This is a genomic window from Anaerococcus provencensis, assembly GCF_000312365.2.
Classification (GTDB): Bacteria; Bacillota; Clostridia; order Tissierellales; family Peptoniphilaceae; genus Anaerococcus; species Anaerococcus provencensis.
On sequence record NZ_HG003690.1, the window covers coordinates 220997 to 267514 of the forward strand.

Below are 46518 nucleotides of genomic sequence, written 5' to 3' on the forward strand. Positions count from 1 at the left end.
TGTAAAGATAGATATAGAAAAAGAAAAAGCGGATATGTAACAACAACTAAAGTCTACAGGTGTTTCGACTGGAACAAAGATGGTAAAAAAACCAAAGGAATCTACATATCAGAAACATTCCAAAAATATAGAAAAGAATCCTTAGAAAACATAAGATCAGCCCAATGAATAGAAGAAAGATTAAACAGATCAATCCAATCCGAAGGAGCATTTTCCAAAATAAAATCAGGACTAAACTACAATAGATTCCACCACAGAGGAAAAGCAAATATAATAAGTGAAATATGCCTATTATCAATGGCACTAAACTTAAACAAATTATCATCAAAAATAGAAAAAAGAAACTTAGAAATCATAAAATATAAAGCTGCCTAAGAAAAAAATATTAAAATGAGGAGCTCTATTACTTGAGCCTAATTTTAAAGAAAATGTGGAAAAATTTATCCTCATGTTTAAAAACTGTACAGAATATTATGGCTTGATATAAATATACAATAAAAAAAGTGATGAGCAGAATAGATTTTCCTATTCTGCAACACCACCTTTTTTGTGTATTGACTTACTAGGAAGATTAGTATATTATAAAAAACAAGAAGTAAATGGAGGTTTCTATGAAAAAAATTATTCTTATGCTAATTTCTTTATTTTTACTAAGTGCTTGTAATAAAGATGAAAGCTACGAAATTAAATTTGCTACAGGAGAAGTTTATAATTTTGAAGATTTGACAGTTTCTACAATAACTGACGAAGAAGAAATGATAGATAAAGAAATCTTTTCTAGTGTTGATGACAAAGAAAAGACAAAAAAGATAGTTGGCCTTTTGGCAAAATGCCAAGTAGTAGACGAGTCATATTCATATGCATCCATCCCAGATGCTAATAGTCTTATTATAAATTTTAAAAATAAGGATAGGGAGGAAAGTATTTATATGTATGACTCTATAAGAGATGAGTCTACAAATAAATTTCACTATACTTTTTATGATAAGCTTGGCAAATATGATAACCCGACCCTACTATCTGATGATGATTTGATTTCTCAAATAAAAGATATTGTGGAGAATTAATAAATGATTTTATGAAAAAACTGGTAGATGACAGAATATCTATTATCCACCAGTTTATCTTAATTATAGCAAATCTCACTTTCCAATTCTTTAAGGTCCGAATTATTGCTATAATAATATTTCATCCATTTAATCAGATGATCAAAGCTTTCATTTAGGCCTGTACCACCTTTTTTGGGCATTTTAATTATTGGAATATCGTTTTTAAATTTTTCTATTGTGTCGCTATTTTCACTAGACATCATTGCAACTGCACCGATATCTGTCTTTTCTTTTATTACTTTTGCAATATTTGCGCTCATTTGACCGTAGTCTAGGTAATTAAAGCAAGGACCACAAATTACTATATCGGGGTTTAGTTTTTTAACCATTGCAGCCATCTTTAATATAACTTCTTTTTTGTTGGCAAGATAGTATTCATTTCCACAATATAAAGTTGCCAGAACTTCGGCGCATACTTCATCCAAATGAGGCTTTAGCATAAGGTATGAACCTATACCACCTTTTTCGGCTTTGAGAGGAGCCATGGGGTTTGATTTACCGCCAGCTCCTGCCAAACCTTGATCAAATATTAATACTACTCTCATATTAAATCCTATAAATCATCTATGTCCAAATCATCAAAGGATAATTCGTCTATTTCATCTATATCTTCTACCTTGCTATTTTCTTCGGCTAGGAATTGCTTGTCTAAAATCCTAAAGAATGGATAATATACAGCCATATTCATCAAAAGCATCAAAAATTGCAGGATTACTGCATTGACCGATCCTGTTATCAAGAATCCAGAAAAAAGTATTGGCGTTGTCCACGGCAACTGCATTCCTGACGTTATTGGTATAAAGCCTACGTTGGTAGCAATCATAGCAACTACTATATTTAGTATTGGGCAAAGTAAGAAAGGTATTAGCATTACTGGGTTTAGAACTATTGGAAGACCAAATATAATTGGTTCATTTATTCCAAATATGCCAGCAGGAAGTGATAATTTTCCAAGGGTTCGCATTCTTTCAGATTTTGCCATAAATGACATCATTATAACTAGTCCAAGTGTTGAGCCTCCACCGCCAAAGTTACCAAAGAAGTCAGAGAATCCTTGAGTAAATACATTGGTCATTTCAAGACCGGCTTGGAAAGCTTCATAATTTTCAAGAGTTAGTGCCTTATGAATTGGTGCAAAGATTGTGTTTGTAACCGCAGGTCCATTGATACCAAAAAACCAAAATAAAGATGATAAAAATTGGTATACAATTTCAAACAATTTTAGTCTTCCTAGATTTACAAGTGGTGCTTGTAAAATACTATAAATAAAGTTATGCAATGTTTCATAAGAAGTCATTCCAATAACTATATTGGTAATAAATGCAAGAACCATAGCAAAACCAGCAGGTATAAGTGCTTCAAATGACTCCATTACAGCTGGCGGCACACCATCAGGAAGTTTTATAGTTAGTTTTTTATCCATGGCAAATGAATAAACTCTTACAGAAACAAGAGCTACTACCATAGCCAAAAATATACCTTGGGTGCCCATATGAGTAAATGAAAAACCTGAAAAAGCATTGCCGTCAGCATTTACAAAATCTGGATGTGATTGTGGTGCTAGTATAAAAAAGCACACTAGAGCTGTAAATGCTGGTAAAATCCTATTTGTCTGCTTTAGCTCTCTTGCATAAGAATATCCTATGCCAAGAGCAGCCATAACTGATATACAGCTAAAAGCTACAGTTGATACCTTATCTAAGTTAAAAGTCCAGTTTTCCCCAAAAATACCAGCCATAAATTCATTATAACCAGGTATAGGGAAGTTAGAAATAAGTAAGAAAAATGAACCTATTATAACAATTGGTGTTGTAATTATGAAACCATCTCTAATAGCTGATAGAATCTTATTTCTAGTAAGCCAATCAGCTATGGGGGTCATAGTTTTTTCTAATCTCTCCATAAAATACCTCTATAAATTATTTTTTGAAATTCTTGTATTCAATTATTGCTTTTTTTAGTACACGCTCACCATTCATATTTCCATAATCTACAGTATCAATCACCATAACTGGAACATCTTTGCCATATTTCTCTTTGACCTTACCCTCTATATGGCGAACCTGTGGTCCTAACAAAATCTCATCCGGATTAAGAGATGCTACAATTTCATCAAGCTTAGCCTCTGGAAAAGCTTTAACTTCTATATCTATATTATTTTCCTTGGCTATCTTATCTATCTTACTAGCTAATAAACTAGTAGACATACCTGCACTACAAAATAAATAAAACCTTTTCATTACTACTCCTCCATTTATGAATATTTAATATTATTATAAACTATTATTGAATACTTTACCAGAGTCCAACTTTATAATATTATAAATATATATTCAGGGTAAATATAAAATAGGAACTTAAAAGGAGATTATAAAATGAGACGTTTGGGCATATCCATATATCCAGATAAATCTGATACCAATAAACTGGAAGAGTATTTGAAACTTGCCTATAGCAAGGGTTTTAGAAGGATTTTCTCATCATTGATAGAATTTGATGATTTAGAAGATAAGAAGAGAAAAGATAAATTTGTTGAGATTAATAAATTTGCCAAGGACCTTGGCTATGAGATTATAGTTGATGTCAATCCAGCAGTATTTGACAAACTTGGAGTCAAGGCAGGTGACTATTCTTTTTTTAATGAAATATATGTAGATGGGATTAGGCTTGATGGTGGCTTTAATGGATTCCCAGAAGCTTCCATGACCCATAATGATCAGAATCTTAAGGTGGAAATAAATATGAGCATTGATAACCATATGATTGATGCAATCATGGACTATCAGCCAAATAAATACAATTTGATAGGCTGCCATAACTTTTACCCCCACAATTACACGGGACTTTCTCTTGATTTTTTCTACAAGACAACAGAAAAGTTCAACCAGTATAAACTAAGAACAGCAGCCTTTATAACTAGCCAAAACAAAGAAGCCTTTGGACCATGGCCTGTAGATGATAAGCTACCAACCCTAGAAATGCACAGAAATCTTCCTATAGATGTTCAGTTAAAGCATTATGTTGCCATGGATAATATTGACGATATATTGATTTCGAATTCCTATGCTAGTGCTGATGAGCTTGAAAAATTATCAAATGTAGATTTAACAAAAGTAGTTTTTAATGTCAAGTTGGAAGATAAGATCACTGATTTGATGAAAAAAATAGTTCTTGAGGAAGAACATTTATACAGGGGAGATGTATCTGACCATCTCATACGATCATCACAATCTAGGGTTAAGTACAAGGGCAGTGACTTCCTACAAGTAAATACTCCAGAATTAATCAAAAAGGGAGATATACTGATTGATGGCAATGGATATGGCCACTACACAGGGGAGCTACAAATAGCAAAAAAGGATATGATAAATAATGGTCTTACTAATGTTGTTGGTCATATAGTAGAAGATGAAATTTTTATAATCGATTTCCTAAAACCATGGCAAAGATTCGGATTGAGGTTAGCAGATGAAACTTGAGATATGTATAGATTCACTAGAATCCTTTGACAATGCAGTAGCTGGAGGAGCTGATAGAGTTGAGATTTGTTCGGCTTTATTTGCTGATGGATTAAGTCCGGACCTGGGTCTTGTTTCCTATGCCTGTAATAATGAAAAAATAGAAAAATTTGTAATGCTAAGACCACGAGATGGAGATTTTACCTATGATGAAAAGGAAGTAGAACAAGTAAAAGAAGCAGTCAAAGCCTACAAAAAATATCCAATAGATGGCTTTGTTTTTGGAGCTATAAAGGGAGATGGACACTTAGATTTGAACCTACTTAGAGAAATAGTAGAGCTAGCCAAACCATACCCTCTAGTCTTGCATAGAGCCTTTGATTACTCAAAAGATGGAGACCAAGTGATTGACCAATTAATTGACATGGGAATTATTAGAATATTAACTTCTGGTAAAAAATCAACAGCTCTTGAAGGCATAGACTTGATTTCCCTTATCCAAGAAGAATACGGAGATAAAATCGAAATTATGGCTGGATCTGGAGTAGATGCTTGCAATATAAGAGAGATTTATGAAAAGACCAAGATATCAAATTTCCATATGTCTGCCAAGGTTAAAAAAGAATCCAATATCACTTATAAATCCGACCTAGAAATACCTTCCAAGGGTAAATATGTGACAAGTTTTGACAAGGTAAAAGAAGCTAGAAAAGTTTTGGATCAAATAGGAGGCTGATATGTGGGCAATAATTGGAACTTGGGCCATGGTAAAAAATGGCCTGGATAAAGCAAATAATCTTCTTAAGGAAGGTGCGACTAGTAAAGAAGCTATTAAAATAGCAATAAATGATGTGGAGGACAATCCATATTTCAAATCGGTAGGCTATGGAGGATTGCCAAATAGAAATATGGAAGTTGAATTAGATGCTGGTTTTATGGATGGAGATACTTTTGATATAGGAGCCGTCATGGCTGTGAAAAATATCAAAAACCCCATAGATCTTGCCATAAAGCTTTCAAAAGAGAATTACAATAATATCTTGGCTGGTATTGGAGCAGAAGCATATGCAGATCAAAATGGTTTTGAGAGATGCAATATGCTTACAGATAGGGCCAAGGACAAGTATTTTGCCAGACTCAAGGAAGACAGGGCAAAGCTATCAGCCTACGATGGGTCTGATTATGATGCGGCTGATACGGTTTGTGTTTGTGCCCTAGATGATAGTAATAATATCTCTGTTGGAACTTCAACTTCAGGACTTTTTATGAAACATCCTGGTAGGGTAGGAGATAGTCCTCTAGTAGGCTCTGGTTTTTATGCAAATAGTGAGTATGGAGCTTGTGCTGCAACTGGTATGGGCGAAGACCTTATGAGACATCTAATAAGCTATGAAGTAGTAAGGAATATGAAAGATGGCCTAGATGCTTACGAAGCTTGCAATAAGGCTATGGAAGAGATTGATAAGAAACTAAAAGCCAAGAGAGATATTTCTGATTTATCTATCATAGCCATAGATAGGAATGGAAATATGGGGGCGGCAACCAATACCAAGGAATTTTCTTTTGTCTACGCATCAGAAAATCAAAAGCCTACAATTTATCTTGCCAAAAACATCGATGGTAAAACAAGGATAGAAAAAGCAAGCGAAGATTGGTTTGAAAATTATATGTCGACTAGAAGGTGACTATGAAAGATTTAAGTGAATTTGAAAATAAATTAATAGGTGAAATCGATAGATTAAGAGACAATTTGATAGATGATATTATAAGTCTCATAGAAATTCCAAGTGTAAAAGGAGAAGCTAAGAAAGATGCTCCCTATGGACCATATCCTAAGAAGGCTCTGGAAAAAGCTATGGAAATTTCAAAAAGAGAGGGCCTTGAAACTCATTTTGTAGGCAATCATATGGCCTATAGTTATCTTGGGATTAGTGATGAATATATTGGAATTTTTGGTCACTTAGATGTTGTTGAAGCAGGTAATAAAGATAAATGGGCTTATCCGCCTTTTGAGGGAACTATCATAGATAATAGGATTTATGGTAGGGGTGCCTTGGATAATAAGGGACCGTCTATGGCAGCCTTTTATGCCTTGCTTGCCCTTAAGAACCTAGGATATACATTTAATCATCAAGTTAGAATGGTTTTTGGTTCCGATGAAGAATCTGGTATGAATGACCTAAAGTATTACCTTGAAAACGAAAAGCCACCATTAATGGGCTTTGTTCCAGACAACAAATTCCCGGCAATCTTTGCAGAAAGAGGAAGAGCAGAATTTGAAATCACAGGAGATGCTTTAAATCCATTTTATGAAGATTTCCTAAGTGATAAAGACAAAATCAAAGAAAAATTGGACTTAGATTTTGAAGATGGGACCTTTGGTCAAATAATTGTAAAACTTGCAGAAAAAAATGATTCTTCCATAAGATTAGTTCTATCTACACCAGAAATAGAAATAGATGATTTGACAAAGAAAATAGAAGATAAAGCCAAGGATATAAATGTCAAATTGGTAAAATATTATGGGCCCGCGAGAAAATCAAGAGACTCTCTTTTAGTATCAAGACTAAACCAAGTCTATAACGATTATACTGGCGATAATATCAGTCCAAATACAACAACAGGCATGACCTATGCCCACTATTGCCCAAATGTAATAGGATTTGGCCCATCATTTCCAGGGCAAAATGGCATAGCCCATTTGCCAGATGAGTGGATAGACATAGATGATTTGCTAGATATGGCAAAGATATACGCTATTGGGATTTATAGGTTGGATAAATTAAAAAGCTAGGGGTTAAATTAACCCACTAGCTTTTAGTCTTCTTTAAATTCTATACCGTCTTTTGAAAGGCTTTTTATTCTTGCTAGGGAATAAACTTCAACTCCCATATCCTCGATGATTGAACGTCCATTTGAGAAAGATTTTTCTATAACTATGCCACATCCTACTGGATTTGCACCAGCTTGTCTGATTATTGCAATCATTCCTTTTGCAGCTTGGCCATTGGCAAGGAAGTCGTCGATCATTAGTACATTTTCACCTTCATTTATGAACTCCTTATTTACAATAAGCTCATTCATAACTTGCTTAGTAAATGAAAATACACTTGAGTGGTAAACTTCTTCGCTGGTTGTTAGAGATTGTTTTTTTCTGCCAAAAACACATTTAACACCTAGCTCGCTTGCTGTTGCAAGGGCTGGTGCTATACCGGAAGATTCTACAGTAAAGACTTTATCGATTTTTTTATCTTTAAAATGTTCAGCAAATTCCTTGCCCATCTTAGAAATCAATTCTACATCTATTTGTTGATTTAAAAATGAATCTACTTTTAATATATCATGGCCCAGAACAACGCCTTCTTCTAGAATTTTATCTTGTAATTCTTTCATCTTAACTCCTTCATCTAATTTATGTAAAACTTATTATTAATATTATAAGACTAAAAGAAAAATAGTCAAAGGTTGATTTGCTTATATTAGGACCAAGTTCTGAAAATGGGTAAGATATAAATATGAACAGTTTAGAATTTTGTAAAGATTTAATTAATTTTATTGACAGAAGTCCCTTGAATTATTTTGCAGTAGAAAATGCGAAAAATATCTTAAATGAAAATGGATTTAAAGAGCTAAAAGAAAACGAAAAGTGGGAGGTAGAAAAAAATAGTAATTACTATGTAAGTCGCAATGACACAGCTCTAATCGCTTTCACTGTAGGAGATGATCTAAAAAAAGGTTTTGATATCATTGGATCTCATACCGATAGTCCTACTTTTAAGCTAAAATCTAATTCTGAGATGACAGATTCCGGCTATCTAAAGGTAAATATCGAACCTTACGGTGGTATGATTTATTCAACATGGACCGACCGAACCCTATCCTTGGCTGGTAAAGTATCCTACAAAGAAGATGGGGCGATTAAAACTAAGCTTGTAAACTTTGACAAGGACTTATTAACCATACCAAATGCTGCCATCCATATGAATAGAGAAGTAAACAAGGGTTTTGAAATCAATCCACAAAACCATCTCTATCCAATAATTCAAACAATAGAAGAAAACTTTGAAGGTGGATACTTGGAAAAATTATTGGCAGAAGAGTTGGATATAGATAAAGACTCTATATTAGACTTTGACCTAGGTCTATATGATAGACAAAAAGGTACAATCATCAACAATATGTACCAAATTGGACGTATAGATAACCTAGGTTCTGTCCATGCATCACTTATGGCCATATGCGATAGTGAGGCTAATAAAAACAATGTATTAGTACTAAACGACAACGAAGAAATAGGATCTAGGACCCCAACTGGTGCTTTCTCACCATTTTTAAGAGATACACTAAAAAGATTGTGCGAAAAATGCGGTCTAGATGAGGAAGATTTCTATATAGCACTAGCTAACTCATACCTCATTTCTGCAGATCAAGCCCATGCGGTTCACCCAAACTTCAAAGAATACCATGACCCAACAAATCCTATCAAAATGAATGGTGGACTTGTAATAAAAACTGCAGCAAATGGTGCTTATTCATCAAACATAGCATCCAATGCAAGACTAATAGACCTAGCAAGCTCTATAGGATCTAATATTCAAAAATTCCACAACAGAAATGACAAGCAAGGTGGATCAACAATAGGACCAATAGCATCAACTGGCCTTGGAATAGTATCAATAGATGTAGGAGAACCAATACTTGCCATGCACTCCATAAGAGAACTAGGTGGCATAGAAGATCACTACGATGCCTATAAGATTTATAAGGCATTCTACGAAACAAATATTTAAGGAGAAGAAATGGCTATACTTGAATTAACATTGGTACCAATTGGAACTGAGTCTACATCTGTGAGTAAATATGTAGCAGCTGCTAGTAAAATGCTCAAAGAATCTGGGATAAAGCATGAGTTAAACCCTATGGGCACAGTTCTTGAAGGAGACCCAGACGAATTATTAAAAGTGGTTAGACAAATGCAAGAAGAAGTCTTTGATGCAGGAGCTAAGAGAGTTTATTCTGTTATTAAGATGGATGACAGGAGAGACAAAGAAGCTCATATGGAAGAAAAAATCAAATCTGTTAATGAAAAAATGTAAATTAAAAAGATTGCCGTAATTTTGTGGCAATCTTTTTTTGCGCATTTTTTGCTCTTATAAGAAAACTGGAACTATATATCTTAGTAAAAATATTACTGCAAGACCATATACAAGTGGACTTACTTCTTTGCCGCGACCTGTTAATAGTTTGATTCCTGCATATGATATCATTCCAAATGATATGCCTTCAGCTATAGAATATGTTGCAGGCATCATTAGTATGGTCATGAATGCTGGGAAAGCTTCTGTAATGTCTGAGAAGTTAATTTCTACTACAGTTGATAACATAAATAATCCTACTACTACTAGAGCTGCTGCTGTTGCTTGAGCTGGGATTATAGAAAATAGTGGGAAGAAAAATGCTGCAATTGCAAAGCATACTGCTGTTGATAAGGCAGTAAGACCAGTTCTTCCACCTTCTGCTACACCAGCAGATGATTCTACAAAGGTTGTAATTGTTGATGTTCCTAGTAAGGCACCTAATGTTGTACCTACTGCATCTGCTAATAAGGCCTTTGATCCATCAGGCAGATTACCGTCTTTATCAAGCATTTTTGCTTTTGTAGCAACTCCTGTTAGAGTTCCTAGGGTATCAAAGATATCTACAAATAAAAATGAAAATAAAACTGAGAACATTTCAAAAGAAAAAATGTTAGAAAAGTCTAACTGAAATGCTATTGGTTTTATTGTTGGTGGTAGGGACATGATAGTATTTCCTTCTGGGAAATGTGTTACTCCTGTGATAAGTCCTACTATAGTTGAAGCTAAGATTCCCCATAATAGGGCGCCTTTAACACCTCTTGCTGTAAGTACTACCATTACGATAAGTGCAAAAAAGAATACAAAACCTTCAGCAGATGCTATGTTTGAAAGCTCTAGAGAGATTTCTCCTACTCCAACAATACCAGCGTTTATCAAACCTATTAGGGCTATAAATAGTCCTATAGCAACTGATACTGCTTTTTTAAGATTTAGTGGGATAGCATTAAATAGTGATTCGCGTATGCCGGTGAATGATAAAATTATAAATATAAGTCCTTCAAGAAATACTGCTGTTAGTGCAAATTGCCAACTCATGCCCATTTGGCTTACTACAGTATAAGCAAAAAACGCATTTAATCCCATGCCTGCTGATAGGCCAAAAGGCATATTAGCATAAAATGCCATGCAAAGCATTGCTATGATTGATGCAAGGATTGTTGCAGTAAATACCGCTCCTCCATCCATTCCCGCGTCTGAAAGGATTGCTGGGTTTACAGCTAGGATGTAGGACATTGTCATAAATGTAGTTATGCCGGCCATAATTTCTGTACGAGTATCTGTACCATGTTCACGTAGTTTGAATCTACGTTCGTTAAACGATTCGAGTGCCATTATTTCCTCCTAATATTTTGTGATACAAGGGTATTATACGCAATAAATTAAAATTCGCTAAAGTTCTTTATTTTTTAAGGGTCATACATTATAATATCCCTAGGAGGATATATGAGTACTACAAATATAATCCGATTAATAGTAATAATAATTGGAATTTTTTTATCGGCATTTTTCTCATCATCTGAGACAGCACTTACAAGTGTAAATATATTTAAAATTAGACAAATGGAAAAAAACGGGGTTGCCAAGGCTCCTTTAGTGAAAAAATTAGTGGATAATATAGGCTCTGTTCTAACGACAATACTTATAGGCAATAATATAGTAAATATTGTAACTACAACAGTTGCGACTATTTTTTTTACTGAGGTCATGGGAGCTCGCGGAGCAGTTATTTCACCAATTATTCTTACGATTGTTGTACTTATATTTGGCGAAGTAACACCAAAAAATATAGCAACAGCAAATAGCGAAGAGCTGGCCTTAAGGGTAGCTAGGCCAATAAGATTTTGTGATATTATTTTAAAACCAATTAATTTTATTCTAGGAAAGATTACAGGAGCTATTTCAAAGGCCCTTATTGGGGAGAAGGAAGAAACTAGCATAGTTACAGAAGAAGATTTGAAAACCATAGTTGATGTTTCTGAAGAGCAGGGTGTCATCAATAACGAAGAAAGTGAAATGATAAATAATGTCTTTGAGTTCGGTAATTCTGACGTGTCAGATATCATGACTCCAAGGACTAATATGGAAGCTATATCTCTTGATTGTACTGAAGATGAGCTAAAGGAATTATTAAAAAACACCAATCATTCAAGAATACCTGTCTATGGTAAAAATATTGACAATATTATAGGTATCTTACATATGAAGGATATTGTTTCTGCCATTGCTGAAGGAAAAGATTTAGATCTTGCAGAAATTGTAAGACCAGCCTTTTATGTCTATGACAATATGCACATATTTGACCTATTTACAAATATGAGAAGTGAAAATGTATCGCTTGCCGTTGTTATTGACGAGTATGGAGGCACAAGTGGACTTGTATCAATTGAAGATATTGTTGAGGAGCTAGTTGGAGAAATTGACGACGAGTATGATACAGATGACAAAGATATTTTTAAGGTAAATGAAAATACCTACCTAGTAAAACCATCCCTACACTTGAGCGATTTTAACGCTTATTTTAACTTGGATATTCAAGAGATCAAAAATGACTCCATAGGGGGCTATGTTATAGACCACCTATCGAGAATTCCTGTTGAAGGGGATATGGTTAATGTTGATAATATAAATATAATAGTGGATAAGGTTGACAGATACAAAATCGAAATGTTAAAAGTTGAGTTTATTTAAGGAGAGAAGATGAAAGAAACTGTATACATCACCGGACACAAGAATCCAGACACTGATACAATCGTAGCAAGTCTTGCCTATGCAGATCTAAAGAATAGGCAAGGAGATGTGCATGCTATTCCTATTAGATTAGGAAAGCTTAATCCAGAAACCAAATTTGTCCTAAATTATTTTGGACTAGAAGCTCCTCTTCTTAAAGAATCTATGCTTTTACAAGTAAAGGATATAAACATTGATAAGTCCTTTGCTATAGATCCATCAATCCCTGTGAGAACTGCTTGGAACATCTTCCAAGAAGGACTTACTCACTCTTTATCAGTAATTGACGATAATGGAAAATTGATTGGTATAGCTTCACTTTCAAATATCACCAAATCATATATGGATGTGTGGGATGACCAGATAATCGGCAGAGCAAACACACCAATTGAAAATATCATAGATGTTTTGAAAGCAAAGCCAATTGTAATGCCAAAAAATCCAAGCAAATTAGATGGAAAGATGACAGTCATGGCCATGAATGACGATGATCCAGACTTTGATTCATACTTTGGTGAAGGCGAAATTGTTATTCTAGGAAACAGAACAGATTATGTAGAGTATCTAATCGCAAGGAAGGCTTCTCTAATCATTCTTACAAATGGTTCTACTATGGATGAAGACCTCAAGGACTATGCATATAACAATAATGTAACAATCCTATCCACAGAATTTAATACCTTTATGACCTCTCGTCTATTACCTATGACAATACCAGTTGGCCATGTTATGACTACAGGAGATTTGATATATTTCTCTGAAAATGACACCATAGACCAAGTAAGGGAAGTCATGGGAAAATCTAGATTTAGATCATATCCTGTTGTTGATAGCAACAAAAAAGTTGTAGGATCAATTTCTAGATACCACCTCATCTCATCAAAGATGAAAAAACTAATTTTAGTTGACCACAACGAGAAAAACCAATCAGTAGATGATATTGATCAAGCAGAAATAATTGAAATTATAGACCACCACAGAGTAGCAAATATATCTACAACAGCACCTTTATTCTTCAGAGCTGAACCAGTTGGTTCAACAGCAACTATTGTTTCAGAAATGTATCTAGAAAGTGGTCTTAGACCAAGCAAGGAAATAGCTGGCATCCTATGTGCGGCAATCATATCAGATACCCTGCTATTTAGGTCACCTACAACAACCGATGTCGATAGACGTATGGTAGACAGAATGAGCAAGATTGCTGATATTGACGTAGAAGACTTTGCAAATCAAATGTTTAAGGCAGGTACTTCTTTAAAAGAAAAATCTCCAAAAGATATAGTTGAAGGTGATGTAAAAACTTTCACAATTAGTGGTGAAAATGTCAGAGTTGGCCAAGTGATGACCATGAATCCAGAAGAACTAGAACCTTTAAGAGATGAGATAGTGGGACTTATGGAAGAAAAAATTCACAAAAATGGCGAATCAACCTTTGTTCTAGTTTTAACAGATATATTCAATGAAACAAGCGAACTACTTGTTGTAGGTAAGCACATTGAGGATATTGAAGAAGAGTTTGGTCACAAGGTAACAAATGGAACTATATCAGCTCCTGGAGTTTTAAGCCGTAAAAAACAAGTAATACCTAGACTAACAAATGCAATGACCAATAATAATTAAAATTCTCCTAGCTTCGGCTAGGATTATTTTATATATTAGACTAATTGGGTAATAATACTCTAGGAGTGATGTCATGGAGATAATGGATTTATACGATGAGAATAGGCAAAAAACTGATAAAACTTATATAAGAGGTTCTGCTCAACCAAAGGGCTTTTATAGGATGGTAGTTCATGTTTGTATATTTAACAAACTTGGTCAGCTATTAATCCAACAAAGAACCCTAAATAAAAAGATGCCTGGCCTTTGGGATGTGACTTGTGGAGGAGCAGTATCAACACATGAATCTTCACAAATGGGGGCTCAAAGAGAGCTTTTTGAAGAGTTAGGTCTAGATATAGATTTCAAAAATATAAGACCCCTAGTAACGGCAAATTTTCCTATGGGCTTTGATGACTTTTATGTAATCAATAAAGATGTAGACCTAGATACTCTAAGCTTACAGGCAGAAGAAGTATCAGATGCCAAGCGGGCAAGCCTTGACGAAGTGATCAAGCTTAGAAGAGAGGAAAAATTCGTAAGATATAAGGAAAGTTTCATAAGATTTTTGTTTGATATAAGCAAAGACAATAGATATGTAGAAATATAAAAAACTCGAAGTTAAAACTTCGAGTTTATCTATTTAATTGGTCAAGTAGGTATTCACAGTCCATACCGTGAACCATGCAAGCTTCCTCCAATGTTTCATATAGTGAAGATGGGCAAGCTATGCATCCCATACCGGCCATTAGTAGTGTATTTATAGTTTCTGGCTTAGCTTGGATAATCTCACCTATAAGCATATCGCGGGTGATTTCAACTGTGCCAGTTGTATTAGTATTTTTCATTTAAGCGCCCCCTTTTCATAAGACTATGTTACTCCAAATTTGGAGCAAATACAAGTACTTGACTAGGGATTGAGCTTTGTTTTTTATGGAGGAATGATGGGAAAAGAAGAATTATTAAGAGAAAAAGAAGATATTACAAAGGACATATTAAAGTTAAGAGGGGATCTAAAGATAGCAAATGATGCTGTAGCAAATTCTGGAAATTCAGTTGCTTTTTATAAGGTAGTTACTCCTCCTATAATAATTACAATTCTAGTTGGATTGTTAGTAAGTAAGATTAATTTTTTTGGTGAAAATAACGGCTTAGTTGGCATCATATTTTTTGTATTTGCCATAAGCCTTTTTATCACAAGCAAACTTTCGCAAAAAAAGATTAAGGAAAATAAAGAAAAATATATAGTAGAGAGGATTGCCATACAAAAGCTTCTTGTAAAAAAATCTAAGAGGATGGCTGAGATAGAAAGTAAATTAATTGAAAATTAACCTAGGCTTAGTATAATATTAGCAGTTAGTCTATCAGAGTGCTAAGGAGGTTATATGAAACAAGAATTCAAGGCTGAAGCAAAAAAAGTTATGGATTTGATGATCAATTCAATCTATACTAACAAAGAAATATTTTTAAGAGAGTTGATATCAAACGCTTCAGATGCACTAGATAAAATATATTACAAGGATTTAAAATCTGATTCCGAAACAAACAAGGAAGATTATTATATAGAAATTATTCCAAATAGTGAAAATAGAACACTTACAGTTTACGATACTGGTATTGGAATGAATGAAGAAGATTTGAAAGAAAACTTGGGAACTATAGCAAAATCTGGCACCCAAAGCTTTAAGGAAACTGTTGAAAATTCTGACATTAAGGATTTAATCGGTCAATTTGGTGTAGGGTTTTATTCTGCCTTTATGGTAGCCGATAAGATTATAGTAAGATCAAAGAAATATGGCGAAGATAAGGCCTATGAGTGGGTAAGTAAAAATGCCGATGGTTTTGAAATTTCTGAAATAGAAAAAGAAAATCACGGCACAGAAATAATTCTTTTCCTAAAAGAAAATACTGAAGATGAAAATTATGACGATTATTTAGATCAATTTAGGATTAAAAATCTTATCAGCAAGTACTCCAACTACATCAGATATCCAATCAAGATGGAAGTTAATAAAACTAGACTTGCTGAGGACTCTACAGAAGATGAACCAAAATATGAAGATTATAAAGACTATGATATCCTAAATTCTGAAACTCCAATTTGGAAGAAAAATAAGAATGACCTAACAGATGAGGACTACATCAACTTCTACCAAGACCAACATTTTGGCTTTGATGAACCACTTTCATGGCTACACCTTAAAGTAGAGGGCATGGTAGAATTTAAGTCTATAATTTACATTCCTAAAAAAGCTCCTTTTGATTATTATTCAAAAGACTATCAAAAGGGTTTGCAACTTTATACTCACGGTGTAAAGATTATGGACAGAAGCGAAGACCTTATTGATGATGCATATTCATTTGCAAAGGGTGTTGTTGAAAGTGACGATTTGACACTAAATATATCAAGGGAAACCCTACAACAAGATAGGCAACTTAGGGTTATTTCTAGACAAATTAACAAGAAAATCAACGCTCATTTGCTTGAAATGATGGAAAAAGAACCAGAAAAATATGAAGAATTCTTTAAAGAATTTGGAAATAATATAAAAGTAGCCATCTATGAATCCTTTGGAGCAAAAAAAGCAGACCTAGAAGACCTACTACTCTTCTATTCAAAAAATGAGGATAAGTTCATATCACTAAAGGCTTACAAAGAAAGTATGAAATCAACTGATGAAAATATCTTGTATGCAACAGGTGATTCCATAGAAAAAATCAAGAATTCTCCAGCCTTATCAATGGTGGATGATGGTAGAGATGTCCTACTCTTAGACCAAACCATTGACGAATTCCTAATTAGGATGTTAGATGAATACCAAGGATTGAAGTTTAAGTCCATAGCAGAAGAAGATGAAAAAGCTGAGGAAAATACAGACGATAAGGACTTGGTAGAAAAATTGCTAAAAGATTTGTCAGATGATGTGGTTGACATCAAGTTTACAGACAAGCTAGAAGATGTACCAGCAATGATTAAACAAAGAGGAGATATTTCAATAGAGATGGAAAAAGCTCTCAAAAATCAACTTAATTCACCAGATATTAAGGCGGAAAAAGTCCTAGAAATCGGCAAAAACACCAAGGCTTATGAACTTCTACAAAATGCAGAAGATGATGAGAAAAAAGAGATAGTTAATCTCTTACTAGACCAAGCAAAACTAATCGAAGGCCTAGAAATAGATGATCCAGTAGAATTTACAAAAAATATTTGGAAACTTATTTAGGGGGAAATATGGAATACAAAAGAAAAAATGTGTGGCTAAATATCGATGATGAGCAAAAAAATGAGCTTGAAGAAATTTCAAAAGATTATATCAACTTTCTAAACACAGCAAAAACCGAAAGACTTGCTGCCAAAGAAATTATCAGAAGAGCTGAAGAAAAAGGCTTTGTAGACATTAATGAAAAAATTGCAGCAAAAAGTCTAAAGCCAGGTGATAAGGTATACGCCTTAAACAAAAACAAGGGAGTTGCTTTATTTGTAATTGGTAGCGAAGATATGGAAAATGGTATGGCTATTGTAGGAGCTCATACAGATAGTCCAAGACTTGACCTCAAGCCAGTTCCTCTTTCTGAAGATGTAAACCTAGCTTATTTTAAAACTCACTATTATGGTGGAGTTAAAAAATACCAATGGACAACTATTCCACTAGAACTTCACGGAGTAATATACACAAAAGCTGGTGAAAAGTTAGAAATCTCAATAGGTGATAATGATGATGAACCAGTATTTACAATATCAGAACTATTAATCCACCTATCAAGAAAACTAATGGATAAATCTGCCAGAGAAGTTATAGAAGGTGAACAATTAAAAATCCTTGTTGGCTCAATCCCACTAAAAGATGAATCTGACAACCCAGTTAAGAAAAATATTCTTAGGATCCTAAATGAAAAATATGGCATAATCGAAGAAGACTTCATAACAGCAGAATTTGAAGCTATTCCTGCCATCAAAGCTAGAAATGCAGGTCTTGATAGCTCTATGATAATAGGACACGGCCACGATGATAGAGTTTGTTCATACTCAGCCTTAAATGCAATATTAAGTGTAGAAAATCCAAAGAAAACTCTAGTAGGACTCTTTGTTGATAAGGAAGAAATCGGTTCAAAGGGTAATACAGGAATGTATTCACAATTCTTTGAAAACACAGTTCTTGAACTATTAAATATAAATGATAAGGCAAATTTAATTTCCCTAAAACGTACCTTAGCTAATTCAAAAGTACTTTCTGCAGACGTAACAGCAGCCTATGATCCAAACTTTAAGGATGTGTCAGAACTTGATAACTCTGCTCAATTTGGCTGTGGAGTAGCCCTTACAAAATACACAGGTTCAGGTGGAAAGGGTGGCAGCAACGATGCCAATGCAGAATACTTGCAAGAAGTAAGATCTGCTTTTGATAAAGAAGATGTCATCTACCAAACAGGTGAACTTGGTGCAGTAGATGCAGGTGGCGGCGGAACTATTGCCTTCATACTTGCAGAATACAATATGGATGTGGTTGACTGTGGCACTCCAGTTGTGTCAATGCATGCTCCAACAGAATTGATTTCAAAGGCTGATTTATACTCAACTTGCAAGGCCTACAAAGCCTTTTACGAAAATATTTGACAAGGTTATCTAAACTAGTATAATATATCGCTTTTTTGACATTTTGACCTTTACGAAGTATAATTGTTATTAGTATTTAATGAGAGGATGATTAGATGGAGCAAAGGTCAGTAAATGATATCAGAAGGCAAGTCAAAGACAGTATTGGTAAAGAAGTAATTCTTAAAGCCGATATGGGCAGAAAACGCATCAAAACCAAAACTGGTGTCATTGTAGATGCATTCCCTAGCGTTTTTACTGTAAAAGTTAACAACGATTTTGACGTAGAACGAACAGTTTCATATTCTTATTCAGATATTTTAACATCAACTGTTGAGCTATTGAGTGCAGAATAGAAAGCTGATTTGAAAGAAAATATAAAATTTAACTGACGATGATGTTGGTTCATTTGCCAGAGCTATAAATATGAGCTCTGGTTTTTTATTGTTCACTTAAGTGAGTTGAGCGAACGAATGTGAGCGAAACAAAAAACCACCTGCTCTGCAGGTGGAGGAATTAAGCTTTAGCTTCAAGACCAAAAAATTCTCACTTGTAATATAATTGTGATAACCACATGCACAATAAAAACAAGGAGAATAAATTGGACAACAATAGTTTATCACATACAAAATGGAGATGTAAATATCATATAGTATTTGCCCCTAAATTTAGAAGACAAGAAATATACGGGAAACTAAAAAAAGACATAGGTCAAATACTACGAGAACTATGTCAAAGAAAAGGAATAAACATAATAGAAGCGGAGCTGTGCCCAGATCATGTCCATATGCTTATAGAAGTACCACCAAAATATAGTATCTCAGAAATAATGGGATATCTAAAAGGAAAAAGTTCACTAATAATATTTGATCGACACGCAAACTTAAAATATAAATATGGAAACAGACATTTCTGGTGTAGAGGTTATTACGTGGATACAGTAGGGCGAAATGAGAAAATGATAAAAGAATATATACAAAATCAACTAAAAGAAGACTATTATGCGGATCAAATAAGTATCAAGGAATACTATGACCCGTTTACGGGAGAGTCAGTAAAAAGAAGCAATAAATAAACTGCTTAAGCAGAAGCTGAGAAAGTGGTGCATGTGGAGATAATACTCGGAGCCCCAATAGGGGCGTGCCGGTATTCGCGCCTTCTAGGCGCTGTGGAAACTACCAGCTAAGCTGGTAGTTCTGATTATGTCAAAAATTGCTTATGTTGATTATTCCAATACCAGCTGTGGTATATCTGGTTCGAAACTTGGTATATCAGGAGCGAGATTTAGTCTGTCGCCTATGTCAGATGATTTTATCGAAATTATCCTAGGGGCTTTAGATAAAACTGATACATCGAACTTATGGACACAAACAGATAATACATCCACAGTATACAGGGGCCAAACCAATGCTTTATTTGATGCTCTTAAAGCTTTTTATATAAATGCATACAGGAATGATGTTCATATGAGTATGAACTTAACCTTATCTAAGGGCTGCCCAGGAGATACCGACGCTGATTATTTATTAGAAGCAGAAGATAAAAAAATAAATGAAGATTATATAAAAGACAAGCATTTTGATATCACTGGTAAATTTTCTTTATATATTTTTGGTGATAATAATTATATGAGTGAAATAGAGACAGTTGTAAATAGAGGAATAGATATGGGTGTTATATCAGGGACAGGTCATTACGTAACTTTTTTAAATGCAGATGTTCATGATATTTTTTCATATCTTGCAGATATTTATACTTATTTAGAAAATAAAGTCAGTCACTTTGTAATTGAAGCTCAATTACTTTGCAATTTACCAGAAAAAAACTAGGAGAGGATAATGATTAAAAATAAACTTCAAACAAGTGATTTTGTTTTGATGGGTCTATTATCTGTTATTTATGGGCTAATATATTTAGGAGCAGTATACTTAGGAGCTTTTGCAACTACGAGTCTAACACCATCTGGATATGGGATTCTAGGCTACGAACCATTTTATGGTATCTGGTTTATGGCTGCTGTTACAGCAACTTATATCATAAAAAAGCCAATGGTAGGTGTAGTGACCGAAGTTATTTCTGCACTTATAGAGGTGCTATTAGGAAATATGTTTGGGCCAATGGTAATAATAAGTGGTATCATCCAAGGTCTTGGAGTTGAGCTTGCATTTAAAATAGGTAATTATAAAGACTATTCATATAAAACTACAATGATGGCTGCTGTATTTTGTACAATATTTACCTTTTTATGGACAGGTTTTAGGAACCAATATTGGACCCTAGATTTATCTATTGTTCTAATGATTTTTGTAATTAGATTAATATCCTCGTTAATTTTTACAGGTTTTTTAGCAAAATTCATTTGTGATAAGCTATATCAAACTGGAGTTATCAGTGACAGAACAAACTAATAATCTTCTTATAATTGACAACTTATCTCTTTGGATTAAGAATGAACCAGTTCTTAAAAACATAAATCTTAACATTGAAAAAGGAGAGATAGTATTGCTTTGTGGTAAAAGCGGATCAGGAAAATCAGCTCTTGCTTCTGTTTTAAGTGGATATTATAAAAATATGTCTGCGAACGTAGACTTTGACAGATTAACTATTGCAAATGAGGACATAGAAAATTTCAAAACTTATAATCGCTATCAACATCTAGTTGTATCATTTCAAAATGCAAGATTGTCACTTTGCACACAAAACTTAAGAGAAGAATTAATATTCGTTTTAGAAAACCTTAAGACTCCTAGGGAGCGTATTGAAAAATTAGCAATAAATCAAGCAAATAAACACGGTTTATTAGATTTACTGGACCAAAAATTTGATAGCCTATCAGGTGGCCAACTACAAAAAGTAGCTTTTTGTGCCATAGATATGATTGATAGCCAACTTTATGTGCTAGATGAGCCCTTTGCAAATATAGATGACGATTCTACTTCGGAATTGCAAAAAATAATAAGGAAAAGATTAAATGAAGGCTCTTCTTATTTGATAATTGATCATAGGTTGGAACTTTGGGATTTTGTAGATAGAGTAGTCATATTAGGGTCAGATGGCGAGATAATAGACAATAATATCAAACTTCAAAATCAATGTGATGATATGAAGAAAATTTTTATAGAAAATGGGCTGATGATTGATGGTGAGAATCTTAAGATAAAAAATATAAATCATACAGATGACTTTATCCAAGCAGATAACATAAATTTATCCTATAAATCTAATAATAAGATCAATCAAATTATAAAAAACGCATCTTTTTCCTTCCCAGAAAAAAAGTTGATTGCTCTAACAGGAGATAGTGGAGCTGGGAAAAGTACCATATTTAAAGTTTTGCTTAAACAAATCTCTTATGGTGGTTCGATAAAGATTTGGGGAAAAGAATTAAAGAACTTCAGAAGAAAAGAGTTACTTAAAAAAATCGGCTTTGTTTTTCAAGATCCAACACTTCAATTTGTAACTACCAATGTTTTAATGGAACTTACTGGTGAAAGAGATTATGAAAATGTTAGCCAAGTAACCAAGGAATTATTAAAATCTTATAGACTAGACAGATATATTGAAAAATCTCCATGGATGCTATCCCAAGGAGAGCAAAGAAGGCTTGCAGTAATAACAATGCTTACACTAAATAAAGATTTATTGCTAGTTGATGAACCTACATACGGTCAGGATCTAAAAAATGCTAGTCTCATAATGGATGATTTGAAGCGTTTATCCAAAGATATTACAATCATCTTTACTAGCCACGACAAAAACTTAGTAAAGTTATACGCCGATCTTGAATATAAAATAACAGATAAAAAGGTGATTAAAATTGCTTGATAAGATGAACCCCAGCTTTAAAACTATAAGTATCTTTCTTAGCTCATTAATAGTAGGATTTTTCACCTCTTATAGGCTCAATTTTTTTGTGACGGGAATAGGAATTATTTTTCTATTAACTTCTAAGAGAGTGAAGTTTAAAAGTATTTTACTTGCATTAGTACCTGTATTACTACTGTCTTTAAGTTTTTTTATGGCAGGATATAAATTTTCAGCCTCGGGTTTAACAGCATCGATAAATAATAATATACATGCAAACTTTGAGAATGGTCTAGTGTTAGGATCCAGAATTTTAGCTTATGCTCTTTTAGGAATATCATATTCCATGACGACTGACTCTAAAGAACTAATATATAGCTTCACTCAGCAATTAAATTTATCTAATAACTTGGCATATGGTATCCTATCAGCCATAAATATGATACCTAACTTAAAAAATGATTTGGAGAATATAAAGTTATCCTATGATATTCGAAGTATGAGTTATGGTTTTTTAAATATTAGACCTGTATTCACACTTTTAGTTAGATCTGTTAGGTTTTCGGATAATATTGCTTCCTCAATGGAAGCGAAAGGATTTGGTGAGGATAGAACAAATTATAAAATAATGTATGTTAAAAAGACTGACTATATAGTGGCAGTAGCTATTCCATTAATAATTTTAACCTTAGGAATATTAGGATTATGAGAAAAATTAACCTTGACAACCAATAGTAGCGATAGTAAAATATACCAGTAACACTCTACTCCGTAAGAAATTAACGGGGTCATAGACCATAGGGAGGTGAAATAATGAATAAATACGAAGCAGTTTTGATTTTCAAACCTGATATGACAGATCAAGGTAGAACTGACCTACTAGATAGATTTAAAGCTATCATAGAAGAAAACGGTACAGTTACAAACGTTGATGACTGGGGAAAAAGAAGATTAGCTTACGAAATTAATGACATTAGAGATGGTTATTATTACATCGTAGAATTTGATTCTCTTCCAGACCATATCAGAGAATTTGAAAGAAGACTAAGACTTTCAGATTTTGTATTAAGATACATGGTTATCAGAAAAGAGGACTAATCAATGAATAGAGTTATACTTATTGGAAGACTTACTAGAGATCCAGAATTAAGATATACTCAAAATAACCAAGCAGTTGCTACATTTACCCTAGCAGTTGACAAAAGACTTAGCAGGGAAAAAAGACAAGAAGCAGAATCTCAAAATCGTCCAACAGCTGATTTTATCCGTATTACAGTATGGGGTCAGCAAGGTGAAAATGCATCAAGATACTTAAGAAAAGGAAGTCAATGTGCTGTTGAGGGTAGCATAAACACAGGTTCTTATCAAGATAAGGAAACTGGTAAAACTATCTATACCACAGAGGTATGGGCTAACAATGTTGAGTTTTTAGGTTCAAAATCTGATAATCAATCATCTAGCTACAATAATAGCAATTATGGTGATAACCAAGATTATGGCAACAATAATTACTCACAAACTGGCTACCAAAACAATAACAACTATAACAATAATAACTACAACAATCAAAACCAAGCTGGCTTTGATAGTAGTGATGATTTCTTCGATGATGACTTCACAGAAATTGAGGATGATGGCAGGATTCCATTCTAGAAATAATTTGAAAGGAATACCATGGCTCAAAATAGAAGATTTAGACCAAGAAAAAAGGTTGATCCATTTGTAAAAGATCCATCAAAAGTGATTGATTACAAGGATACAGAAACTTTAAAAAGATTTATCTCAGATAGAGGAAAGATCTTACCAAGAAGAGTTACAGGTCTTAATGCAAAACATCAAAGAGAAGTAACACGTGCTATTAAACGTGCTAGACAAGTTGCATTATTACCATACGAAGAAAACTAATTAAAAAATAAAAAAACACATTCAATAAGCATAAAAGCGCTAAAATATATGCAATTGGCATTAATTTTAGCGTATTTTTATTTGATAATATAAATCTATATTGTAATATTGCATAAAGAATATTACAATATAACTAAATAATATTATATAAGGAGGGACTTATGTCTGTAGAGATTTTATCTCTTATCGTGGCTATTTTGGCTATAGTATTTATGCTATTTACTATTAAGGCTAAAATAAACCCACTTTCAGCTGGAAATGACCGTATGGTTCAAATTTCTGGTTATATTAGAAATGGTGCAATGACCTTTCTAAGCAGAGAATACAAATTCATTGCAATCTTTGTAGCTATAGTAGCAATACTTTTATTAATATTCTTTAATGTTAAGATTATGATTTGCTATATAATAGGTTCAACATTATCAATGCTTGCAGGTTTTATTGGTATGAGAGTATCAACTGCATCAAATGTTAGATGTGCTAATGAGGCTTATGAAAAAGGTCAAGATGGAGCATTAAAAGTAGCATTTTCTGGTGGATCTGTAATGGGCATGGCTGTTACTGGCCTTGGCTTTATCGGTATCATCATTACTTATATGCTTTACAAAGACCCAACAATCCTAATGGGATATTCATTAGGAGCTTCATCTGTTGCTCTATTTGCAAGAGTTGGTGGTGGTATCTATACCAAAGCTGCTGACCTTGGTGCTGACCTTGTTGGTAAGGTAGAAGCAGGAATCCCAGAAGATGACCCAAGAAACCCTGCAGTAATTGCAGATAACGTTGGTGATAACGTAGGTGACGTTGCTGGTATGGGCGCTGACTTATTTGAATCATATGTTGGTGCTATCATTTCATCAATGACTCTAGGTATTGTGTATTTTGCAGAAGCAGGCCTTGGATTTACTCTATTTTTAGCTGCTCTAGGAATAGCTGCATCAATTGTGGCAAGCCTTGTGTTTTTATCAAAATCACATCCTAATCCACAAAAATCACTAATGAATACTCTTTATATCTCAGGGGCTATAGTATTAGTTGGATCACTTATCTTATCAAATAAATACTTTGGAGATTTTAACGCAGCATTTGCTGTAATAACAGGCCTTGTTGCAGGTATAGCAATTGGACTTTTGACAGAAATTTATACTTCTGACCATTACAGACACGTTAAATACATTTCAAAAGAATCATCAACAGGTGTTGCAACAAACATAATAGCAGGTCTTTCTACAGGAATGCTTTCAACAGTATTTCCAATAATAGTTATAGCAATTGCTATCATGGTTTCATTTAAACTAATGGGAGTATTTGGTATAGCTCTTGCAGCTGTAGGAATGCTTTCTATAACAGGTATTACAGTAACAGTAGATGCTTACGGACCAATTACAGATAATGCTGGTGGTATAGCAGAAATGAGCTACCTACCAGAAAACGTACGTGACATCACAGACGGACTTGATTCAATTGGTAACACAACAGCTGCTATTGGTAAAGGATTTGCTATAGGATCAGCTGCTTTAACAGCACTTTCACTATTTATCACTTATGCAGAATCAATCAACCTTGATGCTATCTCTATCCTAGATAGTAGAGTAGTAGCAGGTATGTTTATAGGAGCTATGCTACCATTCCTATTTTCAGCTCTAACAATGAACTCAGTAGGCAAAGCAGCAAGCCAAATGATTGAAGAAGTAAGAAGACAGTTTAAAGAAGATGATCAAATACTAGCTGGTAACAAAGAACCAGACTATGAAAATTGTATCCAAATTTCAACAACAGCATCACTAAGAGAAATGGTAATACCAGGCGTACTAGCAATACTCGTACCAATTGCTGTAGGCTTCATCCTTGGACCACATGCCCTAGGTGGACTATTAGCAGGCGCTCTTGTAACTGGCGTAATGATGGCAATCTTTATGTCAAATGCTGGTGGAGCTTGGGATAACGCTAAGAAATACATCGAAAGCGGTGTAGAAGGTGGCAAGGGATCTGATGCTCACAAGGCAGCAGTAGTTGGAGATACAGTAGGAGATCCATTCAAGGATACATCAGGACCATCTCTAAACATCCTAATCAAACTAATGACAATAGTATCTGTAGTATTTGCAGGTCTATTCATCTAATAGAAAAATTAGAGGCTGTTGCAGAATAGATAAATTGTTCCAAAATCATTCGAGCACCCTCTCAGAAAGGTCTCCGTCAACCGACGGGCTAAATGCCTCCAAAAGCTGGCGGGATAAATCTCAAACTTTCTGTGAGTGCACTCTAATGATGGAACAATAATTATCTATAATTTTGCAACATCCTTTTATTATTTGACAAATTTAAGAACTGAGCTTATAATGCATATAATCAAATCATTAGTTAATAAAAGTGTTGAAGAGAAGAGTATCTATCCTAAAGCTTAAAGCGAATCCTGTTTGGTGTGAGAGGATAAGTATTAAGATAGAGAAAAGAACCTCCGAACTTATAGGTCGATACAAGGAGACCTATACGGGAACTCCCGTTATAGAGTTAGAGTATGTTAGTACTTGATGAGGTTTATTTCGCGAGAAATAGATAAATATGGGTGGTATCACGAGCTTTCGTCCCTTTATGGGAAGAAGGCTCTTTTTTATTACCAAAAAAGACACGGATAACTAAGTTTGATAAAAAAATATATGGAGGAAAATTATGCCACAAAATGAATTTGAAATATTAAAACAAGCCAAAAAGGTAGTCCTTGCTTATTCTGGAGGACTTGATACATCTGTTATAGTAGCATGGCTTAGAGAAAATGGTGTAGAAGAAGTTATCTGTGTCTCAGTAGATTTAGGACAGGTAGAAGATGCAAAAGCGTTAGAAGAAAAAGCAATAATGTCAGGAGCAAGTAAATTTTATAATGTAAATGTGGAAGACGAATTTATAGAAGATTATGCATTTAAGAGCCTAAAAGCTGGAGCAAAGTATGAAAATATATATTTGCTAGGAACAGCCATTGCTCGCCCATTAATTGCAAAAGTTCTGGTAGATGTAGCTCAAAAAGAAAATGCTGATGTTATAGTTCATGGCTGTACCGGAAAGGGCAATGACCAAATAAGATTTGAAGTTTCCATTATGGCCCTTGACCCAAATATTAAGGTCATTGCTCCTTGGAGATTTTGGGATATAAAAGGACGTAGTGAAGAAGAAGCATATGCAAAAAGTCATAATATAGCCTTAAGCACTTGCAGTGACCAAGCCTATTCCATGGATGAAAATATTTGGCACCTATCCCATGAGGGGCTAGACTTAGAGGATCCCGAAAATCCCGCAGACTTAGAAAAAGTCCTATGTTGGGTAACGCCACCTGAAAAAGCAATAGATAAGGCAGAAATTGTAGAAGTAGAATTTGATAAAGGTATCCCAGTAGCGTTAAATGGAGAGAAGTTAAAGGGATCTGATCTTGTAAAAAAATTAAATAAAATAGCGGGAAAACATGGTATAGGAATAGATGATATCGTAGAATCCAGAATGGTAGGCATGAAATCTAGAGGTTTATACGAAAACCCTGCAGCATCAGTCTTATACTTTGCTCACGAAAAATTAGAATCAGTAACAGTCCACCCAGATGCTCTAGAGTATAAGCAAAAAATGGCTATTGACTATGCAAAATTAGTCTATGCAGGTAAATGGATGACTCCTCTTAAAGAATCTATGGATGCTTTTGTAAAAACTAGTCAAGAAAATGTAACAGGTAAGGTCAAGGTTAAACTTTATAAAGGCTCTATGCAACCAGCTGGAATATTTGCAGAGAATTCTCTCTACATTGAAGAATACGCAACCTTTGAAGAAGATGATGTTTATAAGCAAGCAGATGCAAGTGGATTTATAAATTTATTTGGTTTATCTACTAAAATTTATGCCAAAGCTACAAAAGAAAGTGGTTTATAAAATGAAATTATGGAGTGGGATGCTCTCGGGTCAATTAGATCAAATAGCTGAAGAATTTAATTCTTCTATAATGATTGACAAAAGGCTAGTAAATGAAGATATAAAAGGATCAATTGCCCATGTAAAGATGCTAAAAAAATCTAATATTTTAAAAGCAAACGAAGCGGATAAAATTTTGGAAGGTCTTGATGAAATTTATAAAAAAATTCAAAATGGGGACCTTGAAATAGATTTAAAAAGTGAAGATATTCATACTTTCGTTGAAGGGGCTCTGATCAATGAAATAGGCGATCTTGGCAAGAAAATGCATACAGCAAGGTCTAGAAATGACCAAGTTACAACAGATTTGAAGCTTTATATTAGAAATGAATGTGATCTTATAAATGATTTATTAAAAAAATACATCAAAAGCTTAGCTGACTTAGCAGAAAACCACACACAAACTATTATGCCAGGATATACTCACTTGCAAGCAGCCCAGCCAGTCACCTTTGCTCATCATCTCGTGGCCTATGCAATGATGGGTCTTAGAGATCTTGACAGATTAAAAGATTATAAAAAAAGGTTAAATTCATCTCCACTTGGAGCATGTGCACTTGCTGGTACATCTTATCAAATTGATAGGGAATTTACTGCAAAAGAACTTGGTTTTGAAACTATAATGCAAAATTCCATGGATGCGGTAAGTGATAGGGACTATGTTTTGGAACTACAATCTCTTTTATCAATAATAGGAATTCACTTATCAAGACTATCTGAAGAGCTAATCATATGGTCATCCCAACCATTTTCTTTTGTCAGAATAGATGATCAATATTCAACAGGATCATCGATTATGCCACAAAAAAAGAATCCAGATATGGCAGAGCTTTTAAGAAGTAAGTCAGCTAGACTTATTGGAAATATGAACCAATCATTTGTAATGTTAAAAGGTCTACCACTAGCGTATTCTAAAGATATGCAAGAAGATAAAGAGTCCATATTTGATAGTATAGACACCATAAAAATTTCCTTAGAAATAATGGCAGGGCAAATTGCTTCTTTAGAGATAAATAAAGAAAAAATGTTAAAAGCTTGTAAAGAAGGATTTTTAAATGCAACTGATGTAGCTGATTACTTGGTAAATAAGGGTCAATCCTTTAGAGATGCCCATCACATATCTGCAAGAATAGTAAAATATGCAAGCGAAAACAACTTAACTTTAGATGAAGTAGATTTAAGTATATATAAAAAAGAATCTGAATTGTTTGAAAAAGACATATATGAATTTATCGACATAATAAATTGTATTAATAAAAGAAAATCATTGGGAGGTCCAGCAAAAGAAGAAGTGAAAAGACAAATTGAATTTGTTTTAGATGAGTTAAATGTTTAAGAAATGAAGAGGTAAGTCAGATAATTTGTAAGGTTATTTGACTTACCTTTTAAAAAGTAGTATTATTAATAAGTATTTTGCAGGATTGGCGGAATTGGCAGACGCGCAAGACTAAGGATCTTGTGGCCGCTTTTTAGGTCGTGGAAGTTCAAGTCTTCTATCCTGCACCAAATATTTAGTGGGTTTCCCACTTTTTTTTGCCAATTTTTAACATATTTGTATAATTTATATTGAGGTTGAAAATGAAAAGAAAATGTTATGCAAAAATTAATCTTTCTTTAGATTCTCTATTTCAAAGAGTTGATGGATATCATGAGATTGATACTATCATGGCTCGTATAAATTTATTTGATGAATTAATTATTAATAAAAATGATAGTGGACAATTTTTATATTCTTCAAACAACGATAATATAGGGGATCTTGAGGACAATCTAATTTATAAGGTTTGGCAAATGCTAAAGGATAGGACAGATAATCCTGGACTTGATGTTAAACTTATTAAAAATATTCCGATAGCTGCTGGCCTTGCTGGTGGATCTACTGATGCAGCAGAGATGATCAAGGGGTTAAATGAGCTTTGGAATCTATCTCTAACTAGCCAAGAAATGATGGATATTGGGGTAAGGCTTGGGGCTGACATTCCATTTTTCTTTACAAATACTCCTGCTAGGGCTAGGGGTATTGGCGAGATTATTACTCCCTTTGAAAATAATTTGGATATGAAAATCTTGCTCATCAACGATGGCACACATATTTCATCTGCAGAAGTTTATAAAAAGCTAAAAGACTATGGTCACATTGATAATGATTTGATAGTCAAAAAGCTAGAAGATGGAGATTATTCAGCTATTTTTTACTTTGAAAATGTCATGGAAGATGTAGTCACAGACCTTTATCCACACTTACTTGATATCAAGGATGATTTTTTAGATAATGGAGCAGAAGTGACTCTTATTAGCGGTAGTGGTGCATCTATTTTTGGGATTTTTGTAGATGATGAGACCTATAATCTCGCTTATGAGAATTTAAAAGATAAGTATGATTTTGTAAAAAAGGTGGAACTTATATGACAAATATTGGGGTATTTGACTCTGGCCTTGGTGGCCTAACCGTTTTACAAAAGTTAATAAAGACAAACAAGGCCAACTATTATTACTTTGGTGACAGCCTCAGAGCACCTTATGGTAACAGGGATAAGACTGAGATAATTAAGTTTGCTGAAGAAATTGTAGATTTTTTACAAGGCTTTGATATAGATTATTATATCATCGCTTGTAATACTATATCGGCTTTGGCTAGTAAACATCTTAGCGATAAGTACAAGAAGAAATTTTATCCCATTACAGATGCTGGCATAGAAGCTACAAAACTTTATGATGGAGATTTTTTGGTTCTTGGAACAAAGGCTACTATAAACAGTCATTTTTATAAAAATAATATCCAAAACAATAGCAAGGTCTATGAAGTTGCAGGAATAAAACTTGTAGATTACATAGAAAATGGCAAGACATCTGGCTATGAATTGGATAAGTCCTTGGGCGAATATCTTGAAATTGCCAATAAGGAAAAAATTGAAAATATTATCTTAGCCTGCACCCATTATCCGATAATTACAGATGCTATAAGGAAAAATCTTACGTATCAGGCTAATATCATTGATCCAGCTGATTATCTCAAGTTAGATTTGCCGAAAAATGATGAGTCTTCAGTAAATATTTATATGAGTAAGATCGATCCTAATACAGAAAAGATTATTAAAAATTTGATTGATTGCGATTATAATTTAGTAGAAAAGGAGTTGTAAATGATATATGCAGTCATAGATATTGGTTCAAACACTGTTAGACTTTCAGTCTATAAGGTGGTTGGCCAAAAAGTTAGCAATTTATTTAATGAGAAAGAGCAAGCTTCACTAAGATCATTTGTTAAGGATGGAGTTGTTTCGGAAAAAGGCATCCAAAGACTAATAGATGTTCTTCGAATGTTCAAAAATGTTGTGGATAATTTTGAAGATATTGATGAAGTTCACCCATTTGCAACGGCTACTATAAGAGATGCCGCTAATAGAGTTGAAATTTTATCTAGAGTGAAAGAAGAGCTCGACCTAGATATTGAAATATTAAGTGGTGAAGATGAAGCAAAACTTGCTTTCATAGGAGCAAGCTCATCTATTGAAGTTTCTCGTGGCATCCTTACTGATATTGGTGGTGGATCTAGTGAGATTGTGATTATCGACCAAAACAAGGTTATAAAATCTACTTCTCTTTCTATTGGTTCCTTGTCAGCTTTTAATGACTATGTAGACCAACTATTTATGACTACAGCTGAGAAGAAAAGCATAGATGCTGATATGAAAAAGATGTTTGAGGATAAGAAGTTTTATAGGGAAAAACACGATCTTCTTTGCGCGGTTGGTGGATCGGCTCGTGCAAGCCTTAAGTTTTACAATGAATACTACAAGCTGGATTCTTATAACACAACCATGCAAAAAGATAAGTTCAATTCTATGCTAAAAGAAGTAATAGAAGAAGAACCTAGAGAAATACTTGATTCAATTCTAGAAGTTAAACCTGACAGAATACACACTTTATTGCCTGGAATGGCTATTTTAAATCGTGTAGCAAAATATTTTTATTGTAGCGAGATTTCAGTTAGTCAAACTGGGGTAAGAGAAGGGTATGTATATAGTAAACTACTAGGAAGGAATGAATAAGTAATATGACTGATATATCTTTTACGCAAAACCGAGAGCTTTCTTGGTTGCAATTTGATCAAAGAGTGCTTGAAGAAGCTAATGACAAAAGTGTTCCCTTACTTGAAAGATTAAGATTTTTCTCCATATTTGACACCAACCTTGAAGAGTTTTTTATGGTTAGGGTTGGTAGTCTTACTGATTTCAAAAATCTAAAGAAAAAGCCTGTTGATAACAAATCAGGTATGACCAGTGACGAACAAATAGATGCAATACTTAAAGAATGTATCGATTTGTATCGTAAAAAAGACCAAGTTTACAATCAATTAGTTGATGACCTCAAGGTAAATGGCATCAACTTATTAAAAGTTTCAGAGTTAAGTGAAAAAGATAAAAAATACGTAGAGTATTACTTTAATACAAAAATCGAACCAATATTAAACTTTCAAATAGTTGATAGGGTTCACCCATTTCCAAGATTGCCAAATCTGGCCTTATCTGTCCTATTTTCTCTAAGAAAACATAACGACAAGGTAAGCGATAGAGTTGGCCTAATCCAAGTTCCTGATAGAATAAAAAGATATCTTAAAATCAACGATACTACTTTCGTATTCGTAGAAGACATAATCAAAGAATATGGCTACCAAGTTTTTGAGGGTTACACGGTTGAAAATAAATATATCATTTCCCTAACAAGAAATACCGATATTGCTTATGATGACGATGATTTTGATATAGATCAAGACTTTAGATCATATATGAAGACTCAACTTAAGAAAAGAAAAAGATTACACCCGGTAAGACTTGAGGTTGACCAAGACCTTAGTGAAGAATCTATAGAATTTTTAAAGGCACAATTTGATCTAGATGAAAAGAATATTTTCTTGACCAAGTCTTTGATGCAACCAGGATTTTTGTTTGCCCTTGTCGAGGACTTGCCAGAAAATATAATAAGCAACCATACCTATGATAAATTTTCTCCACTAGATTCTGCTATGGTTGATCCAAATGAAAAAATGATTGATCAGATTGAGAAGAAGGATATAATATTATCTTTTCCATATGAATCTATGGACCCTGTCATAAGATTGTTAGAGGAAGCTGCAGAAGATGATAGTGTAGTTTCAATTAAAATCACCCTATATAGGATAGCAGAAGATAGTAAGATTGCCAAAGCTTTGATAAAGGCAAGTGAAAATGGCAAAGATGTCACAGTTTTGATGGAACTTAGGGCAAGATTTGATGAAGATAACAACCTATTTTGGTCAACAAAACTCGAGGATGCAGGCTGTAAGATATTATTTGGTTTTGATAACTACAAGACTCACTCAAAAGTTTGCCTTATAACTAAGGTAGATGATAATGAAAATGTAGAATATGTTACCCAAGTTGCCACAGGTAATTATAACGAAAAAACAGCAAAGCTTTACACAGATTTTTCATTTATGACTGCAAGCGGACCTATAGGCCAAGATGCCAAGGAATTATTTGATAATATCCAACTAGGCAATTTGGAAGGAGAATATGATAATCTTCTTGTTAGTCCAAAATCTATGCAAGAAGGTCTAGCTAGGTTAATAGACGAACAAATAGAAAGACAAAAGCAAAGTCACGATGGATATATAAGGATAAAGGTAAATTCCATTTCAGATAGAAAACTAATCGACAAATTATCCGAGGCATCAAATGCTGGAGTGCATATTGATATGCTAGTTAGAGGTATTTGTTGTATCTTGCCAAGTATCCCAAATAGGACTGAGAATATAAACATTTACCAGATAGTTGGAAGATTCTTGGAACACTCCAGGGTATATCAATTTGGCCGCGATTTGGATGCTAAGTTATATATATCATCAGCTGACTTTATGACTAGAAATATCAGAAATAGGATGGAAGTGGCTGTACCAATATATGATGACGAGGTCAAGAAGAGAATACTGGACTATCTGGATTTGATGTTTTCTGATGATGTAAAGATTAGGAAATTGTTAGCAAACAGTCAGTATACAAAGGTTCAAAATGTTAATAATATAGATGCCCAAGATAGATTGATAGAAAGGGCCAAGAAAAGAAATATTGATATAGAAGAAGAAAGAAATGCACAAAAAGTTGCAAGAAGAAATAGGGCAAAAAGAAATAGGGAGCCTATGAGTGAAGATAGAAAGAAATTGGTTTCTGAGAAAAATTACTTGCAAAGAATCCTAGATATCTTTAGAAGAAAATAAAAAAATTAATAATTTTTCGAAAATTCGACCTATTTGGTCGTTTTTTTGTGAAAAATGTCTGATTTTAGCCAAATAACCCCTATGCATAATTACAAAGTCGTGTTATAATAATATTAACCAAGTATGTAAAGCAAACTTTTTTAGAATTGGAATATATTTTATAAGTTTGTTAATATACTATCCCTTAGACTTACTGATATAAAACGATTGAAATAAATGAATAGGATTTTTATATGTCTAATAAAGGTATCAGAGAAAAAAAGAGAATTAAGCAAAGAGAAAGAAAAGCAAGAACAAAGAAGATTTTAACAAGAACTACAGTAGCAGCCCTAGCCCTTGCAGGTGTCCTACATTTTGGATTTAACAAGGAAGATGATTTCACAATAGCTAGACCTTCCGAATATAGGCAAGCATCTGGCGAAATAAATAATTTATTAGAAGAAGTAGAAGAAGAAAATAACAATGGCAATATCCATGTAGCTACACAGATTGGTTTTGCCGATACAGATATTGAAGAAAAATTACAAGTATCCGATGACGGCTACCAAGATAATCTACAGGAGTATTTGTATTGTGTAAAAACTCAGTATGCCTACCAATATCCAAATGATTTTTCCAAAACTGAAAAGTTTATCAAAGAGGGTTCCTATGTGCCTAGTTTTGGCACGGAAAATGGTTTCACCAAAGTTAAAATCGATGATGCCTATTATTATGTCAATAAATACGGCCTATCAAAACTTACAAGTGACAATCAGATTAAAGTTATAAATGGTCTAACTTATGTTAGTGATGATTATAAATTGCCTAGAGATTTTGATCCGGGTGTAGATAAGACTGCCAAACGTGCATTTGAAACTCTAAGACAAGACATGCAAAGAGAAGGCATGGACTTAAAAATTGCTTCTGATTATAGGGGTTATGACTTAGAAGAAAAAATGTATGCTGCAGGAGAGATTGATAGCTCTGCTGCTGGCACAAATGAACACCAATTAGGATCAGCCTTTGACTTTTTTACAGAAGGTAACAAATATAATGAGAAGTTTGAAAAAACTTCTGAATACCAATGGCTTATAGAAAATGCCTACAAATATGGATTTATAGAAAGATATCCAAAGGGCAAAGAGGATAAGACAAATCATAAAGCTGAGCCTTGGCACTTTAGATTCGTTGGCGTTGAAAATGCCAAAGAGATTTATGAGAATAACTTGACATTGGAAGACTATTTAAAAATCAATTAAAGAGGAGAATTAATAATGAAAGCATATAATACAGACAAAGCACCAGCAGCAGTAGGTCCATACGTACAAGCTATAGGTACAGAAAACTTAGTATTCACATCTGGACAACTTTCTATCAATCCAGAAAATGGTGAACTAGTAACAGAAATCAAAGCTGCTGCAAGACAATCTCTTGAAAATGTAAAAGCAATCCTTGAAGAAGCAGGTACAAGCATGGACAAGGTTATCAAATGTACAGTTTTCCTAGCTGACATCAATGACTTTGCTGCAGTAAATGAAGTTTACAAAGAATACTTCTCTGACCACAAACCAGCAAGATCTGCTATCCAAGTAGGAGCACTTCCACTAGGTGGGGTAATAGAAATAGAAGCTATAGCTACATTATAATAAGCTTTTCAATAATTTAGGCCAAGTTTAGCTTGGCCTTTTTCAATGTCTTATTTTCTGGGTATAAATATATAAGAAGCAAATAAAGGAGAGAATATAATGACAATAAAAGTTTCAGAAATGGCACCAGAATTTACATTAAAAGATCAAGAAAAAAATGATATTAAGTTATCAGAGCTAAAGGGTAAGAAAGTTATCTTATCCTGGCACCCTCTAGCTTTCACTTCTGTATGTACAGATCAGATGAGAAGCTTAGAGAGAAATTATGATAGGATTCAAGAAAAAGGCGATACTGTTGTAATCGGACTTTCTATTGACCCATATCCAGCTAAACAAAAATGGGCTGATATTTTATGCATTGACAATGTAAAAATTGTATCCGACTTCTTCCCATATGCAGAAGTAACCAAAGCCTATGGACTATTTAATGAAGAAAATGGTGCAAGCAAACGTGCCAATGTCATAATAGATGAAGAAGGAAAAGTTAAGTGGGTAAAGGTATACGAAGCTAGCGAACTTCCAGATGTTGAAGAACTTATAGAAAACTTATAAAATTGGCCTCAAAATCTTTCTAATAGATTTTGAGGTTTTTAAATTGTAGATTAAAGTAAAAATGTACTCTGGCTTGGGTATTAATATCCTAAGGACTTATTTATGAGACGAGGAGATAATAATGAATTTAGCAAATATAGTTAATTTACAAAGAGAATATTTTTATTCTGGTCAGACTAAAACATATGATTTTAGGATTTATAATCTAAAAAAATTGCGCGCTATAATAGAGATGTTTGAAGATAATATTTTGATGGCCCTTGCAAAAGATTTGGGCAAGTCAAACTTTGAATCATATACAACAGAAATACTCATGCTCTATGAAGAAATAGATATGGCCATAGAAAATCTAGAAGAGTGGATGAGTCCTATTAGCGAGAAGACTCCAATAACATCTATGCCTGCCAAATCATACACCCTTTATGAGCCAATGGGGCTAACTCTAATCATATCCCCTTGGAATTATCCTTTCCAACTTGCTATGGATCCACTGATAGGAGCAATAGCAGCTGGCAACACTGTAATCCTAAAGACAAGCAGAAAGTCAAAAGAAACTTCAAAACTAATAAGGTCAATACTAAATAAGAATTTTGATCCTGAATTTATTTATGTGGTGGATAATGACAAAGTTGGCCACGATGAGCTCTTATCCTACAACTACGATCATATTTTTTACACTGGTGGAAGTGCTGTTGGAAAGACTATTATGGAAAAGGCCAGCAAGAATCTTTCAAAAGTAACTTTAGAACTTGGAGGCAAGTCTCCTACAATTGTCGAAAAAGATGCTGATATAAGTCTTGCTGCAAGATCTATAGCCTGGGGCAACACTGTAAATGCAGGACAAACTTGTGTATCGCCAGATTATATACTTGTTCATGGATCTATAAAAGAGAAGTTTATAGAAGAGTTGGAGAAAGCTTTATTTGAGTTTTATGGTCTAGATCCACTTTTATCAAGTGACTATCCAAGGATTATAAATGATGATCACTTGTATAAATTGGTGGGACTTCTTGATGGCCAAGATATTATATATGGTGGTAGGTATAATTCAAAGACACTAAAACTAGAACCTACTATAGTAGATAATGTTGATTTTGATAATAAACTTATGGAAGAAGAAATATTTGGACCGATTTTCCCTATAATTACCTACACAAATCTAAATGAAATATTGTATAAAGTTAAGACTTTAGAAAAACCATTAGCCCTTTATCTATTTACCAATGATGAGCGCATCAAAGAAAAGGTAATGTACAATATGGAATTTGGCAATGGCATGGTAAATGGTACTTTGATGATGGTATCAAATCCAAACTTATCCTTTGGTGGGGTAGGCTATAGTGGCCAAGGAGGCTACCACGGCTACTATGGTTTCCAAAACTTCTCAAATAGAAAATCAATAATGCTATCAAATGGACACTTGGATATGAAAATGAAATATCCTCCATATGATAATGGAAAATTAAATTTGATCAAAAAATTGTAAAATTTAAGGGGCTCCTACATTTTGTAGCAGTCCCTTAAATTTTAATATTCGCTATTGTCCAAGTCTTCTTTTATCGCTTTAGCTAAAGCTTTTAATCCTTCAACTTGTTCGTCTTTTACACTAGAATTTACTAGAACATCTTCGCCTATATATTCGTGTTTACCTTTTTCTAGGATTTCTTTTGAAACTTTAAGGCTTGTACCACCCCAAGACCAGTTGTTTAAGAATGAGATGTGTCTGTTTTGGTAGCCTGTACCAACTAATTCTGTTAGGAATGCTTCCATCTTGTAGTATAGGCCTGAGTTGTAGTTGATTGGAGCAAATACAGCATTAGAAAATCTGTGGCAAGCTGCAATCATATATGATGGGTCTGTATTTGATACGTCATAAATTTCTATATCTTCATTTACTCCAAGGTCAGCAAGCTCAGCTGCAAGGATATCGGCAGCTTCTTCTGTATCTCCGTACATTGAAGCAAAGCATATTACTACACCCTTTTCTTCTGGAGTATATGTTGCCCATTTAGTGTATTTATCAAGGATAAAGTCGATTGATTCTTTATCATCATATACTGGACCGTGTAGTGGTAGGATAGCATTTAATTCTAGTCCCTCTACTTTTTTAAATAGGGCTTGAACTTGTTTACCAAATTTACCTACTATGTTGATATAATATCTACGAGCTTGTTCTAACCAATCTCCCCTGTGAATTATATTTTTAGCCTTTAGGTGTCCTTCGATAGCATTAAATGATCCGAAAGCATCAGCTGAGAATAGGTAGCCGTTGTTTGTCTCGTATGACATCATAACTTCTGGCCAGTGAACCATTGGCGCAAATACAAATTTAAGATTATGTTTTCCAAGATTTAGTTCATCACCATCTTTTACTTCGTAATATCTATCCTTGAAATCGTCGTTATAGAATTGTTCGTAAAATTTAAAAGTTTTTGCATTACCAACAAATTTAGCATTTGGGTATTTTTGTAATACAAAGTCAATGTTTCTGCAGTGATCTGGTTCCATGTGGTGGATTACAACATAGTCTAGATCTTCGCCATCAAGAGCTTTCTCTATATTTTGAAGATATTGTCTAGTAAAAGCAGATTCAACACTGTCAAGTAGTACATTTTTTTCATCTTTTATTACAAACGAACTGTATGCTACACCATTTTCTAATGGGAACATATTCTCAAATCTGGTAATACGTCTATCGTTTACCCCTACATAATATATATTTTCCAAAACTTCTCTAATGTTTTGCATAATACCTCCTAGTTTAGAAACTTATAAATACTATACGTCATTAAAGTATTTTTTAAACGGGATTTTTCCTGTCTAAGCTTGGAATTTATCAAAATATTGGAAAATATTATATCAAACTAATAAAACGATATATTTTGAACTTTATTTGCAAATATATAGCTAATGGTTAAAGCAATAAGTGGGTATAAAGCTCCAGAAGCACAAACATATCTAGTAACTGTAGTTACAGAACCTGGCAAGGGTAACCACGGCATATCAATGTTTATCGTTGATAAGGACTTCGAAGGTTTCACATTCTCAGAACCATACGACAAACTTGGTATCAGATCATCAGTTACAGCAGAACTTCACTTTAAAGATGTAAAAGTTCCAAAAGAAAACCTACTTGGCGAACTTGGTAAAGGATTCAAATATGCAATGATGATTCTTGATGGCGGTAGAATCGGTATAGCATCTCAAGCTCTAGGTATAGCACAAGGTGCTTATGAATCAGCTCGTGAATATCAATTTCAAAGAGAACAATTTGGTAAAGCTATAGCTTACTTCCAAGCTAACCAATTCAAACTTGCTGATATGGCTACACAACTAAAAGCAGCTAGACTTCTAGTTTATGATGCAGCTGACAAGAAAGACAACCACGTTAAAGGTTATGGTAAAGATGCTGCTATGGCAAAACTATACGCATCTGATCTTGCAAACAAACTAACAAGTGAAGCCCTACAAATGTACGGTGGATCTGGTTTCATCAAGGGTGTAGATGTAGAACGTCACTACAGAGACTCTAAGATTACTCAAATCTACGAAGGTACAAATGGAATCATGAGAGTGGTTATAGCAGGATACCTACTATCAAAACCAAATAAAGTAAAAACTGACCAGCCAAAACAAAAGAAATCAGTAGTTGGAGATAGAAAAAAACAAATCTTCAAAGGCGATGTAAAAGAATCAGTTAAGAAATTCGTTGAAGCCTTAAAAGCTGATGGATATACATTTGATAACCACAGATCAGAAGCTGATACAGAATTTGAAGAATCTGACAGACTAGTAGTTGCTGGTATGGGTATTGGTGAAGAACAAAACCTAAATCTAGTAAAAGATTTGGCAAAAGCAGCTGATGCTTCAGTAGGAGCAAGCCGTCCAGTATCTTAAGTTAAACATTACTTGCCACTTGATAGATATGTGGGACTTTCTGGTCAAAAATGGGCAGGAGACCTATATATCGGAGTTGGCGTAAGCGGAGCTATTCAACACTTACTAGGAATCAAAGATGTTAAGACAATCTGTGTTATCAACAACGATGAAGCAGCACCATTCTTCGAAAACTGTGACTACGGTATAGTAGGCGACTTCCACGAAGTGCTATCACTATTAATCGAAGAAATAAATGGCTAATCACAAATATTGAGTCTGCAAATGCAGGCTCTTTTTTTGTGGTAAAATATGGATAAGAGGTGATTTTATGAGAGAATTTATAAAAATAAGATCTACAAACTTTAACCTTGCCCTAGGCAATGTAAATAAAAATAAAGAGACTATCAAAGATTTGGTTAAACAAGCTGATAAAGATGGGGTAAATATTCTTTCCCTACCAGAGCTATCTCTAACAGGAGCAAGTCTTTATGATGGATATTGGGATTTGGCAGAAATATGCGAAGATGCAATTATGGACTTGATAGAGTTTTCTAAAGATTATAAGGTCCTATTTTCTGTTGGTTTTCCCTTTAAATACAATAGAAAAATTTATAATGCAATAGGACTTATTATAAATGGAAGTCTAATAGGCCTTACGACAAAGAAAAATTTAAGTGCCATTGAAAAAAATGTTTTTTCAACTGATTTGCCAGATGATGATTTTTTAAATGCCTTTGATAGCTGGCCAAATATAAACATATATGATAGTACAATAGATGGACTGGCAATTGATGTAACAATTGGCGAAGACGAAGAAATGACTATTCCTCGTAGTTTAGAGTATAAAGCAAAGCTAGGAGAAAGACATGAGATTATCCTACACCCTTGTGCCAATCCCAAATTTGCTCTTAATGAAGAAGATATAATAAATAGAGTAAAATTCTTATCCAAGGATGTGACTTATGTTCTTACTTCTTCTGGCATGGGCGAATCTAGCACAGATTTTGTCTATGGTGGTCTAAATGTCATAGCAAATGATGGAGAAGTATTTACTCATACATCAAATGCTCCTATTGATTATATAGGCAAATATTATATAAATGTTGACGAGGACAGTCTATTTCCAACTACATTTACCCAAGAAACTAATAAATGCGAAAAATTTCCTTATCTACCAGATTATGAAAGAGGCGAACAATACGTAAATGATGTTTTAGATATTGGAGCGACAGGTCTAATAAGTCGTATGAAGCATATTGGGATAAAAGATGTATTCTTGGGAGTGTCTGGTGGCCTTGATTCAACCATGGCTCTTTTAACCATAGTTCATGCTTACAAAAAAGAAGGATGGGATTATTCGGGTATCCATTGTTACACCATGCCAGCCTTTGGAACAAGTGATAGAACAAAGTCAAATGCCTATAAGTTATGTCAAGCTTTAGGTTTAGAATTAGAAGAGATTAATATTTCAGAAGCTGTAAGTATACATCTTAGAGATATCGGCCATGATGGCAAGACATCAGACACAGCTTATGAAAATGCCCAAGCTAGAGAGCGCACCCAAGTTCTCTTTGACCTTGCCAATATGGGCAATGGCATAGTTATAGGTACTGGAGACCTATCAGAAAATATGCAAGGCTTTGCAACCTACAATGGCGATCAGATGAGCAATTACTCACTAAATGCAAGCCTTATGAAAACTGAAATCCGCTATATTGTAGGGGCAATTGCAGAAAAAACTGACAATATAAAATTAAAGAGTGTATTAAATGATATACTCGATACACCAATTTCACCAGAACTAGTAAATGAAAGTGCTGAAGAAATCAGTCAAAAAACAGAAGATATCATAGGCCCATATGAACTAATTGATTTTTTCATATATAATCATATGACCAAACATACAAGGCCAATAGAAATCTTGGAAGATGCCTATAGCGCCTTTGAGGACAGCTATGACAAAGAAACTATTAGAAAATGGCTAATATCATATTATAAGAGATTTACATCTAGCCAATTTAAAAGATCAGCAAGTGTTGATGGGCCAAATATCACAGGCAGGTCCTTTAGTCCAAGAGCTGGATTTAAGATACCATCAGATATGTCCTATGCTTCATATATTGAGGAATTAAATGAAAAAGAAGACTAAAATTATAACAGGCCTTGCACTAGCAGGGCTTTGCTTAGCTTTATATGTAGATAGACAATGTTTTGTCGCAAAAGAAGAAAAAGTTATACTAAAATCTGAAAAAATAAAAAAGCCAATAAAAATTACCCAGATAACAGATTTTCATTCAAATGCTATCAAAAATCTTGATGAGGTCCTAGAAAATATACAAAACTTCAACCCAAATCTAGTAATATTGACAGGTGATATCATAGACTATGGAACTGATAAGAAAATAGAAAGGTCTGTGTGTTTTTTAGAAAAACTAAGGTCCTTAAATATAAAAACCTACTATATAACAGGTAACCACGAAGAAGCTGGAGCAAACTTGGATAAGTTTTTAAGCGAGATTGAAAGACTTGGAATCACATACCTTAAAAATGAGGGCGAGAGATTAAATATAAATGGCAATAAAGTTTATCTTTACGGCACAAGTATGTTTGATTTTTCATATGAAAATTATAAGGCAGATGATGAAAGTGTAAATATAATTCTAAGTCATTTTTCAAAAAATGTCAGGGATAACTACCAAGGGAGTGAAGACTTCATATTCTCAGGCCACACTCACGGAGGCCAAGTCAGACTACCAATAGTAGGTGGACTAGTAGCCCCGGGAGAAGGATTTTTCCCAAATTATGACAAAGGAGCCTTTAAATTCAATGATTCAATAATATATATAGACAGCGGACTAGGAAACACCTTCCTACCCCTACGCTTCATGGACCAAATACAGTATAGTAATATAGTACTAGCGCCAGTAGTTTAGTGGTAAAACAAAGGTGTCCGAAGCCTAAGATGGGGGTTCGATTCCCTCTTGGCGTGCCAACAAGCCTGCCCGGCTTCCTGTGAGGGCCCGTGCCCAAAAGGCACGGAATAACCGCAGGAGCGAAGCGACGAGGACCAAATCAAGAATGCCCAGATTCCTGTAAGGGCCAGTGCCCAACAGGCGCGAAACAACCGCAGGCTGAAAGCTGAGGACCAATACAAGCCCCTACGAAAACCCGCTTTCTTCGAAAGCTCTTCCGTGCTACCGCACTAAGTTTTCGGGGTAAATATGCGAAATCAACGCATATTTACCCAGCTTCCAGAGAGTATTCGGCCCAAAAGTCACGGAACAAAATCGGTCCACAAAGCTGAGGAATAATGCAAAAGTCATTATTCCTATTTTTTTAAAATTCTTTCTCATAAAAATCATTCAAAACTTATTTTAATTCGTAAATTCCTTATCCTAATTGCCAAAAATTGATTCCACCCTTATCACTTTTCTAAAGCATAATAATAGATTAATTTGCTAATTTATTTCTTTTATCGCAAAAAAGAGGTAAAATTATTTTAAATATTGTTTTTAGAAATAGTTACAATAATATTAAGAATAAGGAGTTAGTATGAGAATAGCAAGAGAAAAAATATGGATAACCGGATCTTCTGGTAGACTTGGCACTTCTATGCAAAGACTATTGGATCCTTTGGATTCAGAAATTATAGCTACAGATAAGCATGAAGTTGATATTACAAAGCAAGATGAAGTTAGAAAGTTTGTTAGCCGTATTAGACCTAGCGTTATTATTAATTGTTCAGGTATGTCAAATAGAGATAAGTGTGAAGCTGACCCAGATGGTGCATTTTTGTTAAATGCCATAGGAGCTAGAAATGTTGCCATTGCTTCAAATACCTTTATGGCAAAACTTGTTCAACTTTCGACAGCCGATGTTTTTGATGGAACAAGTTTCAAATCCTATACAGAATTTGACAAGGCCAATCCAAAGAGTGTTTATGGCAAGAGTAAGTTTGAGGGGGAAAACTATGTTAGAGAATTTTCTAATTACCATTTTATTATTAGGGTAAGTAGGCTATATTCTCGTGAGAATCAGTTTGTCGAAAATATTTTAAAACAAGCTGATAGTGGAAAAGTAGAGGTTGCAAAAGACTTATATATGTCACCAACTCCTGCTTTTGAGCTAGCTAATTTCCTCATACCTTTGATTGAAACTAATTCGTTTGGTACCTACCATGCTTCATCAGGAGCCTATACTTCTATGTATGACTTTGCTAAAGAAATCCTAGATTATTGTGGCAAGGATGCTGAGATAATAGAAACAGAAGACAATCCAAGTATGCTTGCAAGGCCAGGATTCTATGCCTTGGAAGATTATATTCTAAAAATAACTGATGGGTATAAGATTCCACATTGGAAGGATACCTTACATGAATATATAGATAGGGAGGGATTAAATGAAAAAAAATAGAAGAGACATATCTCCATCGAAAAAAATATTCATTGCCCTAATTGCGGGTTTAATTTTTGGGATAATATTGCACAATTTTGTGCCAGATTCTCATTTCAAAAATTACATTTTAATTGAAGGAATATTTTATACCCTAGGTCAACTTTTCATAAGATTAATGCAAATGTTAGTTGTACCACTAGTATTTTTCTCAATTGCAGACGGTTGTAGAAACTTAGGTGATACAGAAACTTTGGGCAAGGTTGGTATAAGAATTGTAGTATTTTATCTATTTACTACTGCTCTAGCTATAGTTATAGCCCTTGGCCTTTCTAGCTTGATTGGTCCTGGTAAGGGCATGAATATGCAAATTGGTGATCAAAATTTTGAAGTTGCTAACGCAGATATTTCCCTTAAAGATACCATTCTTGATTTTATACCTACAAACCCAGTAGGGGCTCTTGCAGAAGGTAATATGATTCAAATCATAATATTTGCAGTGCTTGTAGGGCTATTAATTGCATCAATGGAAGATAGGTTAGTTTCTCTTGGCAATATAGTTACTGAGATGAATGACCTTATGATGGGAATGACAGCATGGGTTATGAAACTTGCACCAATGGGTGTATTTTTCCTAATATCTAGAACATTTTCTAACCTAGGCTTTGATGCTATCTTATCTATGCTATCATATATGGCATCAGTTCTTGGTGGCCTTGTAGTCCAACTACTAGTAGTTTATATGATTTTGTTGACTGCCTTTGTAAGAGTGAATCCATTTAAGTTTTTAAAGAAATATGCGCCTGTAATGACCTTTGGTTTTTCAACAGCATCATCTTCTGCTACCGTCCCAATCAATATTCAAACACTTGAAGATATGGGAGTTGATAGGAAAATATCATCATTTACTATCCCTCTTGGGGCAACAGTAAATATGGATGGTACGGCTATCATGCAAGGAGTAGCAGTAGTCTTTATAGCCAATGCTTACGGTATTACCCTAAGTCCAACAGACTTTTTGACAGTAATACTTACAGCGACAATTGCTTCAGTTGGTACAGCTGGTATACCATCAGTAGGTTTAGTAACACTTTCAATGGTTCTAGAATCAGTTGGCCTTCCAGTAGAAGGTATTGCAATCATCATGGGTATAGATAGAATCTTAGATATGGCAAGAACGACAATAAACTTATCTGGCGATGCTACAGGTACAATAATTGTAGCAAACTCAGTTGGAGCCTTTGATAAAGCAAAATTTAATAGTTAAAAAATAAGGGGCTGTTGCAAAAGTCCTAACATAGAAAAAAGACGAGGAAACTAAACATCCTCGTCTTTTTCTGATACAATGTATTTATGAAAACCGTTACAAATACATCATCACTAACTAATTTTACACTAGTTAATGATACAATTCAATTAAAATTAAACTTTAATACAGAAATATACATTCAAAATGATGTTAAACTAAGGCTTGTAAAAAATATAATTGAAAGGATAGATCTAGCAGAATTAAAAAAAGTCTACTCATC

General features: G+C 34.0%; 45 protein-coding genes, 2 tRNA genes, 1 pseudogene and 1 other annotated feature. Of the genes and pseudogenes, 41 read left to right on the forward strand and 7 right to left on the reverse strand.

Going from position 1 to position 46518, the window contains the following annotated elements:
• Window positions 1-168: 168 nt before the first annotated feature.
• Together BN38_RS11470 and BN38_RS09810 are read left to right on the forward strand one after the other, a co-directional pair.
• Complete coding sequence (locus tag BN38_RS11470) at window positions 169-375, forward strand: transposase (protein ID WP_084593760.1); 207 nt, start codon at window positions 169-171, stop codon at window positions 373-375.
• Between the two features lie 236 nt (window positions 376-611).
• A complete protein-coding gene (locus tag BN38_RS09810) occupies window positions 612-1067 on the forward strand; it encodes a membrane lipoprotein lipid attachment site-containing protein (RefSeq protein ID WP_044567409.1) in 456 nt (151 codons plus the stop codon).
• Window positions 1068-1126: 59 nt separating this feature from the next.
• Here the strand turns inward: BN38_RS09810 and BN38_RS09815 are convergent, their stop codons facing one another.
• The 3 genes from BN38_RS09815 to BN38_RS09825 are packed head-to-tail and all read right to left on the reverse strand — an operon-like array spanning window position 1127 to window position 3349.
• Entirely contained in the window at window positions 1127-1654 is a 528-nt protein-coding gene (locus BN38_RS09815; protein ID WP_044567411.1) for a GrdB-related putative oxidoreductase, read from the reverse strand.
• Between the two features lie 8 nt (window positions 1655-1662).
• Window positions 1663-3012: a PTS sugar transporter subunit IIC gene (locus tag BN38_RS09820; protein WP_044567413.1), complete on the reverse strand. Its 1350-nt coding sequence runs from the start codon at window positions 3010-3012 to the stop codon at window positions 1663-1665.
• A 16-nt stretch (window positions 3013-3028) separates the two neighbouring features.
• On the reverse strand, window positions 3029-3349 hold the full coding sequence (locus BN38_RS09825) for a PTS sugar transporter subunit IIB (protein ID WP_044567414.1): 321 nt from the start codon (window positions 3347-3349) through the stop codon (window positions 3029-3031).
• A 135-nt stretch (window positions 3350-3484) separates the two neighbouring features.
• Here BN38_RS09825 and BN38_RS09830 point away from each other — a divergent pair, with 135 nt between their 5' ends.
• From BN38_RS09830 to BN38_RS09845, 4 genes are read left to right on the forward strand one after another with little or no spacing between them, the layout of a single operon-like run.
• Complete coding sequence (locus BN38_RS09830) at window positions 3485-4588, forward strand: DUF871 domain-containing protein (protein WP_044567416.1); 1104 nt, start codon at window positions 3485-3487, stop codon at window positions 4586-4588.
• Window positions 4578-5303 carry a copper homeostasis protein CutC gene (locus BN38_RS09835; protein WP_044567418.1) on the forward strand — a complete coding sequence of 242 codons (726 nt, stop codon included), beginning with the start codon at window positions 4578-4580 and terminating at the stop codon, window positions 5301-5303. The genes BN38_RS09830 and BN38_RS09835 overlap by 11 nt, the downstream gene beginning before the upstream one ends.
• 1 nt (window position 5304) lies before the next feature.
• Window positions 5305-6252: a N(4)-(beta-N-acetylglucosaminyl)-L-asparaginase gene (locus BN38_RS09840; protein ID WP_044567420.1), complete on the forward strand. Its 948-nt coding sequence runs from the start codon at window positions 5305-5307 to the stop codon at window positions 6250-6252.
• Window positions 6253-6254: 2 nt separating this feature from the next.
• Window positions 6255-7361 carry a Sapep family Mn(2+)-dependent dipeptidase gene (locus BN38_RS09845; protein WP_044567422.1) on the forward strand — a complete coding sequence of 369 codons (1107 nt, stop codon included), beginning with the start codon at window positions 6255-6257 and terminating at the stop codon, window positions 7359-7361.
• Window positions 7362-7384: 23 nt separating this feature from the next.
• Here BN38_RS09845 and BN38_RS09850 read toward each other — a convergent pair whose 3' ends face one another.
• Complete coding sequence (locus BN38_RS09850; protein ID WP_044567424.1) at window positions 7385-7960, reverse strand: xanthine phosphoribosyltransferase; 576 nt, start codon at window positions 7958-7960, stop codon at window positions 7385-7387.
• A gap of 122 nt (window positions 7961-8082) precedes the next feature.
• Here BN38_RS09850 and BN38_RS09855 point away from each other — a divergent pair, with 122 nt between their 5' ends.
• Window positions 8083-9357 (forward strand): M18 family aminopeptidase, encoded by a 1275-nt coding sequence (locus tag BN38_RS09855; RefSeq protein ID WP_044567426.1) that lies wholly within the window; start codon window positions 8083-8085, stop codon window positions 9355-9357.
• Between the two features lie 9 nt (window positions 9358-9366).
• A complete protein-coding gene (locus tag BN38_RS09860) occupies window positions 9367-9663 on the forward strand; it encodes an MTH1187 family thiamine-binding protein (protein WP_044567428.1) in 297 nt (98 codons plus the stop codon).
• A gap of 54 nt (window positions 9664-9717) precedes the next feature.
• Here BN38_RS09860 and BN38_RS09865 read toward each other — a convergent pair whose 3' ends face one another.
• Window positions 9718-11037 (reverse strand): NCS2 family permease, encoded by a 1320-nt coding sequence (locus tag BN38_RS09865; protein WP_044567430.1) that lies wholly within the window; start codon window positions 11035-11037, stop codon window positions 9718-9720.
• Between the two features lie 111 nt (window positions 11038-11148).
• Between BN38_RS09865 and BN38_RS09870 the strand changes: the two genes are divergently transcribed.
• The 3 genes from BN38_RS09870 (at window position 11149) to BN38_RS09880 (ending at window position 14641) form a co-directional block, all read left to right on the forward strand.
• Window positions 11149-12393, forward strand: coding sequence for a hemolysin family protein (locus BN38_RS09870; protein WP_044567432.1), 1245 nt, complete (start codon window positions 11149-11151; stop codon window positions 12391-12393).
• A 9-nt stretch (window positions 12394-12402) separates the two neighbouring features.
• Window positions 12403-14052, forward strand: a complete 1650-nt coding sequence (locus tag BN38_RS09875) for a putative manganese-dependent inorganic diphosphatase (RefSeq protein WP_044567434.1) — start codon at window positions 12403-12405, stop codon at window positions 14050-14052.
• Window positions 14053-14125: 73 nt separating this feature from the next.
• Window positions 14126-14641, forward strand: coding sequence for an NUDIX hydrolase (locus BN38_RS09880; protein ID WP_044567435.1), 516 nt, complete (start codon window positions 14126-14128; stop codon window positions 14639-14641).
• A gap of 25 nt (window positions 14642-14666) precedes the next feature.
• On the opposite strand, the gene BN38_RS09885 is transcribed toward BN38_RS09880, so the two are convergent.
• The gene (locus tag BN38_RS09885; protein WP_044567437.1) at window positions 14667-14879 is read right to left on the reverse strand and encodes a DUF1858 domain-containing protein; all 213 of its coding nucleotides are present in this window, start codon (window positions 14877-14879) and stop codon (window positions 14667-14669) included.
• Between the two features lie 96 nt (window positions 14880-14975).
• Between BN38_RS09885 and BN38_RS09890 the strand changes: the two genes are divergently transcribed.
• The 24 genes from BN38_RS09890 to BN38_RS10005 all read left to right on the forward strand — a co-directional run bounded on the left by BN38_RS09890 (window position 14976) and on the right by BN38_RS10005 (window position 38204).
• Window positions 14976-15362, forward strand: a complete 387-nt coding sequence (locus BN38_RS09890; protein ID WP_044567439.1) for a hypothetical protein — start codon at window positions 14976-14978, stop codon at window positions 15360-15362.
• Between the two features lie 54 nt (window positions 15363-15416).
• Window positions 15417-17255, forward strand: a complete 1839-nt coding sequence (gene htpG / locus BN38_RS09895; RefSeq protein ID WP_044567441.1) for a molecular chaperone HtpG — start codon at window positions 15417-15419, stop codon at window positions 17253-17255.
• 8 nt (window positions 17256-17263) lie between these two features.
• Complete coding sequence (locus BN38_RS09900) at window positions 17264-18646, forward strand: aminopeptidase (protein WP_044567443.1); 1383 nt, start codon at window positions 17264-17266, stop codon at window positions 18644-18646.
• Between the two features lie 95 nt (window positions 18647-18741).
• Window positions 18742-18981 (forward strand): Veg family protein, encoded by a 240-nt coding sequence (locus tag BN38_RS09905; RefSeq protein WP_044567445.1) that lies wholly within the window; start codon window positions 18742-18744, stop codon window positions 18979-18981.
• Between the two features lie 218 nt (window positions 18982-19199).
• Entirely contained in the window at window positions 19200-19700 is a 501-nt protein-coding gene (gene tnpA / locus BN38_RS09910; RefSeq protein ID WP_084593708.1) for an IS200/IS605 family transposase, read from the forward strand.
• Between the two features lie 127 nt (window positions 19701-19827).
• Complete coding sequence (locus BN38_RS09915) at window positions 19828-20454, forward strand: YkoF family thiamine/hydroxymethylpyrimidine-binding protein (RefSeq protein WP_044567447.1); 627 nt, start codon at window positions 19828-19830, stop codon at window positions 20452-20454.
• A gap of 9 nt (window positions 20455-20463) precedes the next feature.
• Window positions 20464-21033, forward strand: coding sequence for an ECF transporter S component (locus tag BN38_RS09920; protein ID WP_044567449.1), 570 nt, complete (start codon window positions 20464-20466; stop codon window positions 21031-21033).
• Complete coding sequence (locus BN38_RS09925; RefSeq protein ID WP_044567452.1) at window positions 21017-22450, forward strand: ATP-binding cassette domain-containing protein; 1434 nt, start codon at window positions 21017-21019, stop codon at window positions 22448-22450. Before BN38_RS09920 ends, BN38_RS09925 begins: the two co-directional genes overlap by 17 nt.
• The gene (locus BN38_RS09930; RefSeq protein ID WP_049944493.1) at window positions 22443-23138 is read left to right on the forward strand and encodes an energy-coupling factor transporter transmembrane component T; all 696 of its coding nucleotides are present in this window, start codon (window positions 22443-22445) and stop codon (window positions 23136-23138) included. Before BN38_RS09925 ends, BN38_RS09930 begins: the two co-directional genes overlap by 8 nt.
• Window positions 23139-23242: 104 nt before the next feature.
• Window positions 23243-23527: a 30S ribosomal protein S6 gene (gene rpsF / locus BN38_RS09935; protein ID WP_044567455.1), complete on the forward strand. Its 285-nt coding sequence runs from the start codon at window positions 23243-23245 to the stop codon at window positions 23525-23527.
• 3 nt (window positions 23528-23530) lie between these two features.
• Window positions 23531-24082, forward strand: a complete 552-nt coding sequence (locus BN38_RS09940) for a single-stranded DNA-binding protein (protein WP_044567457.1) — start codon at window positions 23531-23533, stop codon at window positions 24080-24082.
• A gap of 21 nt (window positions 24083-24103) precedes the next feature.
• On the forward strand, window positions 24104-24334 hold the full coding sequence (rpsR, locus tag BN38_RS09945; protein ID WP_044567459.1) for a 30S ribosomal protein S18: 231 nt from the start codon (window positions 24104-24106) through the stop codon (window positions 24332-24334).
• A gap of 161 nt (window positions 24335-24495) precedes the next feature.
• Window positions 24496-26457, forward strand: a complete 1962-nt coding sequence (locus tag BN38_RS09950) for a sodium-translocating pyrophosphatase (protein WP_044567461.1) — start codon at window positions 24496-24498, stop codon at window positions 26455-26457.
• 244 nt (window positions 26458-26701) lie between these two features.
• Window positions 26702-26930: a binding site (T-box leader), on the forward strand.
• Between the two features lie 77 nt (window positions 26931-27007).
• Window positions 27008-28246, forward strand: coding sequence for an argininosuccinate synthase (locus BN38_RS09955; protein ID WP_044567463.1), 1239 nt, complete (start codon window positions 27008-27010; stop codon window positions 28244-28246).
• A gap of 1 nt (window position 28247) precedes the next feature.
• A complete protein-coding gene (gene argH / locus BN38_RS09960; RefSeq protein ID WP_044567465.1) occupies window positions 28248-29621 on the forward strand; it encodes an argininosuccinate lyase in 1374 nt (457 codons plus the stop codon).
• 79 nt (window positions 29622-29700) lie between these two features.
• Window positions 29701-29791: transfer RNA gene (locus BN38_RS09965), tRNA-Leu, on the forward strand.
• Window positions 29792-29863: 72 nt separating this feature from the next.
• On the forward strand, window positions 29864-30694 hold the full coding sequence (gene ispE / locus BN38_RS09970) for a 4-(cytidine 5'-diphospho)-2-C-methyl-D-erythritol kinase (RefSeq protein WP_044567467.1): 831 nt from the start codon (window positions 29864-29866) through the stop codon (window positions 30692-30694).
• Window positions 30691-31428 carry a glutamate racemase gene (gene murI / locus BN38_RS09975; RefSeq protein WP_044567469.1) on the forward strand — a complete coding sequence of 246 codons (738 nt, stop codon included), beginning with the start codon at window positions 30691-30693 and terminating at the stop codon, window positions 31426-31428. Before ispE ends, murI begins: the two co-directional genes overlap by 4 nt.
• Window positions 31429-32337 carry a Ppx/GppA phosphatase family protein gene (locus BN38_RS09980; protein WP_044567471.1) on the forward strand — a complete coding sequence of 303 codons (909 nt, stop codon included), beginning with the start codon at window positions 31429-31431 and terminating at the stop codon, window positions 32335-32337. It begins immediately after the preceding gene.
• 5 nt (window positions 32338-32342) lie between these two features.
• Window positions 32343-34541, forward strand: coding sequence for an RNA degradosome polyphosphate kinase (locus BN38_RS09985; RefSeq protein ID WP_044567473.1), 2199 nt, complete (start codon window positions 32343-32345; stop codon window positions 34539-34541).
• A gap of 233 nt (window positions 34542-34774) precedes the next feature.
• Window positions 34775-35779, forward strand: coding sequence for a M15 family metallopeptidase (locus tag BN38_RS09990; protein ID WP_044567475.1), 1005 nt, complete (start codon window positions 34775-34777; stop codon window positions 35777-35779).
• A gap of 15 nt (window positions 35780-35794) precedes the next feature.
• Entirely contained in the window at window positions 35795-36166 is a 372-nt protein-coding gene (locus BN38_RS09995) for a RidA family protein (RefSeq protein ID WP_044567477.1), read from the forward strand.
• Window positions 36167-36265: 99 nt separating this feature from the next.
• Window positions 36266-36718 (forward strand): redoxin domain-containing protein, encoded by a 453-nt coding sequence (locus BN38_RS10000; RefSeq protein ID WP_044567479.1) that lies wholly within the window; start codon window positions 36266-36268, stop codon window positions 36716-36718.
• A 121-nt stretch (window positions 36719-36839) separates the two neighbouring features.
• Window positions 36840-38204, forward strand: a complete 1365-nt coding sequence (locus tag BN38_RS10005; RefSeq protein WP_044567481.1) for an aldehyde dehydrogenase family protein — start codon at window positions 36840-36842, stop codon at window positions 38202-38204.
• Between the two features lie 41 nt (window positions 38205-38245).
• On the opposite strand, the gene BN38_RS10010 is transcribed toward BN38_RS10005, so the two are convergent.
• Window positions 38246-39466 (reverse strand): FprA family A-type flavoprotein, encoded by a 1221-nt coding sequence (locus BN38_RS10010; RefSeq protein ID WP_044567484.1) that lies wholly within the window; start codon window positions 39464-39466, stop codon window positions 38246-38248.
• A 189-nt stretch (window positions 39467-39655) separates the two neighbouring features.
• On the opposite strand from BN38_RS10010, the pseudogene BN38_RS10015 reads away from it, so the two are divergent.
• From BN38_RS10015 to BN38_RS10040, 6 genes and pseudogenes are all read left to right on the forward strand, one after another.
• Window positions 39656-40858: pseudogene (locus BN38_RS10015) on the forward strand (acyl-CoA dehydrogenase family protein); the annotation flags it as partial.
• A 67-nt stretch (window positions 40859-40925) separates the two neighbouring features.
• Window positions 40926-42746 carry an NAD(+) synthase gene (gene nadE / locus BN38_RS10025; protein ID WP_044567486.1) on the forward strand — a complete coding sequence of 607 codons (1821 nt, stop codon included), beginning with the start codon at window positions 40926-40928 and terminating at the stop codon, window positions 42744-42746.
• Window positions 42730-43530 carry a metallophosphoesterase gene (locus BN38_RS10830; RefSeq protein ID WP_049944498.1) on the forward strand — a complete coding sequence of 267 codons (801 nt, stop codon included), beginning with the start codon at window positions 42730-42732 and terminating at the stop codon, window positions 43528-43530. The genes nadE and BN38_RS10830 overlap by 17 nt, the downstream gene beginning before the upstream one ends.
• Window positions 43516-43589 (forward strand) — tRNA-Arg (locus BN38_RS10030). The genes BN38_RS10830 and BN38_RS10030 overlap by 15 nt, the downstream gene beginning before the upstream one ends.
• A gap of 560 nt (window positions 43590-44149) precedes the next feature.
• Window positions 44150-45010: an SDR family oxidoreductase gene (locus tag BN38_RS10035; protein WP_044567488.1), complete on the forward strand. Its 861-nt coding sequence runs from the start codon at window positions 44150-44152 to the stop codon at window positions 45008-45010.
• Window positions 44997-46256 carry a dicarboxylate/amino acid:cation symporter gene (locus BN38_RS10040; protein ID WP_044567491.1) on the forward strand — a complete coding sequence of 420 codons (1260 nt, stop codon included), beginning with the start codon at window positions 44997-44999 and terminating at the stop codon, window positions 46254-46256. The genes BN38_RS10035 and BN38_RS10040 overlap by 14 nt, the downstream gene beginning before the upstream one ends.
• The last annotated feature ends 262 nt before the right edge of the window (window positions 46257-46518 follow it).

What these genes read in the sequence shown, in the direction of transcription:
- htpG (WP_044567441.1), top strand. Translation starts at nt 15,417, where the DNA reads ATGAAACAAGAATTCAAGGCTGAAGCAAAAAAAGTTATGGATTTGATG.
- BN38_RS09990 (WP_044567475.1), top strand. Translation starts at nt 34,775, where the DNA reads ATGTCTAATAAAGGTATCAGAGAAAAAAAGAGAATTAAGCAAAGAGAA.
- BN38_RS09940 (WP_044567457.1), top strand. Translation starts at nt 23,531, where the DNA reads ATGAATAGAGTTATACTTATTGGAAGACTTACTAGAGATCCAGAATTA.
- BN38_RS09815 (WP_044567411.1), bottom strand. Translation starts at nt 1,654, where the DNA reads ATGAGAGTAGTATTAATATTTGATCAAGGTTTGGCAGGAGCTGGCGGT.
- BN38_RS09860 (WP_044567428.1), top strand. Translation starts at nt 9,367, where the DNA reads ATGGCTATACTTGAATTAACATTGGTACCAATTGGAACTGAGTCTACA.
- BN38_RS09865 (WP_044567430.1), bottom strand. Translation starts at nt 11,037, where the DNA reads ATGGCACTCGAATCGTTTAACGAACGTAGATTCAAACTACGTGAACAT.
- BN38_RS09855 (WP_044567426.1), top strand. Translation starts at nt 8,083, where the DNA reads ATGAACAGTTTAGAATTTTGTAAAGATTTAATTAATTTTATTGACAGA.
- BN38_RS09915 (WP_044567447.1), top strand. Translation starts at nt 19,828, where the DNA reads ATGTCAAAAATTGCTTATGTTGATTATTCCAATACCAGCTGTGGTATA.
- tnpA (WP_084593708.1), top strand. Translation starts at nt 19,200, where the DNA reads ATGCACAATAAAAACAAGGAGAATAAATTGGACAACAATAGTTTATCA.
- BN38_RS09995 (WP_044567477.1), top strand. Translation starts at nt 35,795, where the DNA reads ATGAAAGCATATAATACAGACAAAGCACCAGCAGCAGTAGGTCCATAC.
- BN38_RS09890 (WP_044567439.1), top strand. Translation starts at nt 14,976, where the DNA reads ATGGGAAAAGAAGAATTATTAAGAGAAAAAGAAGATATTACAAAGGAC.
- BN38_RS09820 (WP_044567413.1), bottom strand. Translation starts at nt 3,012, where the DNA reads ATGGAGAGATTAGAAAAAACTATGACCCCCATAGCTGATTGGCTTACT.
- BN38_RS09825 (WP_044567414.1), bottom strand. Translation starts at nt 3,349, where the DNA reads ATGAAAAGGTTTTATTTATTTTGTAGTGCAGGTATGTCTACTAGTTTA.
- rpsR (WP_044567459.1), top strand. Translation starts at nt 24,104, where the DNA reads ATGGCTCAAAATAGAAGATTTAGACCAAGAAAAAAGGTTGATCCATTT.
- BN38_RS09955 (WP_044567463.1), top strand. Translation starts at nt 27,008, where the DNA reads ATGCCACAAAATGAATTTGAAATATTAAAACAAGCCAAAAAGGTAGTC.
- BN38_RS09900 (WP_044567443.1), top strand. Translation starts at nt 17,264, where the DNA reads ATGGAATACAAAAGAAAAAATGTGTGGCTAAATATCGATGATGAGCAA.
- BN38_RS09950 (WP_044567461.1), top strand. Translation starts at nt 24,496, where the DNA reads ATGTCTGTAGAGATTTTATCTCTTATCGTGGCTATTTTGGCTATAGTA.
- BN38_RS09870 (WP_044567432.1), top strand. Translation starts at nt 11,149, where the DNA reads ATGAGTACTACAAATATAATCCGATTAATAGTAATAATAATTGGAATT.
- BN38_RS10010 (WP_044567484.1), bottom strand. Translation starts at nt 39,466, where the DNA reads ATGCAAAACATTAGAGAAGTTTTGGAAAATATATATTATGTAGGGGTA.
- BN38_RS09985 (WP_044567473.1), top strand. Translation starts at nt 32,343, where the DNA reads ATGACTGATATATCTTTTACGCAAAACCGAGAGCTTTCTTGGTTGCAA.
- BN38_RS10000 (WP_044567479.1), top strand. Translation starts at nt 36,266, where the DNA reads ATGACAATAAAAGTTTCAGAAATGGCACCAGAATTTACATTAAAAGAT.
- BN38_RS10040 (WP_044567491.1), top strand. Translation starts at nt 44,997, where the DNA reads ATGAAAAAAAATAGAAGAGACATATCTCCATCGAAAAAAATATTCATT.
- BN38_RS09880 (WP_044567435.1), top strand. Translation starts at nt 14,126, where the DNA reads ATGGAGATAATGGATTTATACGATGAGAATAGGCAAAAAACTGATAAA.
- BN38_RS09905 (WP_044567445.1), top strand. Translation starts at nt 18,742, where the DNA reads ATGGAGCAAAGGTCAGTAAATGATATCAGAAGGCAAGTCAAAGACAGT.
- BN38_RS09885 (WP_044567437.1), bottom strand. Translation starts at nt 14,879, where the DNA reads ATGAAAAATACTAATACAACTGGCACAGTTGAAATCACCCGCGATATG.
- murI (WP_044567469.1), top strand. Translation starts at nt 30,691, where the DNA reads ATGACAAATATTGGGGTATTTGACTCTGGCCTTGGTGGCCTAACCGTT.
- BN38_RS10035 (WP_044567488.1), top strand. Translation starts at nt 44,150, where the DNA reads ATGAGAATAGCAAGAGAAAAAATATGGATAACCGGATCTTCTGGTAGA.
- BN38_RS10005 (WP_044567481.1), top strand. Translation starts at nt 36,840, where the DNA reads ATGAATTTAGCAAATATAGTTAATTTACAAAGAGAATATTTTTATTCT.
- BN38_RS09920 (WP_044567449.1), top strand. Translation starts at nt 20,464, where the DNA reads ATGATTAAAAATAAACTTCAAACAAGTGATTTTGTTTTGATGGGTCTA.
- BN38_RS09840 (WP_044567420.1), top strand. Translation starts at nt 5,305, where the DNA reads ATGTGGGCAATAATTGGAACTTGGGCCATGGTAAAAAATGGCCTGGAT.
- BN38_RS09850 (WP_044567424.1), bottom strand. Translation starts at nt 7,960, where the DNA reads ATGAAAGAATTACAAGATAAAATTCTAGAAGAAGGCGTTGTTCTGGGC.
- ispE (WP_044567467.1), top strand. Translation starts at nt 29,864, where the DNA reads ATGAAAAGAAAATGTTATGCAAAAATTAATCTTTCTTTAGATTCTCTA.
- BN38_RS09830 (WP_044567416.1), top strand. Translation starts at nt 3,485, where the DNA reads ATGAGACGTTTGGGCATATCCATATATCCAGATAAATCTGATACCAAT.
- BN38_RS09875 (WP_044567434.1), top strand. Translation starts at nt 12,403, where the DNA reads ATGAAAGAAACTGTATACATCACCGGACACAAGAATCCAGACACTGAT.
- BN38_RS10830 (WP_049944498.1), top strand. Translation starts at nt 42,730, where the DNA reads ATGAAAAAGAAGACTAAAATTATAACAGGCCTTGCACTAGCAGGGCTT.
- BN38_RS09835 (WP_044567418.1), top strand. Translation starts at nt 4,578, where the DNA reads ATGAAACTTGAGATATGTATAGATTCACTAGAATCCTTTGACAATGCA.
- rpsF (WP_044567455.1), top strand. Translation starts at nt 23,243, where the DNA reads ATGAATAAATACGAAGCAGTTTTGATTTTCAAACCTGATATGACAGAT.
- BN38_RS09980 (WP_044567471.1), top strand. Translation starts at nt 31,429, where the DNA reads ATGATATATGCAGTCATAGATATTGGTTCAAACACTGTTAGACTTTCA.
- BN38_RS09845 (WP_044567422.1), top strand. Translation starts at nt 6,255, where the DNA reads ATGAAAGATTTAAGTGAATTTGAAAATAAATTAATAGGTGAAATCGAT.
- BN38_RS09810 (WP_044567409.1), top strand. Translation starts at nt 612, where the DNA reads ATGAAAAAAATTATTCTTATGCTAATTTCTTTATTTTTACTAAGTGCT.
- argH (WP_044567465.1), top strand. Translation starts at nt 28,248, where the DNA reads ATGAAATTATGGAGTGGGATGCTCTCGGGTCAATTAGATCAAATAGCT.
- nadE (WP_044567486.1), top strand. Translation starts at nt 40,926, where the DNA reads ATGAGAGAATTTATAAAAATAAGATCTACAAACTTTAACCTTGCCCTA.